This window comes from Micromonospora marincola, assembly GCF_056150385.1.
Genome location: NZ_JAXCFT010000029.1, coordinates 1 through 47,004 on the forward strand (window position 1 = coordinate 1; position 47,004 = coordinate 47,004).

Annotated in this window: 45 protein-coding genes, 2 tRNA genes, 1 rRNA gene and 1 other RNA gene; 17 read left to right on the forward strand and 32 right to left on the reverse strand. The window is 72.2% G+C overall.

Annotated features, from left to right (window positions below):
- Positions 1–192: 192 nt before the first annotated feature.
- The 3 genes from SM450_RS29950 to SM450_RS29960 form a co-directional block, all read right to left on the reverse strand.
- Complete coding sequence (locus SM450_RS29950; protein WP_474623140.1) at positions 193–1,935, reverse strand: bifunctional metallophosphatase/5'-nucleotidase; 1,743 nt, start codon at positions 1,933–1,935, stop codon at positions 193–195.
- Between the two features lie 199 nt (positions 1,936–2,134).
- On the reverse strand, positions 2,135–2,911 hold the full coding sequence (locus tag SM450_RS29955; RefSeq protein ID WP_474623141.1) for a histone deacetylase: 777 nt from the start codon (positions 2,909–2,911) through the stop codon (positions 2,135–2,137).
- A gap of 5 nt (positions 2,912–2,916) precedes the next feature.
- The gene (locus SM450_RS29960; RefSeq protein WP_474623142.1) at positions 2,917–3,696 is read right to left on the reverse strand and encodes a phosphodiesterase; all 780 of its coding nucleotides are present in this window, start codon (positions 3,694–3,696) and stop codon (positions 2,917–2,919) included.
- Between the two features lie 168 nt (positions 3,697–3,864).
- Here SM450_RS29960 and SM450_RS29965 point away from each other — a divergent pair, with 168 nt between their 5' ends.
- Entirely contained in the window at positions 3,865–5,322 is a 1,458-nt protein-coding gene (locus SM450_RS29965; RefSeq protein WP_474623143.1) for a sensor domain-containing diguanylate cyclase, read from the forward strand.
- Positions 5,323–5,345: 23 nt separating this feature from the next.
- Here the strand turns inward: SM450_RS29965 and SM450_RS29970 are convergent, their stop codons facing one another.
- Entirely contained in the window at positions 5,346–6,404 is a 1,059-nt protein-coding gene (locus SM450_RS29970) for an aspartate-semialdehyde dehydrogenase (RefSeq protein WP_474623144.1), read from the reverse strand.
- 5 nt (positions 6,405–6,409) lie between these two features.
- Entirely contained in the window at positions 6,410–7,675 is a 1,266-nt protein-coding gene (locus SM450_RS29975) for an aspartate kinase (protein ID WP_474623145.1), read from the reverse strand.
- Between the two features lie 239 nt (positions 7,676–7,914).
- On the opposite strand from SM450_RS29975, the gene SM450_RS29980 reads away from it, so the two are divergent.
- The 3 genes from SM450_RS29980 (at position 7,915) to leuA (ending at position 11,312) form a co-directional block, all read left to right on the forward strand.
- On the forward strand, positions 7,915–8,679 hold the full coding sequence (locus SM450_RS29980) for a hypothetical protein (protein ID WP_474623146.1): 765 nt from the start codon (positions 7,915–7,917) through the stop codon (positions 8,677–8,679).
- Positions 8,680–8,764: 85 nt separating this feature from the next.
- A complete protein-coding gene (locus tag SM450_RS29985) occupies positions 8,765–9,295 on the forward strand; it encodes a nitroreductase family protein (protein WP_474623147.1) in 531 nt (176 codons plus the stop codon).
- A gap of 274 nt (positions 9,296–9,569) precedes the next feature.
- The gene (gene leuA, locus SM450_RS29990) at positions 9,570–11,312 is read left to right on the forward strand and encodes a 2-isopropylmalate synthase (protein WP_474623148.1); all 1,743 of its coding nucleotides are present in this window, start codon (positions 9,570–9,572) and stop codon (positions 11,310–11,312) included.
- Between the two features lie 136 nt (positions 11,313–11,448).
- Here the strand turns inward: leuA and SM450_RS29995 are convergent, their stop codons facing one another.
- The gene (locus SM450_RS29995; protein WP_474623149.1) at positions 11,449–12,870 is read right to left on the reverse strand and encodes an MFS transporter; all 1,422 of its coding nucleotides are present in this window, start codon (positions 12,868–12,870) and stop codon (positions 11,449–11,451) included.
- A 108-nt stretch (positions 12,871–12,978) separates the two neighbouring features.
- On the opposite strand from SM450_RS29995, the gene SM450_RS30000 reads away from it, so the two are divergent.
- Both SM450_RS30000 and SM450_RS30005 read left to right on the forward strand, forming a co-directional pair.
- On the forward strand, positions 12,979–13,638 hold the full coding sequence (locus SM450_RS30000) for an HNH endonuclease family protein (protein WP_474623150.1): 660 nt from the start codon (positions 12,979–12,981) through the stop codon (positions 13,636–13,638).
- Positions 13,620–14,096: a hypothetical protein gene (locus tag SM450_RS30005; protein ID WP_474623151.1), complete on the forward strand. Its 477-nt coding sequence runs from the start codon at positions 13,620–13,622 to the stop codon at positions 14,094–14,096. Before SM450_RS30000 ends, SM450_RS30005 begins: the two co-directional genes overlap by 19 nt.
- Before the next feature lie 47 nt (positions 14,097–14,143).
- Here SM450_RS30005 and SM450_RS30010 read toward each other — a convergent pair whose 3' ends face one another.
- The 9 genes from SM450_RS30010 to ffs all read right to left on the reverse strand — a co-directional run bounded on the left by SM450_RS30010 (position 14,144) and on the right by ffs (position 24,250).
- On the reverse strand, positions 14,144–15,250 hold the full coding sequence (locus tag SM450_RS30010; RefSeq protein ID WP_474623152.1) for an ABC transporter ATP-binding protein: 1,107 nt from the start codon (positions 15,248–15,250) through the stop codon (positions 14,144–14,146).
- The gene (locus tag SM450_RS30015) at positions 15,247–16,233 is read right to left on the reverse strand and encodes an ABC transporter ATP-binding protein (protein WP_474623153.1); all 987 of its coding nucleotides are present in this window, start codon (positions 16,231–16,233) and stop codon (positions 15,247–15,249) included. The genes SM450_RS30010 and SM450_RS30015 overlap by 4 nt, the downstream gene beginning before the upstream one ends.
- A 43-nt stretch (positions 16,234–16,276) precedes the next feature.
- Positions 16,277–17,317: an ABC transporter permease gene (locus SM450_RS30020; protein ID WP_474623154.1), complete on the reverse strand. Its 1,041-nt coding sequence runs from the start codon at positions 17,315–17,317 to the stop codon at positions 16,277–16,279.
- Positions 17,314–18,321, reverse strand: coding sequence for an ABC transporter permease (locus SM450_RS30025; RefSeq protein ID WP_281586169.1), 1,008 nt, complete (start codon positions 18,319–18,321; stop codon positions 17,314–17,316). Before SM450_RS30025 ends, SM450_RS30020 begins: the two co-directional genes overlap by 4 nt.
- Before the next feature lie 103 nt (positions 18,322–18,424).
- On the reverse strand, positions 18,425–20,095 hold the full coding sequence (locus SM450_RS30030; RefSeq protein WP_474623155.1) for an ABC transporter substrate-binding protein: 1,671 nt from the start codon (positions 20,093–20,095) through the stop codon (positions 18,425–18,427).
- A 184-nt stretch (positions 20,096–20,279) separates the two neighbouring features.
- A complete protein-coding gene (gene recR / locus SM450_RS30035) occupies positions 20,280–20,873 on the reverse strand; it encodes a recombination mediator RecR (RefSeq protein ID WP_013289050.1) in 594 nt (197 codons plus the stop codon).
- Between the two features lie 8 nt (positions 20,874–20,881).
- Positions 20,882–21,190, reverse strand: a complete 309-nt coding sequence (locus tag SM450_RS30040; RefSeq protein WP_269694699.1) for a YbaB/EbfC family nucleoid-associated protein — start codon at positions 21,188–21,190, stop codon at positions 20,882–20,884.
- Between the two features lie 108 nt (positions 21,191–21,298).
- Positions 21,299–24,052: a DNA polymerase III subunit gamma and tau gene (locus SM450_RS30045; RefSeq protein ID WP_474623156.1), complete on the reverse strand. Its 2,754-nt coding sequence runs from the start codon at positions 24,050–24,052 to the stop codon at positions 21,299–21,301.
- 108 nt (positions 24,053–24,160) lie between these two features.
- An RNA gene (ffs, locus tag SM450_RS30050) (signal recognition particle sRNA small type) lies at positions 24,161–24,250 on the reverse strand.
- An 81-nt stretch (positions 24,251–24,331) separates the two neighbouring features.
- Between ffs and SM450_RS30055 the strand changes: the two genes are divergently transcribed.
- Positions 24,332–24,416: transfer RNA gene (locus tag SM450_RS30055), tRNA-Ser, on the forward strand.
- Positions 24,417–24,477: 61 nt separating this feature from the next.
- Here SM450_RS30055 and SM450_RS30060 read toward each other — a convergent pair.
- Both SM450_RS30060 and SM450_RS30065 read right to left on the reverse strand, forming a co-directional pair.
- Positions 24,478–25,038, reverse strand: a complete 561-nt coding sequence (locus tag SM450_RS30060) for a hypothetical protein (protein ID WP_474623157.1) — start codon at positions 25,036–25,038, stop codon at positions 24,478–24,480.
- A 26-nt stretch (positions 25,039–25,064) separates the two neighbouring features.
- Entirely contained in the window at positions 25,065–25,610 is a 546-nt protein-coding gene (locus SM450_RS30065; RefSeq protein WP_474623158.1) for an RNA polymerase sigma factor, read from the reverse strand.
- Between the two features lie 411 nt (positions 25,611–26,021).
- On the opposite strand from SM450_RS30065, the gene SM450_RS30070 reads away from it, so the two are divergent.
- Complete coding sequence (locus tag SM450_RS30070) at positions 26,022–26,540, forward strand: NUDIX domain-containing protein (protein WP_474623159.1); 519 nt, start codon at positions 26,022–26,024, stop codon at positions 26,538–26,540.
- Positions 26,541–26,542: 2 nt separating this feature from the next.
- On the opposite strand, the gene SM450_RS30075 is transcribed toward SM450_RS30070, so the two are convergent.
- The 4 genes from SM450_RS30075 to SM450_RS30090 are packed head-to-tail and all read right to left on the reverse strand — an operon-like array spanning position 26,543 to position 30,037.
- Positions 26,543–27,187, reverse strand: coding sequence for a LuxR C-terminal-related transcriptional regulator (locus SM450_RS30075; RefSeq protein WP_474623160.1), 645 nt, complete (start codon positions 27,185–27,187; stop codon positions 26,543–26,545).
- 14 nt (positions 27,188–27,201) lie between these two features.
- The gene (locus SM450_RS30080; RefSeq protein WP_474623161.1) at positions 27,202–28,527 is read right to left on the reverse strand and encodes a sensor histidine kinase; all 1,326 of its coding nucleotides are present in this window, start codon (positions 28,525–28,527) and stop codon (positions 27,202–27,204) included.
- A 17-nt stretch (positions 28,528–28,544) separates the two neighbouring features.
- Complete coding sequence (locus SM450_RS30085; protein WP_474623162.1) at positions 28,545–29,315, reverse strand: ABC transporter permease subunit; 771 nt, start codon at positions 29,313–29,315, stop codon at positions 28,545–28,547.
- The gene (locus SM450_RS30090) at positions 29,312–30,037 is read right to left on the reverse strand and encodes an ABC transporter ATP-binding protein (RefSeq protein ID WP_474623163.1); all 726 of its coding nucleotides are present in this window, start codon (positions 30,035–30,037) and stop codon (positions 29,312–29,314) included. Before SM450_RS30090 ends, SM450_RS30085 begins: the two co-directional genes overlap by 4 nt.
- A gap of 129 nt (positions 30,038–30,166) precedes the next feature.
- On the opposite strand from SM450_RS30090, the gene SM450_RS30095 reads away from it, so the two are divergent.
- The 4 genes from SM450_RS30095 to SM450_RS30110 all read left to right on the forward strand — a co-directional run bounded on the left by SM450_RS30095 (position 30,167) and on the right by SM450_RS30110 (position 32,586).
- Positions 30,167–30,781: a hypothetical protein gene (locus tag SM450_RS30095; RefSeq protein WP_474623164.1), complete on the forward strand. Its 615-nt coding sequence runs from the start codon at positions 30,167–30,169 to the stop codon at positions 30,779–30,781.
- Positions 30,782–30,813: 32 nt separating this feature from the next.
- Positions 30,814–31,308, forward strand: a complete 495-nt coding sequence (locus SM450_RS30100) for a hypothetical protein (protein WP_474623179.1) — start codon at positions 30,814–30,816, stop codon at positions 31,306–31,308.
- Between the two features lie 88 nt (positions 31,309–31,396).
- The gene (locus SM450_RS30105; protein WP_474623165.1) at positions 31,397–32,005 is read left to right on the forward strand and encodes a permease-like cell division protein FtsX; all 609 of its coding nucleotides are present in this window, start codon (positions 31,397–31,399) and stop codon (positions 32,003–32,005) included.
- Positions 32,002–32,586 (forward strand): SigE family RNA polymerase sigma factor, encoded by a 585-nt coding sequence (locus tag SM450_RS30110; protein WP_474623166.1) that lies wholly within the window; start codon positions 32,002–32,004, stop codon positions 32,584–32,586. The genes SM450_RS30105 and SM450_RS30110 overlap by 4 nt, the downstream gene beginning before the upstream one ends.
- A gap of 69 nt (positions 32,587–32,655) precedes the next feature.
- On the opposite strand, the gene SM450_RS30115 is transcribed toward SM450_RS30110, so the two are convergent.
- A tRNA-Ser gene (locus tag SM450_RS30115) sits at positions 32,656–32,742 on the reverse strand.
- Positions 32,743–32,817: 75 nt separating this feature from the next.
- Here SM450_RS30115 and deoD point away from each other — a divergent pair.
- Entirely contained in the window at positions 32,818–33,525 is a 708-nt protein-coding gene (gene deoD / locus SM450_RS30120) for a purine-nucleoside phosphorylase (protein ID WP_474623167.1), read from the forward strand.
- 107 nt (positions 33,526–33,632) lie between these two features.
- Here the strand turns inward: deoD and SM450_RS30125 are convergent, their stop codons facing one another.
- From SM450_RS30125 to SM450_RS30140, 4 genes are all read right to left on the reverse strand, one after another.
- On the reverse strand, positions 33,633–34,163 hold the full coding sequence (locus SM450_RS30125; RefSeq protein WP_474623180.1) for a nucleoside deaminase: 531 nt from the start codon (positions 34,161–34,163) through the stop codon (positions 33,633–33,635).
- Positions 34,164–34,230: 67 nt separating this feature from the next.
- Positions 34,231–34,755 (reverse strand): tRNA adenosine deaminase-associated protein, encoded by a 525-nt coding sequence (locus tag SM450_RS30130; RefSeq protein WP_474623168.1) that lies wholly within the window; start codon positions 34,753–34,755, stop codon positions 34,231–34,233.
- Positions 34,756–34,876: 121 nt separating this feature from the next.
- A complete protein-coding gene (locus SM450_RS30135; protein ID WP_474623169.1) occupies positions 34,877–35,047 on the reverse strand; it encodes a hypothetical protein in 171 nt (56 codons plus the stop codon).
- A 72-nt stretch (positions 35,048–35,119) separates the two neighbouring features.
- Complete coding sequence (locus tag SM450_RS30140) at positions 35,120–35,515, reverse strand: hypothetical protein (protein ID WP_474623170.1); 396 nt, start codon at positions 35,513–35,515, stop codon at positions 35,120–35,122.
- A gap of 108 nt (positions 35,516–35,623) precedes the next feature.
- Here SM450_RS30140 and SM450_RS30145 point away from each other — a divergent pair, with 108 nt between their 5' ends.
- Positions 35,624–36,379 carry a M23 family metallopeptidase gene (locus SM450_RS30145; protein ID WP_474623171.1) on the forward strand — a complete coding sequence of 252 codons (756 nt, stop codon included), beginning with the start codon at positions 35,624–35,626 and terminating at the stop codon, positions 36,377–36,379.
- Between the two features lie 57 nt (positions 36,380–36,436).
- Positions 36,437–37,507 carry a PHP domain-containing protein gene (locus SM450_RS30150; protein ID WP_474623172.1) on the forward strand — a complete coding sequence of 357 codons (1,071 nt, stop codon included), beginning with the start codon at positions 36,437–36,439 and terminating at the stop codon, positions 37,505–37,507.
- A gap of 4 nt (positions 37,508–37,511) precedes the next feature.
- Here SM450_RS30150 and SM450_RS30155 read toward each other — a convergent pair whose 3' ends face one another.
- Entirely contained in the window at positions 37,512–38,489 is a 978-nt protein-coding gene (locus tag SM450_RS30155) for a DMT family transporter (RefSeq protein ID WP_474623173.1), read from the reverse strand.
- A 141-nt stretch (positions 38,490–38,630) separates the two neighbouring features.
- Between SM450_RS30155 and SM450_RS30160 the strand changes: the two genes are divergently transcribed.
- The gene (locus SM450_RS30160; RefSeq protein ID WP_474623174.1) at positions 38,631–40,301 is read left to right on the forward strand and encodes a DUF885 domain-containing protein; all 1,671 of its coding nucleotides are present in this window, start codon (positions 38,631–38,633) and stop codon (positions 40,299–40,301) included.
- Between the two features lie 63 nt (positions 40,302–40,364).
- Here the strand turns inward: SM450_RS30160 and SM450_RS30165 are convergent, their stop codons facing one another.
- From SM450_RS30165 to nudC, 3 genes are all read right to left on the reverse strand, one after another.
- Positions 40,365–41,882, reverse strand: a complete 1,518-nt coding sequence (locus SM450_RS30165; protein WP_474623175.1) for a DUF6114 domain-containing protein — start codon at positions 41,880–41,882, stop codon at positions 40,365–40,367.
- Positions 41,883–41,962: 80 nt separating this feature from the next.
- Entirely contained in the window at positions 41,963–42,550 is a 588-nt protein-coding gene (locus SM450_RS30170; protein ID WP_474623181.1) for a DUF6230 family protein, read from the reverse strand.
- Between the two features lie 401 nt (positions 42,551–42,951).
- Positions 42,952–43,857 carry an NAD(+) diphosphatase gene (nudC, locus tag SM450_RS30175; RefSeq protein WP_474623176.1) on the reverse strand — a complete coding sequence of 302 codons (906 nt, stop codon included), beginning with the start codon at positions 43,855–43,857 and terminating at the stop codon, positions 42,952–42,954.
- A gap of 187 nt (positions 43,858–44,044) precedes the next feature.
- On the opposite strand from nudC, the gene SM450_RS30180 reads away from it, so the two are divergent.
- Positions 44,045–45,856, forward strand: a complete 1,812-nt coding sequence (locus SM450_RS30180) for a VanW family protein (protein WP_474623177.1) — start codon at positions 44,045–44,047, stop codon at positions 45,854–45,856.
- A 70-nt stretch (positions 45,857–45,926) separates the two neighbouring features.
- Here SM450_RS30180 and SM450_RS30185 read toward each other — a convergent pair whose 3' ends face one another.
- Both SM450_RS30185 and rrf read right to left on the reverse strand, forming a co-directional pair.
- Entirely contained in the window at positions 45,927–46,553 is a 627-nt protein-coding gene (locus tag SM450_RS30185; RefSeq protein ID WP_474623178.1) for an NADPH-dependent F420 reductase, read from the reverse strand.
- A 201-nt stretch (positions 46,554–46,754) separates the two neighbouring features.
- Positions 46,755–46,871: ribosomal RNA gene (gene rrf / locus SM450_RS30190) — 5S ribosomal RNA — on the reverse strand.
- Positions 46,872–47,004: the final 133 nt, after the last annotated feature.

A 47,004-nucleotide genomic window follows, 5' to 3' on the forward strand; every position in this document is an offset into this window, starting at 1 on the left:
ATCCGCTGCCTCAAGCGCTACATCATCCGCGAGGTCCACACCGCCCTCCTCGCCGACTACACCGCCCTCACCACCCCTTGACATCCATAGGAGCATCCCCTCCCCCGGCTCACCGATCAAGGAGTCCGCGCCGAAGGCAGCGGACGGTAACGGGCCCCGGAGCATCGCTCCGGGGCCCGTTGGCGGTGCGGGTCAGGCGGCGGGGACCTCCGCCGTGGTCTGGATCCGGTCCAGCGCCGGCGCGGACACCGGCGACTTCTCGGTCAGGTACGCGGTGAGGGCGTCCAGGTCGATCTGGCCGGTCACCGCGTTGGTGCCGCCGGTCAGGACGCTGAAGCCGTCGCCGCCACCGGAGAGGAAGTTGTTCACCGTGACCCGGTAGGTCGCGGTGTCGGTCACCGGGGTGCCGTTGATGGTGAGGCTGCCCCGGACCACCCGGGAGCCGGCGCACGGCGTGGCGACCGGCGCGGTGGTGCCGTCGACGTCGACGACGTAGTGCACGCTCGACGACGCGTAGAGCACCCGGGCCACGGTGAACTGCTGCTCCAGCATGCAGTAGAGCTGCGCCCCGGTCAGATCAAGCGTCACCAGGTTGTTGGCGAACGGCTGGACGGTGAACGCCTCGGCGTAGGTGACCGGGCCGGCGTCGATGTCGGCGCGGACGCCGCCGGGGTTCATGAACGCGGCGACCGCGTTCTGCTCGTTGTCGGTGGCGGCGAGCTGGGAGTCGGCGATCAGGTTGCCCAGCGGCGACTCACCGGTCTGGTAGGTCGGCTTGCCGTTGGCGTCGACCCCGGTCTGGTACAGGTTCTCCTGGGTCTTGGTGATCGCTTCGGTGGTCTCGCCGACCACTCGGTCGGCCACCGGGCCGAGCGCGGTCTTGTACCTGTTGATCAGCTCGGTCGAGGCCGGGTCCTTGGCCACGTCGCGGGTGACCACGACGTTGTTCGCCGACGCGCTGACGACGTCCCGGGTACGCGGGTCGATCTTCAGGTTGATGTCGGTGACCAGGCGACCGAACGAGCTGGCGCTGGTGACCAGCTTGCCGTTGATGTTGCAGTTGTACGCGGCGTGGGTGTGCCCGCTGACGATCACGTCGATGGCCGGGTCCATCCGGTTGGCGATGTCGACGATCGGGCCGCTGAACCCGGTGCAGTCGTTGATGCCGCCGCCGTTCTGCACGCCGCCCTCGTGCAGCAGCACCACGATGCTCTTGACGCCGAGCAGTCGCAGGATCTTGGCGTACTTGTTGGCGGTGTCCGCCTCGTCGGTGAAGCGCAGCCCGGCGACGCCCTGCTGGCTGACGATGTTCGGGGTGCCCTCCAGGGTCATCCCGATGAAGCCGATCGGCACGCCCTTGACGATCTTGACGCCGAACGGCTGCATCAGCGGCAGCCCGGTGGACGTCTTGAACGCGTTCGCGGAGAGGTACTTGAACTTGGCGCCCTTGAACGGGGTGCCGTCGGCGCAGCCGTCCACCGGGTGGCAGCCGCCGCGCTGCATGCGCAGCAGCTCGGTGGCGCCCTCGTCGAACTCGTGGTTGCCGACGCTTGCGAACTCGAGCCCGGCGAGGTTCATCTCCTCGATTGTGGGCTCGTCGTGGAACGCGGCGGAGAGCAGCGGTGAGGCGCCGATCAGGTCGCCGGCGGCGACCGTGACCGTGCCCTTGCCCTGCTTCTGGGCCGCCGCACGCATGGCCTTCAGGTGGCTGGCCAGGTATTCCGCGCCACCGGCGGTCTGACCGTCGATGGTGCCGCTGGACCCGGTCGGGGGCTCCAGGTTGCCGTGGAAGTCGTTGATCGCGAGCAGTTGGACGTCGACCGGCTTCGAGTGGGCCTCGGCCTGGTCGGGGTGGACGGCGACCGCGGTGAACGCGGTCGCGGCGAGTGCGGCCAGGCCGACGGCGGCCCGGCGGCGCATCCCGGGGACGGACATGGAACTCCTCGTGAGATACCGGCGCGTGGTGGCCGGGCGATGGTTCGCCCGGTGGCCCTGATCCGTGCCGTGACAGGGGTCGATCGCGAGGGCGGCACTCGGGGGAACGCCGCTCTGCACGAGGTAGCTTCTCATCCACCGGGCCGCAGGTCGAGCCTAGGACGCCGGCTCCCAGGGACCAGGGAGCCGGCGTCGACGCTCATGTCACGCGGAAAACCTTGCCCTGGCAACCTTCCTCCCCGGAAAAACTCCCGCCGGGCCATCCATCGCGAACCGAACGGTCGATCGCGCCCGACGGTTCGGCATTCGCGGCGGTCTGTCCGAACTCGACCGTGCCACCGGAGGGTGGGTCGGAGATCGGGGCGGCAACAAGCGTACGGAGCGCCGCGCGGGTCCACCGCCCGGCGACGCCCGGCCGGCCCGCCAGGTAGTCGACGGTCCGCGCGACGCCCCAGCCGTGCGCCTCCCGCAACCCGCGCGCCAGCATGCCGAGATAGACCGGGGCCGGTCGGGTCCAGGGCACCTCCACCGCCCGGTGGCCGGCGGTGAAGGTGAGCATCGGCAGGCCGTCGCGGGCGCCGACCCGCAGCAGCGTCTCGTACCGTCCCGGACCGAGCGTGGCCCGGCCGGTCTCGACCGCCGCGAGAATCCCGGCCAGGTCCGCGCCGGGCGGCCGGTACATCTCCTGGGCGGCGATGTCGGCGAACTGCTCGACCGTCACCAGGTAGCCGCGGACCGCCGCACCGCCCGGCAGCTCCGGGTCGAAGAACGCCATGCCGCCGGTCCAGGCCCGGGACTCCCCGGCGAAGTAGACCCCGCCGGGGATCACCGCCGGGACCGTCCGCCGCGGCGGCCGGCAGTCCCGACACCCCGGGTACGCGCGCAGGCCGCCCGGTGGCCGCCCACCACGCAGATACCAGTCGAGCCGGGCCGCGTGCATGTTGGACCCGTACGCGGCGTACCAGAGCAGCGACACCGTGGTTAGAACCAGGAGGTCCGCCCAGCCGCGTGGCTGACCTGGACGGTGTGCGTGACGCAGTCGCCGTCGGTCACCAGGTGCAGCAGGAACGCGGTCGGCTCGGTGACCAGGCCGATCTCATCCTCGTCGGTCATGGTCAGGCTCGCCTGCACCCAGGTGCTGGGCGCGGTGGTCAGCACCGTGCCGGCGAACGCGCTCGTCACCGGCCGGTGCAGGTGGCCCGCGGCGACGCGTACGACATGGGGGTGCCGCCGGAGGACGACGGCGAGCGCGTCCGCGTCGGCGAGCCGGATCGCGTCGGCGGCCGGGATACCCACCGCGACCGGCGGATGGTGCAGGCACACGACGGCGGGCGCCTCCGGCCGGCCGGCGAGGACCCCGTCGAGCCAGTCGAGCTGCTCCTCGCCGAGCCGCCCACCGGAGCCGCCCGGGGTGAGCGAGTCGAGCACCACGAGCGTCGCGTCCGGATGGTCGACGTGGTAGTGCGCGGAGAACCCGCCGGCCAGGTGCGGCGTGCCACCGAACGTGTCGAGCAGCGACTCACGGTCGTCGTGGTTGCCGGTGGCCAGGTGGACCGGCAGCGGGAACCGCCCGACGATCTCGCGGAGGGCGAGGTATTCGTCCGGCCGGCCGTTGCCGGTCAGGTCGCCGGTGATCACCACGCACTCGGGCCGGGGGCGCAGCGCGAGCACCGAGGCGAGCGCCCGGTGCAGCCCGGCCGCCGGCTCGGCGGCGAGCGGGCCGGTGGTCACGTGCGGATCGCTGAGCTGGGCGATGAGCATCGGCGCGCCTCCTCGGGCCCGGGGCCTTCACGGTATCGCCGAGGGCCCGCGCCGCGCAGCCCACAGGCGGCGTCCACAGCCTGTGGATAGCACATGTGTACGAAGGTCGACGGCGGTCCCGCTGAGTACGCTTGATCGCGACCCGACCCCCCTCTCAGCAGGAACAACGTGGATCACGAGCGAGTCCTCCGCGACGTCACGGTGCGCCTCCCCACGGCGTCGACCGTGCCGGAGGCATGCCAGTGGACCGTCGCCGCGCTCGCCCGGCACACCCCGGCCACCGCCACCGTCCTGCTCCGCGTCCACGACCGCCTCCGCTGCGTCGCCGCCACCGGCGCCTGGCAGGTCTTCTCGCACGTGCCGGCCACGGCCGACGGCGCCGCGCCGGCCCGCCACCGGCCCGAACCGTCGGTGGTGCGACGGGTCTACACCTCGGGCGAGACCGCCGCCGTTCCCGACGTCGCCGCCGATCCCGACTATCTCCCGGTCCGCCCGGACGTCACCGCCGAACTCTGCGTGCCGGTACGCGACCCGGCCGGCCACCCGATCGGCGTGCTCGACCTCCAGTGGAGCGGACCGGTCACGCTCGCGCCGTGGCGGGCCACCGCCGAACGACTGGCCGACCGGCTCGGCGCCCGGATCGCGGCGCTCGGCGGCCCGCCGGCCGAGAGCCGCAGCGAGAAGCTGCTCCGGCACGCCGCCGCGTTCACCGCCGCCCCGACCGACTGGGACCTGATGGCCGCCGCGATCGCCGCGGCCCGGGACGTGTCCGCGCTCTCCGCCGCCGTGCTGGTGCTCACCGGCCGCCGTGGACCCCGACTCGGCGCGGCCACCGACACCCCCGGCGAGCTGGAGGCCCGGATCCGGGCCGAGTTGGCCGAGGCCGGCCCGGCCGTGCTCGACAAGATGATCGAGCGCGCGCACCGGTACGGCTCGGCGTACACCCTGGGCGAGGCGGGGCACCCGCCGACCGAGGAATACCTGCCGCTGACCCGGGCCGGCGCGGGCACGCTCGTGGCGGTGCCGGTCGGCGCGCCGTCCGCCGGCGGCGTCCTGCTGGTCGCCGACGAACGACCGCTGCGGCCGGACCCGACCACGGTCAACCTGATCGAGCTGCTGGCCGGGCAGGCGTGGACCTGCCTCGACCGGCTGCGCACCCTGGCGCGGCTACGCGAGCAGGCCAGCTCCGACCCGCTCACCGGGCTCCGGCACACCGGGCCGTTCGGGCGGCGGATCGCCAGCGCCACGCCGGGGCGTACCGCCCTGCTGGCGATCGACGTGGACGGGTTCAAGGACGTCAACGACACGTACGGCCACCAGGCCGGCGACCGGTTGCTGGTGGGGCTGGCCCGGGCGCTTGAGGGCGCGCTGCGGCAGGGCGACGAACTGTACCGGACCGGCGGCGACGAGTTCGTCGCGGTGATCGAGGTGAGCCATCCGCAGGAGGCGGTCGGGATCGCCGAGCGGCTCACCGAGGCGGCCCGCCGCACCGGCCGCACGATAAGCGTCGGCGTCGCGCTGCCCCGCCAGGGCGAAACCCCCGACCGCACCCTGCACCGAGCCGACCAGGCCCTCTACGCGGTGAAGCGCCGAGGCCGGGACGGCGTCCACCTCTCCGCCGCCTAGCCCCGCCGAGTGGGGTGGGTGGGTCAGCGGGTTAGCTCCTTGGCCAGGAGTTCGGCTATCTGGGCGGTGTTCAGGGCGGCGCCCTTGCGGAGGTTGTCGCCCGTCACGAAGAGATCGAGGGCGCGGGGGTCGTCCACCGCGCGGCGGATCCGCCCGACCCAGGACGGGTCGGTGCCGACCGCGTCGATCGGCATCGGGAACTCACCTGCGGCGGGGTCGTCGACCAGGATCACGCCCGGCGCGTTGCGCAGCGCCTGGCGGGCGCCCTCGGCGTCCACCTCGGTGGCGAAGACCGCGTGCACGGCGACCGAGTGGCCGGTCACCACAGGCACCCGTACGCAGGTGGCGGAGACCTTCAGGTCGGGCAGGCCGAGGATCTTGCGCGACTCGTTGCGCAGCTTCAGCTCCTCGGTGGACCAGCCGCCGTCTCCGAGCGAGCCCGTCCAGGGCACCACGTTGAGCGCCAGCGGCGCCGGGAACGGGCCCAGCTCGTCGCCGACCGCCTGGCGCACGTCGCCGGCGCGGGAGCCCAGCACCCGGTCCCCGGCGATCTTGCCGAGCTGGAGGTGCAGCGCGTCCACCCCGGCCTGCCCCGCGCCGGAGGCCGCCTGGTAGGAGGCGAGGACCAGCTCGCGCAGGCCGTACTCGCGGTGCAGCGGGGCGATCGCCACGATCATCGCCAGGGTGGTGCAGTTGGCGTTGGCGACGATGCCCCGGGGCCGGTCGCGCACCTGCTCGGGGTTGATCTCGGGGACCACGAGCGGCACGTCCCGGTCCATCCGGAACGCGCCCGAGTTGTCCACCACCACCGCGCCGCGCGCCACCGCGACCGGCGCCCACTCGGCCGAGACGTCGTCGGGCACGTCGAACATCGCCACGTCGACGCCGTCGAACGCGTCGGCGGTGAGGGCCCGCACGGTCAGTTCCTCGCCCCGGCACGGTACCCGCCGGCCCACCGAGCGCTCCGAGGCGAGCAGCCGGATCTCGCCCCACACGTTGCGACGGGACGAGAGGATCTGGCACATCACCGTGCCGACGGCACCTGTCGCCCCGACCACGGCGAGGGTGGGCAGCGACGCCATCGGCGTTACCGCCCGGTGCCGGCGTAGACGACGGCTTCGGTGTCACCACCCAGCTCGAAGGCGTCGTGGATGGCCTTGACCGCCTTGTCCAGGTCGGTGTCCCGGCAGACCACGGAGACCCGGATCTCCGAGGTGGAGATCATTTCGATGTTCACGCCTGCGGTGCCGAGCGCGGCGAAGAAGCCGGCGGCGACGCCCGGGTGCGAACGCATGCCGGCACCGATCAGGGAGACCTTGCCGACGTGGTCGTCGTAGAGCAGGCCCTTGAACTTGACCGGCTCCTGGATCTTGCTGAGCGCGGCCATCGCGGTCGGGCCGTCGGCCTTGGGCAGCGTGAACGAGATGTCGGTGCGGCCGGTGCCCTCGGTCGACACGTTCTGCACGATCATGTCGATGTTGATCTCGGCGCCGGCCACGGTGTCGAAGATCCGCGCGGCGGCGCCCGGCTCGTCGGGCACCCCGACGATGGTGATCTTCGCTTCGCTGCGGTCGTGGGCGACGCCGGTGATCAGTGCCTGTTCCACGGGAAGGTCCTCCATCGATCCGGTGACCATCGTGCCGGTGTTGGTCGAGTATGACGAACGGACGTGGATCGGCAACCCCGCGCGCCGGGCGTACTCCACGGCGCGCAGGTGCAGCACCTTCGCGCCGCAGGCGGCCAGCTCCAGCGTCTCCTCGTAGGTGATCCGCTCGATGTGCCGGGCGTTCGGCACGATCCGCGGGTCGGCGGTGAAGATCCCGTCCACGTCGGTGTAGATCTCGCAGACATCCGCGTGGAGCGCGGCGGCGAGCGCCACCGCGGTGGTGTCCGAGCCGCCCCGACCGAGGGTGGTGACGTCCTTGGTGTCCTGCGAGACGCCCTGGAAACCGGCGACGATGACCACCGCGCCCTCGTCGAGCGCGCCCTTGAGCCGCCCCGGGGTCACGTCGATGATCCGGGCCCGGCCGTGCACCGAGGTGGTGATCACGCCGGCCTGCGAACCGGTGAACGAGCGGGCTTCGTACCCCAGGTTGTGGATGGCCATGGCGAGCAGCGCCATGGAGATCCGCTCCCCGGCGGTGAGCAGCATGTCCAGCTCGCGGCCCGGCGGCAGCGGACTGACCTGGTTGGCCAGGTCGAGCAACTCGTCGGTGGTGTCGCCCATCGCGGAGACCACCACGACGACGTCGTCACCCGCCTTGCGGGCCGCCACGATGCGCTCGGCCACCCGCTTGATCCGCTCGGCGTTGGCGACGGAGGACCCGCCGTACTTCTGCACCACGAGTGCCACGACGGTGCGCTCCCCTCACAGTGACGGCCCTGAGCGTGCCGACGCCGCCGGGTTTCTCGGTCCGGCGGCGCGTGTCAGACCTCCTCAGGGTATCGGGCGGGTCACGCCGCCGGGTCCCGTGATCCCACCATCCGGCCCGGGGGTGGGGCGGCTCACCAGCCCCGGGGGCCACAGGGGCCGCAAACGGTACAGCCGTACGGTGGGCTGACCCGGGGGTCGCGACGTCGCAGAATGACCTGGTGCACGCTCATCGACACGCGGCCGGCCGGCTGGCCGGCCTGCTCGCGCTCACTCTGCCGGCGCTGCTGGCCGCCTGCGTCGCCGACCGGCGGGAGGCGTCGCCGACCGGCGCCCCCGATCCGGTGTCGGCGCCTGTCGACGCCGCCCGCGACGAGCTGGCCGGGCTGGCCGCCGCCGCCCAGGACCGGCACCTCACCGCCACGTACGCCTTCGCGCCGCCCGGCGGCGTCTCCCGACCGGTCGCGGTGACAAGCGCGAACGACGGAAGCTGGCGGGTCGACGTGCCCGGTTGGGGGCGGGACGGCACGGTGGACGTCTCGCTCGCCGGCACCTCGGACGGCCTGTTCCAGTGCGCCCTGCCCTCGACCGGGTGGACGCAGCCGGCCGGCTGCGTCCGCCTCGGCGACGCCGACGACGCGATGCCCGGCCGGCTGGACCCGCGGGTGCAGCACCCGTTCACCGACTGGCTGGAGGTGCTCACCGACCGGCGCGCACCGCTCGTCGTCTCGCTCGCCACGCCGCCGGCCGGCGTCACCGGGCGGTGCTACGCGGTCGACTCCACCACCGCCTCGCTGAACGCCCCGCTGGACGTGGGCGTCTACTGCTTCGCCGACGACGGCACACCGGTGGCGGTCCGCGCCGCCCTCGGTGCCCTCACCCTCACCGGCGAGCCGGGCCCGGCTCCGGCGACGATCGAGCTGGCGGGCGCGGTGACCGAGGGCGAGCCGGTGGGCCGGGACACGCCCACGCCCGACCCGTCGTAGCCCTATGTCCGGTTACGGGTGTCATTGACCACATTCTCGTCACCCGATTTGCGTGCTCGAAACGGGCATCGCGGACGATATGACCATGACCGACCTGACCCCGCTGCTCGCCTTCCGCTGGAGCCCCCGCGCGTTCGACCCGGACGCGGAGCTGACCGCCGACGAGGTGGCCACCCTGCTGGAGGCGGCCCGCTGGGCGCCCTCGGCCGGCAACGCCCAGCCGTGGCGGTTCGCGCTCGGGCACCGGCAGGACGAAACCTGGAAGCGGATCCTCGTCGGCCTGCCCGAAGCCGACCAGGGCTGGGCGCGGCACGCCGCCGCCCTGCTGCTCGCCGCGCACGCCGGCGGCGAACCGGAGCGGACCGCGTACGACCTGGGTCAGGCGGTCGCCCACCTCACCGTGCAGGCCACCGCGCTCGGCCTGCACGTACGCCAGCTCACCCGGCTCGACCGCGCCCGCCTCGCCGCCGAACTTGACCTGCCCGACGACGTCCGGCCGCTTGTGGTGGTCGCGGTCGGCCGCCTCGGCGACCCGGCCACGCTCCCGCCGGACCTGTACGCCCGGGAGACCGCGCTCCGCCGCCGCCGGCCCCTGCCCGCCCTGCTGCTCCGCTGACCGTCCGAGGACGCGGCCGGTGAAGTTGGTCCCACAGTCCGGACCGGCCTTCCCACCGCCCGTCCCAACACGTAGGGTGACACTGACATGTGGCGGGCCTATCTTCTCCTTGGCTGCCGCGACGAGGCCTGACCGGCCGGCACCTCGTCGCGGAGTTGAACCGCGCCGTCCAGCAATCCGAACTTCTCCTCGGCACCGCCGCGCACCGTCGCCCGGCACCCCGCCGACACCTTCCGATCTGCTGACGCCACATGTTCCCAGGGAGCAATCCGAGATGGCTCAACCTGTCACCGACACCGATCCGTTCGCCCGGCAGCGCCCCAGCCGGATGCCGGTCCACCGTTACCTCCCGTACGACGAGCAGTTCCGGGTCGAACTGCCGGATCGTGCCTGGCCGACCCGTCGCGTCGAGGCCGCGCCCCGCTGGTGCGCCGTCGACCTCCGCGACGGCAACCAGGCGCTCATCGACCCGATGTCCCCCGAACGCAAGCGCCGGATGTTCCACCTGCTCGTGCAGATGGGCTACAAGGAGATCGAGGTCGGTTTCCCGTCGGCCAGTCAGACCGACTTCGACTTCGTCCGCCAGCTCATCGAGCAGGACCTGATCCCGGAGGACGTCACCATCCAGGTGCTGACCCAGTGCCGGGAGCACCTGATCGAGCGGACCTTCGAGTCGCTGCGCGGCGCCCGCCGGGCCATCGTGCACTTCTACAACTCGACCTCCACGCTCCAGCGCCGGGTCGTCTTCGGCCTGGACCGCGACGGCATCACCGACATCGCCACCCAGGGCGCCCGGCTCTGCCAGAAGTACGCCGAGATCCACACCCCGGACACCGACATCCACTACGAGTACTCGCCGGAGTCCTACACGGGCACCGAGCTGGACTACGCGCTCGAGGTGTGCGCGGCGGTGATCGAGGTCGTCGACCCCACCCCGGACCGGAAGCTGATCGTCAACCTGCCGGCCACGGTCGAGATGGCGACGCCGAACGTCTACGCCGACTCGATCGAGTGGATGCACCGGCACCTGCCCCGGCGGGGCAGCCTGGCGCTGAGCCTGCACCCGCACAACGACCGGGGCACCGGCGTGGCCGCCGCCGAGCTGGGCCTGCTCGCCGGCGCCGACCGGATCGAGGGCTGCCTGTTCGGCAACGGCGAGCGCACCGGCAACGTCGACCTGGTCACGCTGGGCCTGAACCTGTTCTCCCAGGGCATCGACCCGATGATCGACTTCTCGAACATCGACGAGATCCGGCGCGCGGTCGAATACTGCAACCAACTGCCGGTGCACGAGCGCCACCCGTACGCCGGCGACCTGGTCTACACCGCGTTCTCCGGCTCCCACCAGGACGCCATCAACAAGGGCTTCGCCGCGCTGCACGCCGACGCGGCGGCGGCCGGCGTGCCTGTCGACGAGTTCACCTGGGCGGTGCCCTACCTGCCGATCGACCCGAAGGACCTGGGCCGCACCTACGAGGCGGTCATCCGGGTCAACTCGCAGTCCGGCAAGGGCGGCGTCGCGTACATCATGAAGTCCGAGCACCAGCTCGACCTGCCGCGCCGCCTCCAGATCGAGTTCTCCGGCGTGGTGCAGAGCGTCACCGACCACGACGGCGGCGAGGTCGACCCGGGCACCATGTGGGAGATCTTCGCCCGCAACTACCTGGTCGACCACCAGGTCGACCCGGCGGTCACGCTTGCCAGCTACACCATCGGCACCGTCGACGGCAAGGTCGAGATCGACGCCCGCGTCGGCTTCGGCGGCGTCGTCCGGCCGCTCACCTCGGTCGGCAACGGCCCGATCGACGCGTACGTCAACGCGCTCCAGTCGCTGGGCGTGGCGGTACGGGTGCTCGACTACCACGAGCACGCGCTCTCCTCCGGCGGGGACGCGCAAGCCGCCGCGTACGTGGAGTGCGAGGTGGACGGCCGGACGGTGTGGGGTGTCGGGGTGGACGCCAACATCGTCACCGCCTCGATCAAGGCGGTAACGAGCGCCGTAAACCGCACCCGCTGAGGTGAAAGGCGGGGGCCCTTCTTAACGCTTTACGCATAGGAAGGGGCCCCGCTTAACACCCCGCACCTCCCCGCGAGCCCTGCCGTGTTAAGAAGGGCCCCTTCCTCTACCGAATGCGTTAAGAAGGGCCCCCGCCTTACTTCCGGGGGCGGTGGATGAGCACGACGGCGAGCAGGGCGCCCGCGAGCAGCAGGCCCGCGCACCACGCCAACGCTCCCCGGTAGGCGTGCGCCAACGCGCCCTTCTGCTCGTACCCGGTGCCGGAGAGCCCGACCAGCAGCGGCAGCGCCGCCACCGCGAGCAGGCCGCCGGCCCGGGAGGCGGCGTTGTTGAAGCCGCTCGCCACCCCGGCGAACCGGTCCGACACGGCGCCGAGCACCGACGTGGTGAGCGGCGCGACCACAAGGGTCAGCCCGGCGCCGAACAGCACCACGCCGGGCAGCACGTCCGTCCAGTAGGAAGCGCCCGGGCCGACCCGGCGCAGCAGCAGCAGGCCCGCCGCGGCGATGACCGGGCCGACGGTGAGCGGCAGCCGGGGGCCGATCCGGGCGGAGAGCGCGCCGGCCCGCGGCGAGCCGACAAGCAGCAGCACCGTCATCGGCACCGTGGCCAACCCAGTGAGCAGCGCCGACCAGCCGACCACGTTCTGCAGGTAGACGGCGAGGAAGAAGGTGAACCCGCCGAGCGCCGCGTACACCACCACGGTGAACACGTTGAGCACGGAGAAGAGCCGGCTGCCGAACAGCGCGGTGGGCAGCATCGCGGTGTCGCCACGTCGCCGCTCGACGAGCACGAAGACCACCACGGCGACCACTCCGACGACCGCCGCGGCGAGCACGATCGGGGAGGCGCCGTGCGCCGGGGCGTCGATAAGCGCGTACGTGACGCCGCCGAGCGCCAGCGCGCCGAGCAACGCGCCGGGCACGTCGAACCCGTGCCCTCCGCCGGTACGCGAGACCGTCTCGTCGCGACTCTCCGGCACCCAGCGCATCGCGGCGAGCACCACGCCCACGGCCAGCGGCAGGTTGACGAAGAAGATCCACCGCCAGGAGAGCGTGTCGATCAGCCAGCCGCCGACGAGCGGCCCGAGCGCGGTGGACACGCCGGAGAGGCCGGACCAGGTGCCGATCGCCCGGCCCCGGTCGTCCGGGTGGAAGCTGGCCTGGAGGACGGAGAGCGAACCGGGGGTGAGCAACGCCCCACCCGCGCCCTGGAGGAACCGGGCGGCGATGAGCCAGCCGGTGTCCTGGGCCAGTCCGCAGAGCACCGACGCGACCGCGAACCAGACCACCCCGAGCAGGAAGATCCGGCGCCTGCCGAACCGGTCGCCGAGCGCGCCGCCGAGCAGCACGAACGCGGCAAGCATCAGCAGGTAGCCGTTCACGGTCCATTGCAGACCCGACACGGTGGCGTCCAGTTCCGCGCCGAGGCGCGGCAGCGCGACGTTGACCACGGTGCTGTCCAGGAAGACCATGCCGGAGGCGAGGATCGCGGCGAGCAGCGTGCCGCGTCCGGCGGCAGTGCCGGTACGCAGCGCGGGAGCGGCGGGAGAGGTCACGGTTGTCCACTCTGCCCGGGTTGCCGCGTCGACGCCACGAATCACAGAAACCGCCGCCGGGTACTGTGCGGACTCGCCCGGAGCACGCAAGCTGGAGAGGTGTCGTCTGTGCGTACGAGATCAGGATTTCGAGCCGGGCTGACCGCCGCGCTCAGCGCGGTGCTCGCCCTCGGCGCGGCCGGCTGTGACCCCGCGGTCACCGAGCCGGACGCGCCGCCGAGTGCCTCGGGGAACGTGAACCAGCAGCTCGGCGAGCTGACCGTGGCCACTGCCGCGTCGATGAAGGGTTACAGCCGTTCCCGGTTCCCGCACTGGCGGGACACCGGCAAGAACTGTGACGTGCGGGACAGCGTCCTCCAGCAGGACGGTGAGGGCATCAAGCTCTCCGGCTGCAACGTGGTCGGTGGGCGCTGGGAGAGCGTGTACGACGGGGTGGCGCTCACCGACCCGTCGGACGTGGACATCGACCACACCGTGCCGCTGGCGAACGCCTGGCGCTCCGGCGCGGACGAGTGGGACGACTCGAAGCGCGGCGACTTCGCCAACGACCTGACCCGACCGCAGCTCATCGCGGTTTCCGCGCGCTCCAACCGGTCAAAGGGTGACCAGGACCCGTCCCAGTGGAAGCCGACGAACCGGTCGTACTGGTGCCAGTACGCGGCGGACTGGGTAACGGTCAAGCACTACTGGCGGCTGACGGTGACGAGTGCCGAGAAGGCCGCCCTCACCGACATGCTGGAGGGCTGCACATGGGCGAGCAAGCCGTGACCGGGGCGGGTGGCACACCGGCCCCGGATCCGACGCCGGACACCACCGCCGGGGAACCCCCGGCGGCCGGCGGTGACCCGACCCCGGCCGGTCCGGCCTCGGCGGGGATGACCGCGGACGGCCGGCAGCCGGCACCCGCCGACGTCTCCGGGGCGGGCATGTCCGCCGACGCGGCACCTGGTGCGCCGCCTGGCCCGGCGCCGGGTGGTCCCGCATCCCGCGCCACCGACATCACCGCCGGTCCGGGCGGGGTGATGACCGACGAGGCCGGCGTGGTGACAGGCGAGTTGACGTTGCGTACCGAGCACGCCGACGGCCGGGTGACGCTGCGGGTGCAGTACAAGGACGCCGACGAGTGGTACGTGGTCACCGGCGGCACCGCGCCGCTTGCCGAGCCGGCCGCGCTGGACGCGGTGCACACGGTCGCGGTGGGTCTGCTGAACCGCCCCGAGGGTTGATCCGAGGCGACGCGTCGGCCCCGGTGCGGGGCCGACGCGTCCTCGTGTCACGGGGTCGGGATGAGTTCGCCCGTGTCGCCCGGCGCCGCGCCGTCGTCCGGCCGGACCAGCTCCGGCTCCACCTCGTGCGGCCGGATCCGGCCGGCCGCGATGTCCTCGGCGTAGTGGCAGGCGACCCGGTGCCCGTCGAGCACCTCGCGCAGCGCGGGCCGCTCGTCGACGCACCGGGTGGGCTGGGCCCACGGGCAGCGGGTGTGGAACCGGCAGCCGGCCGGCGGGTTCGCCGGTGACGGCAGGTCGCCGGCGAGCAGGATCCGCTCCCGCCGGTCCTCGACCTGCGGGTCGGGCACCGGCACCGCCGACATGAGCGCCCTGGTGTAGGGGTGCATCGGCTCCCGGTAGAGGTCGTCGCTCGACGCCTCCTCCACCAGACCGCCGAGGTACATCACCCCGACCGTGTCGGCGATGTGCCGGACCACCGCCAGGTCGTGCGCGATGATCAGGTACGTGAGGCCGCGCTCCTGCTGCAGGTCGTCGAGCAGGTTGAGCACCTGGGCCTGGATGGACACGTCGAGCGCGGACACCGGTTCGTCGGCGACGATCAGGTCCGGCTCGAGCACCAGCGCCCGGGCGATGCCGATGCGCTGGCGCTGGCCGCCGGAGAACTCGTGCGGATACTTGCTGAGCGCCGAGGCGGGCAGGCCGACCGCGGCGAGCGCCTCCCGCAGCCGCCTGCCGACGGCCGCCCTGTCCTTCGCCAGGCCGTGCGCCTTGAGGCCCTCGACGAGCAGCGACTCCACCGACTGCCGGGGGTCGAGGCTGGACAGCGGGTCCTGGAAGATCATCTGGATGCGGCGGCGGATCCGGCGCATCGGCTCGTCCTTGAGCGCGCGGAGGTCGGTGCCGTCGAAGACGATCTCGCCGTCGGTCGGCTCGACAAGCCGCAGCAGGCCCCGGCCCAGGGTGGACTTGCCGCAGCCCGACTCACCCACCAGCCCGTACGTCTCGCCCTTGTTGATGGAGAGCGATACCCCGTCGACGGCGTAGACGTGCCCGATGGTCCGGTCGAAGAGCACACCGCTCTTGATCGGGAAGTGGACCTTGACGTCGCGCAGTTCGACGAGGGGTCCGGTCCGCTCGGTCGACTCGGTCACGGGACCGCCACCTCCTCGGAAACGGGGTTGTTGCAGCGCAGGTCGCCGCCGTTCGCGGTGGGTTCCAGTGGGGGCGTCCCGTCGAGGCAGGCGTCCACCACGTTGTCGCACCGGGGCGCGAACGCGCAGCCCTCCGCCCACGGGATGTTGTCTGCCACCGAGCCACGGATGGCGTGCAGCGGCTCGCCCCGGGGCGAGTCGAGCCTCGGCACGGAGCTGAGCAGCCCGTGCGTGTACGGGTGCCGCGGCCGGGCGAACAGCTCGTGCCGGGCCGCCCGCTCCACGATCTTGCCGCCGTAGAGCACGTTCACCGTGTCGCAGAGGCCGGCCACCACGCCCAGGTCGTGCGTGATCATGATCAGCGCGGTGCCGGTCTCGTCGACGAGCTGCTTGAGCAGCGTGAGGATCTGCGCCTGGATGGTCACGTCAAGCGCGGTGGTCGGCTCGTCGGCGATCAGCAGCCGCGGCTTGCAGGCGAGCGCGATGGCGATCAGGGCGCGCTGCCGCATGCCGCCGGAGATCTGGTGCGGGTATTCCTTGAGCCGCCGCGTCGGGTCCGGGATTCCTACCGCGTCGAGCAGCTCCCGGGCCTCCTTCAGCGCCACCTTGCGGTCCATGCCGCGGTGCCGTTCGAGCACCTCGGCCACCTGGGTGCCGATCGGGATGACCGGGTTCAGCGAGGACAGCGGGTCCTGGAAGATCATGCCGATGTCCCGGCCGCGCCGGTCCCGCAGGTCCTCCGGACGCAGCTTCAGCAGGTCGGCCCCGTCGAAGTTCACCTCGCCGGTGACCTTGTTGCCGCGCTTCGGCAGCAGGCCCATGATCGCCAGGCTGGTGACGCTCTTGCCGCAGCCGGACTCGCCGACCAGGCCGACCGTCTGTCCCGGCTCCACGCTGAAGCTGACCTCGTCGACGGCGGTGAACGGGCGCTCACCGCGGCGCTGGAACACGACGCTCAGGTCGCGTACGTCGAGCAGGCTCATCGGGTCACTTCCTCACCGTGCTGGTCATGGGTCCACACCGCCGTCACCGCCGGCTCTTCGGGTCGATGGCCTCGCGCATGCCCTCGCCCAGCAGGGTGAAGCCGAGCGCGACCACGATGATCGCGACGGCCGGGAAGTAGGCCAGCTCCGGCCGGACCTCGAAGTAGCGCTGACCGTCCACACCAAGCATCAGGCCCCACTCCGCGCGGTTGATGTCGGGGTCACCGAGGCCGAGGAAGGACAGTGACGCGGCTTCCAGGATCGCGGTGGAGAGGGTGAGCGTCGCCTGCACGATCACCGCGGTCATCGCGTTCGGGAGCATGTGCCGCAGCACGATCGCCCCGCGCTTGACGCCGAGCGCGCGGGCGGCAAGCACATGGTCGCTCTCCCGTTGGGCGAGCATCGAACCGCGCAACAGCCGGGCGAAAATAGGCACGTTGACGATGGCGACCGCGAGGATGACCGTCCACTGGCTGGACCGGCTGGCCATGGCCACCAGGCTGATCGCCAGCAGCAGCGCCGGCAGGGCCAGCATCACGTCGGTGAAGCGCATCAGGATGTTGTCGACCCAACCGCCGAACGCGCCCGCGAGCGCGCCCACAAGCACGCCCAGGGCCAGCCCGATCAGCGTGGCGAGCACGCCGACGAACAGGGTCTGCCGGCTGCCGTGGATCATCCGGGACAGGAAGTCCCGGCCGAGCGGGTCGGAGCCGAGCGGGAACTCGCTGCTCGCGCCGGGAATGTTGTCGACGGTGAGGTTCTTCGTCAGCTCGTCGAACCGCTGCGCCGGGTCGTGCGGGGCGAGCAACGGCGCGAAGATCGCCACCAGGACGAAGAGCGCCACGATGGACGCGCCGACCATCGCGGTCGGGTTGCGGCGCAGCCGGCGGAACGCGTCCCGGACCAGGCTCACGCCACCCTTGTCGGCGGTGGCCTGGGCCAACTGCTCCAGCCGGGCGCGCTTGCGCTCGCCGAGCCGGTCCAGGCCGCGGGGCAGGGTGCCCTCCGGCTTCTCCGTGACGGCCGACGGGTCCACGCTCTCGCGCTGGGCGCCCACGGTGGGCTGGATGATCGGATCGCTCATCGCACACGCACCCTCGGGTCGATGAAGGCGTAGGAGAGGTCGACCAGGAGGTTGACCAACACGAAGACCAGCGCGGCCAGCAGGATCAGCGCCTGGAGCACCGGGTAGTCACGGCCGCCGCTGATCGAGTCGTAGATGAGCGTGCCGAGACCGCCCCAGTTGTAGACCCGCTCGGTGAGCACGGCGCCGGAGAGCAACGCGCCGGTCTGCAGGCCGATGGTGGTGACCACCGGCAGCAGGCCGTTACGCAGGATGTGCCGGCCCCGGATGGTCCTGTGTCGCAGTCCCTTCGCCTCGGCGGTGCGGACGTAGTCCTCGTTGAGCACGTCGAGCACGCTGGCCCGGGTGATCCGGACGATTACCGCGAGCGGGATGGTCGCAAGCGTGAGCGCCGGCAGGATCAGGTGCCACAGCGCGTCGCCGGTGGCGTCGAACTCCCGGGTGAGCAGACCGTCAAGCACGAAGAAGCCGGTGACGTCTGTGTTGTCCACCCCGGTGCTGATCCGGCCGGACGGCGGGAACAGGTGCATGTTCTGGGTGAAGACGTCCTTGAGCAGATAGCCCAGGAAGAAGATCGGGATCGAGATGCCGAGCAGGGTGCCGCCGATGCTCAGGTTGTCGAGCAGCCGGCCGCGGTGCCGGGCGGCGAGGTAGCCGAGCGGCACACCGAGCCCGATCGCGATGATCATGGCGGCGGCGGCCAGCTCGACGGTGGCCGGGAAGGCGCGGCCGATCACCTCGGTGACCGGGTCGCCGCTCCGGATCGAGTTGCCGAAGTCGCCGGTCAGCAGCCGTTGCATGAATTTCGCGTACTGCACCAGGACGGGCTGGTCGTAGCCGAGGGCCTTGATCAGCAGGGCCCGCCGCTCCGGCGTGGCCCGCTCACCGAGCAGCGCCTCGACCGGGCCGCCGGGAAGGTTCCGCAGCCAGATGAAGACAAGCGCGGACAGCCCTATCAGGGTCACCACCAGCTGCAGCAGGCGGCGAACTATGACTCGCAACATCTCTCACACACCAGATTCTCGTTGAACAGCGGGTCGGCCCGGGCCGGGAGAGAGAGCCCGGCCCGGGCCGATTCCGCGTGTCGCGTCAGCGGTGGGTAACGCCTCAGCCGACGCTTACGGTGTTGAAGCGCTCGTCGGTGAGCGGGCTGGCGACGAGACCCTTGACGTCCTTGGTGACCACGATGGCCGGCGGGGCGTGCCACACCGGCACGGCCGGCAGCCACTTGGCGGCGATGTCGCGGTTGACCTGCTCCCAGGCGGCCTTCTTGCCGGCCTCGTCGACCGTGCCGTCGGCCTTGGTGATGGCGTCGAACATCTCGGTCATCCCCTTGTCACCGAACTCGACCTTCTCGCGGCCGAAGAACGTGCCGACGAAGTTGCCCGGGTCGTTGTAGTCACCGGTCCAGCCGAGCAGGTGCAGGTCGTGCTTGCCGAACTGCTGCACGTCGTCCTTGTAGCCACCGTTCCACGGGCGGGCCACACCGTTGACCTTGATGCCGACGGCCTGCAGGTCGTTGGCGAGCACGGTGAAGATCTCCTGCGGGTTCGGCATGTACGGCCGGGAGACGTCAGTCGGGTAGTAGAAGTTGAGCGACAGGTTCTCCGCGCCCGCCTCCTTCAGCAACTGCTTGGCCTTGTCCGGGTTGTACTCGTACTTCTGCACGTCCTGCGCGTAACCCAGCACGGTGTCCGGCATGAACTCGTCGGCGACCTTGGTGCCACCCGGGCCCTTGGTCTGGACCAGTTGCTCACGGTTGAGGGCGTAGGCGATGGCCTGCCGGACCTTCAGGTCCTTCAGCTTCGGGTTCTTCTGGTTGAAGCCGAGGTAGAGGATGTTGAACGCCGGGCGGTCGAGCACCTGGAAGTTCTCACCCGCCAGCGCCTTCCGGTCGGCCGGGGCCGGGAAGTCGATGCCCTGGACGGTGCCCGCCCGCAGCTCCTGCTTACGGGTGTTCTCGTCCTTGATGACCTTGATGACGAGCTTGTCGACCTTGGCCTTCTCGCCCCAGTAGTCGGCGTTGCGCTCCAGGGTGATCTCGCCCTTGGCCTTGTCCCAGCCCACGTACTTGAACGGGCCGGTGCCGACCGGGTGCTCGTTGGCGAACGCGCTGTACTCGAACGAGTCGCCGTTCTGCTTGACCGTGTCGGCGTCGTACTTCTTCAGCGCGTCCGGGCTGGCGATCGACAGCGCGGTCAGCGCGAAGGCGCCCGGGAAGGCGCCCTTGTACTTGTTCATCGTGACGACGGCGGTGCCGTCGTCAGTCGCCTCACACTTGTTGTAGACCGGGTCGCCGACGCCCTCGGCCTCGTTCTTGGCGAAGCCGCCGAAGGTGTCCGAGTAGTAGATCATCTGCGACTGGGCGGCGGCGCCCTTCATGTTGAACCAGCGGTCGAAGTTGAAGCAGACCGCGGCGGCGTTGAAGTCGGTGCCGTCGTGGAACTTCACGCCCTTGCGGAGCTTGAAGGTCCAGACCTTGCCGTCCGGGTCGTGCTCCCAGCTCTCCGCCAGGGCACCCTGCAGCTCGGCGGTGCCGGGCTTGTTCTGCACGAGGGTGTCGTACATCTGGCGGATCGGCCGGAACGACTCACCGTCGTCGTTGAAGATCGGGTCGAAGTTCTTCGGGTCCCCGGCGCCGGCGAAGACGAAGGTGCCGCCGGTCTTGGCGTCCCCTCCCCCGTCTTCGCGATCGCTCTTGGCGCAGCCGGACGCACCGACCGCCAGGGCGGCCACGGCCGCGAGGGCCACGGCCGTTTTCAGCCTGCTCGCCTGCATCTCTCACCTCTGTCATGCGCATGTATTCACGCCGAGCTGTGACTCAGTCCGTGAGCGGGAGGTTATGGCATGTCACATAGAAGTGGAAAGAGCGCCGGGCAATCGCTATCAAGCCGACACCTTCCGAGACCGCCTCGCACCATGGCCTGGCGGTGGGCACACCACCCACCACCAGGCCACAGGCTCAGACCGCCCGGCGCCCCTCGAAGGCGCGACCAAGCGTGATCTCGTCGGCGTACTCCAGGTCGCCGCCGACCGGCAGGCCGCTGGCCAGCCGGGTCACCGCGATCCCCATCGGCTTGACCATCAGCGCCAGATAGGTGGCGGTCGCCTCGCCCTCGGTGTTCGGGTCGGTGGCGAGGATCAGCTCACGGACCTCGCCGCCGCCCAGCCGGGTCATCAGCTCACGGATCCGCAGGTTGTCCGGGCCGATGCCCTCCAGCGGATTGATCGCGCCGCCGAGCACGTGGTAGCGCCCGCGGAACTCGCCGGTCCGCTCGATCGCCACCACGTCCTTCGGCTCCTCGACCACACAGAGCACCTCATCGGTACGCCGCGGGTCGCGGCAGATCCGGCACTGCTCGGACTCGGCCACGTTGTAACAGGTCGTGCAGAACCGCACCAGGTCCTTGACCTTGCGCAGCGCGCCGGCCAGCCGGTTGACGTCGGCCGGATCGGCCGACAGGACGTGGAACGCGATCCGCTGGGCGCTCTTCGGGCCCACGCCCGGCAGCCGCCCCAGCTCGTCGATCAGGTCCTGGATGGCACCCTCGTACATCTGCCGGCTCAGAAACCGGGCAGGCCGAGGCCGCCCATCCCGCCCGCGACCGGGCCCATCTTCTTCTCGGTCAGCTCCCGGGCCGCCTCGGCGGCGTTGTGCACGGCCGCGACGACCAGGTCCTCCAGGGTCTCCACGTCCTCCGGGTCGACCGCCTTCGGGTCGATCTTGATCGCCTTCAGCTCACCGGTGCCGGCGACGGTGGCGGTGACCAGGCCACCGCCCGCGGTGCCGGTCAGCTCCGCCTCGGCCAACTCGGCCTGGGCGTTGGCGATCTGCTGCTGCATCTTCTGCGCCTGCTTCAGCATCTGCTGCATGTTCGGCTGTCCACCTGGGCGCACGGACCGCTCCTTCTCGCACTCGTCTGCTCGGCCGCGCCCAGCCTAGTCGGGGCACGGCACCGCTGTTTCGAGGTCGACGCGCGCTCAGCGCGCGTCGACCTCGTTGATCGTCTCGGCCCCGAACGCCTCGCGCAGCAGCGCCACCGCCTGTTCCTCGCTGGACTGCCGGGCGGTCCGCTCGTCGATCACCTCGTCCAACGGCTCGTCACCCGGGTCGAAGCCCTCGTAGGCGGGGGCCGTCGGGGGCGCGGCGCGCTGGCCGGGCCGGATCGGCCCGTCGAAGTCCGGGTCGTAGGGCGGCTCACCGGCCCACTCGGCATCCGCGGCCGGTCGGCCCGGCGACGCCGAGCGTGGGCCCTTGCCCGACCCACTACCCGCCGCGGCAGCGGCTGCCCGGGCCGCCGCGATCGCGCTGTTCCGCGGCCCGCCGCCGGCACCCTTCGCGGGCGGCGGAGGCGTGGCCGCAGGTCCGGCCGGCCTGGGTACGGCGGGAGCCGCCGTCGCGGTGGCCGTGGCCCCGCCCGGACGGGCTGCCTCCGGCCAGTCCTCGGCGCCGGCCGAACGCACCGCCGCGCCGGTGCCACCCGAGCGGGCCGCCGGCTCCGGCCGGTCCGCCGCGTTCGCCTCGCCGCCGGGACGAGCGGCCTCCGGCCAGTCCTCGTCGTCGGTGGCGGCCGGCGCGGTCGGACTCGCCGGCACGTCACCGGCCGGCCGGGTGCCGGGCCGTCGCGCCGAGCCGTTCGCGCTCTCGCCCGCACCGGCCCGGCCGGCACCGGCAGCGGGCGGCGCGTTCCGACCCGGCCTGGCACCGGAGGCGGCCCCGGGGCCGCCGCCACCGGCCGGACGATCGGCACCGGGCGAGCCGGTCACATCGCCGGGACCGGAGGCCGGGCTGTCGGGACCGGTGGCCGGACGGGCCGGGGCGGACGGGCGGACCGGGCCGCCGAGCGAGGCGCCACCCCGCTCGCCGGCCACCTCACAGCGGATCTGCCAGCGCCCGCCGAACTCCTCGTAGAGCGCCTCGGCCAGGACCGAGGTCTGCGCGGCCATCATCTGGGCGAGCACCGGCGACTTGACGGTCAGCACCAGGGTCTCGCCGTCCACGTCGCGGACCACCGCGTCCCGCATCAGCGCGGCGGCCGGCTTCTTGATCCGGTTGACCTTGGCCACGATGTCCGACCACACCCGCCGCACCGCGACCGCGTCCAGCGCGCCGGGCCCGGCGGATCCGGGGCGGGGCGGCTCGGGGGTCGCCGGGTCGGGCATCACCGCCGAGGCCGGAACGGGTCGTCCGACCGGCGCTCCCGAGGCGGGTCGGTCACCCACCGGGCCACCGGGCGCAGCGCCGGAGTCGGCCGGACCGCCGGCCGTGCCGGAGCCGACCGGACCGGCGTTCGGGCCACCGGTGTCCGGGCCACCGGTGTCCGGGGTGCCGGTGGGCGGGGCGCCGGTGGGCGAGGCGCCGGTGGGCGAGGCGCCGGTGGGCGAGGCGGAACGGGAGCCGGCCGCCAGAGCGGCGGCGCGGGCGGCGGCGGCGCCGGTCGGGGCATCGGCAGCCGCCGGCGTGCCGGCGGTCTCCGGGTGGATCGCGGCGGCAGCCGCGCCCGGGGCGGAAGCCGCCGGGCGTACCTCCGGGGTGGGCCCGGCGTGCGCGACCGGCGGTGACTCGGCGCCGCCGAGGGTGAGCCGGCGCTCCATCCGCTCCAGGCGCTGGAGCAGGCCGCCGGACGAGTCGTCGACCCCGGGCAGGAGCATCCGGGCGCAGATCAGCTCCAGCAGCAGCCGGGGCGCGGTGGTGCCGCGCATCTCCACCAGGCCGTTGTGCACGATGTCCGCGCAGCGGGACAGGGTGGCCGGGCCGAGCCGCTGGGCCTGGGCGGCCATCCGTTCGATCTGGTCGGCCGGGCCGTCGATGAGGCCCTTGGCCGCGGCATCAGGCACCTGCTGGAGCACGATCAGGTCGCGGAGGCGTTCCAGCAGGTCGGAGGCGAACCGGCGCGGGTCGTGGCCGGCCTCGGCGACCCGGTCGACGGTGGCGTACGTGGCCGCGCCGTCCCCGGCGGCCAGCGCGTCGCACATCTCGTCGATGAGCGCGGCGTCGGTGACGCCGAGCAGCGCGGCGGCCCGGGCGTAGCCGACCCCCTCCGGCCCGGCGCCGGCGATGAGCTGGTCGAGCACGGAGAGGCTGTCCCGCATGCTGCCGCCACCGGCGCGCACCACAAGCGGGAAGACCGCCGGTTCGACCCTGACGCCCTCGGCCTCGGTCAGCTGCTCCAGGTACGGTCGGACCACCTTCGGCGGATACAGCCGGAACGGGTAGTGGTGGGTCCGCGACCTGATGGTGCCGAGGACCTTCTCCGGCTCGGTGGTGGCGAAGATGAACTTGACGTATTCCGGGGGTTCCTCGACCAGCTTGAGCAGGGCGTTGAAGCCCTGCGTCGAGACCATGTGCGCCTCGTCGATGATGTAGATCTTGAAGCGGCTGCGGGCCGGCGCGAAAAACGCCTTCTCACGCAGCTCGCGGGCGTCGTCGACGCCGCCGTGGCTGGCCGCGTCGATCTCGATGACGTCGATCGACCCGCCGCCGTCGGGGGCCAGCCCGCGACACGAGTCGCACTGCCCGCACGGCTCGGGGGTGGGGCCCTGCTCGCAGTTGAGCGAACGGGCCAGGATCCGGGCGCTTGAGGTCTTGCCGCAGCCGCGGGGGCCGGAGAAGAGGTACGCGTGGTTCAGCCGGCCGCTGCGCAGCGCCTGCGACAGCGGCTCGGTGACCTGCTCCTGGCCGATCATCTCGGCGAACGTACGGGGCCGGTACTTGCGGTAAAGGGCCAGTGCCACCCGTCCCGCCTCCTCTCGACCGAGCCATTCTGCGCCGGTCGGCCGCCGGTGACCACCCACCACCGGCGAGCCTCGACCCACGGCGACGTTACCTGGCCTGGGAGACAAAAAGGCCTCCCGTGCACCCGGCAGAGCTCGCTTATCCTTGCTGCCTTCCGGCCCTGGGGAGGTTCACGAGATACCGCCGCACGGGAGGTGACGCCAAGCCTACCCGAAGCCGTGTGGATCTTCCGGGAGGGTGGGGTGGCCCACCGTCGCGGGACCTGTATCCTGGCTCGCGGAGGATTCGCCTAGAGGCCTAGGGCGCACGCTTGGAAAGCGTGTTGGGTTTACACCCTCACGAGTTCGAATCTCGTATCCTCCGCTCTCTTGAGCGGGAAAAACGACAGGGCCGGCCCCACCAGGGCCGGCCCTTCGCCGTTCGGTCAACCGCCGGTCGGCGTCGGCAGGTACTGACCGAGCAGGTTCGGCCCGATGATCTCCTCGGTCACCGCGCGCTGGCCCACGTAGCAGGTCCACCGCATCCCGGCGGCGTCCACGCCGACGCACCCGCCGGCGATCCGGCGCTGTTCGTCGACGAATGCCTCCTTGGTGCCGCTGAGGTCGAGGGGTCTGGGGGTCGGCGTGTACCCCAGCTTCTTCGCGGTGATCGGATTGGGGCGCGTGTCCACCTGCGGGGCACGGCTCAGGACGCAGTCGAAGACGACGTGGTCCGTCGTGGTGCAGGACGGGTCGGTGCCCTCGAAGATCACCGCGGCGCCGGGCATACCGCGGGCCACGGTCTCCCCGGTGAAATAGTTGACGGCGACGGCCGTACCGGCCCCGGCCGCGATCACCGCGCCGGTGATCGCCGCGACGAGCCCGACGCGCGAACCGGACCTGCGGTAGCGTCGCCGGCTCGCGCCGGCCGTGCCGATGCTGCGTGCGACGGCGTGTTCCAGTTCGTTACCGAGCCGGGCCAGGTCCGGGTGCGGTCGACTGGTCATGGGGGACTCCTTCTTCGATGGACGGGTCAGAGCGACCGGGTCGGGCGGAGCAGGGTGCGCAGGGAGGCGAGGCCACGGGACACGCGGATGCGGGCCGCGACCGGGGAGCAGTCCAGGGCGGCGCCGATCCGCTCGTACGGCTGCTCGTGCAGCACCCGCAGCTCGACCGCCGTCCGTTGGGTGGCCGGCAGCGCCGCGAGGGCCGCTTCCAGGTCGGCGTCCAGCCCGTCGAGCCAGCTCTGGTCCGGCTCCACGGCGGCGCGTTCCGCGCGGACCCGCAACCGGGTGCTGGCCTCGATGGCCAACCGGTGTTCGCGCACCGACCGCAGCAGCAGGTTGCGGGCGATGCCGAACAGCCAGGAACCCACCGATCCGGCGCGCTTGTCGTCGAACCGTCCCCGCGACTCCCATGCCTGGGCGAAGGTTTCCGCCGTCAGGTCCAGCGCCGTCTCGTGGTCGCCGGTCCGCCTGCGGAAGAAGCCGTGGATCGCCCGTGCGTGGCGTTCGTACAGTTCGCGGAAGGCCCGGGCGTCATGCCCGGACGATTCGAGTAACTCGACATCGGACCTCACCGGCACTCCGTTCCTTGTGCGTTCATAAGCTCGCGACCTCCAGTTGGCGATTGCCTGCCCTGGTTATGCCGAGAACCCCCGCCGGTGTTTCGCCCCCGGTGGTATCCGTGTGGTGACGACCTGATCGCAAGAAGGCCGGCCCCCGTTGCCGTACGCCCAGACCCCGGTCGCCATATGCGCCGCCCGTATACCCGGCAGCCACAGAGGCGGTTGAATGAGCCGATGACGTCGAGGCGAGCCGGTTGCGCACGCTGCGGGGCGAATCCGGCGGCGGACAACGTCTCGGGGCGGTGCGCCGCATGCCAACGCGCCGAGCGGGACCGGATCGTCGTCCCACCCGAGGTTCCGGTCACGTTCTGGTCCCTGACGCTGCCGCTGCCGACCGGATGAGGAGCGCCGACAATGGCCGTCATGGCCGACGAGCGTCCCCTGTACGAGCGAGATCCGGCAGCCTGGCAGGCCCACCTCGCCGAGGGCAACGCGCGGCAGCCCCGGAAACGGGTCGGCGTCGACGTGCTGCTGCGCAATGAGCGTGGCGAGGTCCTGCTGGTCGACCCGCGCTACAAGCCGGACTGGGACCTGCCGGGTGGTATGTCGGAGGCGAACGAGTCGCCCCACGCCACCGCCGAGCGGGAGCTTCGCGAGGAACTCGGCTTGGTTCTGCACGTCGGCCCGATGCTGGTGGTGGACTGGGTGGCCCCGCACGGCCCGTGGGACGACAGTCTGATGTTCGTCTTCGACGGGGGCGTGCTGCCCTCCCCGGTGCCACCGCGACCGGCGGACGACGAGTTGGCCGAGGCACGTTTCGTGGCGCTCGACGACGCGCGGGCGCTGCTGCGCCCGTACATCTGGCAGCGGTTGCGTCACGCGGCGGCTGCGCTCGCCGACGGACGTCCGAGATATCTCGTCGGCGGCGCCGCCGCCGCGTGAGGTCAGCCGCCGATGTGGCGGAGGACGGCCAGGACGCGGCGGTTGTCGCTGTCCGAGGCCGGCAGGCCGAGTTTCGCGAAGATGTTCGCCACATGCTTCTCGACGACTCCGGCGGTGATGACCAGGGCCGCCGCGATCCCGGCGTTCGATCGTCCCTCCGCCATCAGCGACAGCACCTCGCGTTCCCGCGGGGTCAGTGACGCCACCCCGGTCGTGTCCCGCCCGGCCCGCATCAGGTGGCCGACCACCTCCGGGTCCAGCGCGGTGCCGCCGGATGCCACCCGGGTCAGCGCGTCCACGAAGTCGGCGACGTCGGCCACCCGGTCCTTGAGCAGGTAGCCGACGCCTGTGGGCCGGTCGGCGAGCAGGCGGGTCGCGTAGCGGGTCTCCACGTACTGGGAGAAGACAAGCACGCCGACGCCGGGCTGGTCGCGCCGGATGTCGATGGCGGCGCGCAGCCCCTCGTCGGTGTGCGTCGGTGGCATCCGGATGTCGACGACCGCCACGTCCGGCACGATGTCGGCGACCGCGGTCCGCAGCGCGTCCGCGTCGGCCACCGCCGCGCACACCTCGAAACCGCGGTCGGTGAGCAGCCGGACCAGCCCTTCGCGCATCATCGCGGCGTCCTCCGCGATCACCACCCGCATGTCGTCGTCTCCGTTCACACGTGTGTGGGCAGTTCGATCTCGACCCGGGTCGGACCGCCGGCCGGGCTGTGCACGCGCATCCGGCCGTCCACGACGGCGATGCGGCGGGCCAGGCCGGAGAGGCCGGGGCCGTCCGGGTACGCGCCGCCGACGCCGTCGTCGGTGACGGTGAGCGTCAGGCCGTCGCCGGATCCGCCGACGTCGAGCCCGACCCGGGTCGCCCGGCTGTGCTTGGCCGCGTTCGCGAGCAGTTCGGCGGCGCAGAAGTAGGCGATGGTCTCGATCGCGGGCGCCGGGCGGGCGGGCAGCTCGACTGTCACCGCGACCGGGACGGCGCTGCTCGTGGCGAGCGTCGCCAACGCGTCACCGAGACCGTTGTCGAGGACCGGCGGGTGGATGCCGCGCACCAGGTCGCGCAGGTCGGCGAGGGCGTCCTTCGCGCCCCGGTGGGCGAGCGCGACCAGTTCCCGGGCCTGCGCGAGGTCCGGTGGCGGGCCGTCCGCGCCGAGCTTCTCGGTCGCCATGCCGAGGTTCATCGCAAGCGTGGCCAGCCGGATCTGCGCGCCGTCGTGCAGGTCCCGTTCCAGCCGGCGCATCATGGTGGCCGCGTCGTCGATCGCGCGGGCGCGGCTGACCTGGAGTTCGCGTACCCTCTCGGCGAGCCGGCGCGGGCCGAGCAGCCGCCGCATCGCGGCCACGTCCGCTGTCGTACCGGCCCGCGTCAACCATGGCGCGACAAGCAGCATGGCCAGGCCGGCCGCGGCGATGAGGAACGTGCCGGCGAACGTCCGGGCGCCGATCGCGCCGAACGGCGTCAGCGCCCACACCGGGCCGAGGCGGGTGCCGGGCGGGTGGTTGCGGAACAGCGGCCACCACAGCGGGTAGCTCAGGTTGACCGGGCCGAGCACGTAGCAGAAGACGCCGTACCCCTGCGGGATGGCCAGGGGCACCTTGAGCAGGCCGTATCCGACGGCACGCCAGCCGGGCCCGTCGGCGACCAGGGCGCCGAGCCGCTTCGAGGGCCGGGGTGGCGGTGCGTCCACACGCACGCCGAGCAGCCGGTACGCGAGCCGGCGGTGCGCCGCGCCCGTCGCGCGCCCGATCGGGGCGGCCAGCACGACCAGGAGCGCGACGGTGAGCGGGAAGAGCACCAGGAAGATCGGCGCGACGGCCGGCGCGGGCTGCCGGGACATGCCCCCGGTCGCCCAGAGGATGAACGCGCCCAGGGCCGGCAAGAGCGCCGGCACGGCCAGGATCGCCCCCGCGCTGAGCACGCCGACCAGGCAGAACACCGCCCGGCGCAGGGCCGGCCCGGTGAACGGGGCGCGCAGCGCGGTCATCAGCCCATTGTCGCCGCTCACGCGTCGCGCCGGCGGAGCAGTACGCCGCCGCACAGAAGCACCACCGCCGCGTACCCGCACATCAGCAGCACGCTCACCCAGCCGGCGAACAGCCCGGGTATCGGCGCGGTCACCGCGACCGAGTTGAGCAGCATCAGCAGCGGGACGAAGCGGCCGACGGCGATTCCGCTCTCGCCGAACAGACCGATCACGATCGTCGGGACGAACATCAGCGCGAACAGCGTGCCGATCGCGGCGCCGGAGTGTCGTACGACAGTCCCGATGCCCACCCCGATCAGCGCGGTGGCGGCCAGGTATCCACCGGTCAGCAGCACCGCGCGGAGGATCTCCGGGTCCGTGAGGGAGGCGGCCGGGATGGCGGTGCCGCGGATCGCGAGCTGTCCACCCAGGTAGCCGGCGAAGCTCGCGGCCAGGCCGGCGGCGAGGGCCGCGCCCCCGCACACGGCGGCCTTCGCGACCAGGACGGTACGACGTCGCGGGACGGCGGCGAACGTCGAGCGGATCATCCCGGTGCCGTATTCGCCTGTCACCGCGAGGACGCCGAGCGCGCCGAGGAGCAGTTGGGCCAGGATGGCGCCGCCGAGGCTGTTGTCGAGGATCTGGGCGGCGGTGGCGGTCGGGGTGTGCGACCGGTAGCCGAGTCCCACGCCGACCCCGGCCGCCGCCATCGACACCACCGTCACGCCCGCCAGCCACCACGTCGACCGGACGCTGCCCAGCTTGACCAGCTCCATCCGGGCCGCGTGCCGGAATCCGTACCTGTTCATGACACTCCCGTCGCGCGATGGTCGGTGACCGGTGAGGTGAGCCGGAGGAAGGCGTCCTCCAGGTTGTCGTGGCCGGCCGCGAGTTCGGCGACTGTCGTCTCGGCCAGCAGCCGGCCACGACCGATGACCACCAGCCGGTCCGCGGTCAGCGCCATCTCGGCGATCAGGTGGCTGGACACGAACACGGTCCGGCCTTCGGCGGCGAGCCCGCGCAGCAGGTCCCGGATCCAGCGGATGCCCTCCGGGTCCAGCCCGTTGACCGGCTCGTCGAGCAGGAGGACGCCCGGGTCGCCGAGCAGGGCCACCGCGACGCCGAGCCGTTGGCGCATGCCGAGCGAGTAGGTGCCGGCGCGCCGGGTCGCCGCGTCGGCAAGCCCGACGACGCGCAGCACCCGCTCGACCCGGGCGGCGGGGATGTCGTTGCTCGCGGCCAGGGCCATCAGGTGTGCGCGCCCGCTGCGGCCGGGATGGAACGCCCCGGTGTCGAGAAGCGCGCCGACGGTCCGCAACGGCCAGGCCAGGTCCGGGTACCGGACGCCGTCGACAAGCGCCTCGCCGTGGTCCGGGGCGTCCAGGCCGAGAATCATGCGCATCGTCGTCGACTTGCCGGATCCGTTCGGGCCGAGGAAGCCGGTCACCGTGCCCGGCTGGACCCGGACACTCAGGCCGTCGACGGCGACCCGGCCCCCGTAGCGTTTGGTCAGCTCACGTAGTTCGATCACACAATCGACGCTAGGCAGCGCCGCCGACGGTCGGAAGCCGGAAACCATCCGGCTCCGGCCGGGGGTTTTCCACCACACCCGTCGTACACATGTTCTATCCACAGCCTGTGGACGCACCTGGGGGATCGGATGAGTTACCAGCTCAGCGCCTTGGTCGCGGACGTCGAGCTGCTCCGCGAGCAGACCGCCGACCTGGACCACGCGGTGCTTGCCGCGCTCCGGCAGGACTTCGCGTTGCTGCCGGTCACCCCGCAGCTCGTGGCGGAGCTGACCGGTGCGCCGCCGGACTTCGCCACCGACGAGCCGTGCGCCGTACGTCCGTTCCGGCTCGTCCTCGCCCCGCCGCTGGCGGAGCTGCTGGCCCGCTGGTCGAGGAGCGGGCCGGTGGCCTACCTGGAGGCGGAGTTCGCCGGCGGGCTCGGCCACCAGGCGGCGGTGGTGTGGCTGGGCGGCGAGGTGAGCTGGGGGCCACGTCACGACGGCGCGCTGGACCGGCCGCGCGCCGAGTGGCCGATCAACGCGGCGCTGGCCCGGCTGGGGGTCGAGCCGGGCGCGTGGATCGACCCGTTCGCCGAGCTGGGCCTGCACCTGGAACGCGACACGGACGGTTGGCTGGCGCACGGCCGGCGGGGGCTGTCCGCCGACTACTGGGACGAGCTGGCCGACGAATGGGAATCGCGCCAATCCGGCCCGCACCAGCAACCTCTTCGCCCCGGCCCCGTTGGGGACTGGGGGATTACATGAAATTACGACAATTCGGTTTTATAGCCGCACTGCTGGTCGCCGCTTCCGCCGCCGGGAGCGGCGTCCGTCCACAGGAGCCGAACGTGGCGGCCCGACCGGTCGGCGCCGCCGAGGTGGTAAGCCTGAACGGCCTGCGCAACGCGGAGTTCGGCGCCACCGAGGACGACCTGACCCGGCGTGGCCTGCTGCGCACCGACGAGGACGCCTGCGGGCCCACGCTTGCCGGCCACGGCTCGGTCAGCCCGATCTTCGTCGACGACCGGCTCGTCCTGCTCTGGCTCGACGACCCGATGACCACGCCGGAGGGCATCGGCGCCGGCACGCCGGTCGCCGAGGTGCGCGCCGCGTACCCCGGCGCCGCCGCGCTGCCGGCGCCGCCCGGCAGCCACCGCTTCGCCGGGCTGCTGGCCCGCGACGGCGACCGCGGATACCTGTTCCTGCACGACGGCGTCACCGTCCGAAAAATCATCGCCGGGTACGCGGACTGGGCCCGCCGCCTCTTCGACGAGGGCTACGGCCCCTGCTGACCGACAGATCCCGCGATCCGGTGTGACCGACACGACACCTCGACCAGTCCTTGAGGGAGAGAACGTCATCGGCCACCAGGAGCGAACCGTGGATCAGAACCTGCACGTGCTCTTCGAACGGGCACTCGACACCGAACCCGTGCCCCCGACCGGGGACCTGGCGCGGGAGGCCATGACCGGCGGGGCCGCGCTGCAGCGCAGACGTGGCCTGCTCGCGGGAGGCACGGCGGCCGGCTTCGTCGCGATCGCCGCCGCGCTGGTCGCGTTGAACCTGCACCCGACGTCGAGAGAACCGGAGCCGGCGCCACCGGTCATGGCCGCCTGGGCACTGATGCCTTCCACGGCGACCACCTGCGACCGGCAACGCGAGACGGTCGATGTCGGCGTCTTCCTGCGGCCGGACGCCACCGAGCAACAACGCCTCGACCTGGGCGAAGCACTCCGGGCGGACCCGCGCGTGCGGAGCGTGACGTTCCAGAGCCGCGACGAGGCGTACGCCAGATTCAAGGAGCGGTACAAGGACAGCCCGGATCTGGTCAACGCGGTCGCCGTCGAGCAGATACCCGATGCCTTCCAGGTCAGACTGGTGCGGGCGGCGGACCTCTCCCCGCTCGTGGCGACCTTCTCCGACGTGAGCGGCGTCGACCAGGTCATGGGCACTCCGTGCCTTCACCCGAAGTCCGGGGAGGGCGAGTGACGAGCGGGCAGATCGACGTGTGCGCCGCGCCGCCCGGCGAACGCCAGCCCGGCCCGCTGGCCCGGTGGGGTGTCGCCCGGCGGCGTGAGCGCAGCACGCGGGACGAGGACTTCAGCGCGTTCGTCGCGGCGACCGCGTCTCGGCTCAGGCGCACCGCCTACCTGATGTGCCGGGACTGGCATCTCGCCCAGGACCTGACCCAGATCACGTTCGCCAGGATGTACGCCTCGTGGGGTCGGATCCGGCGGACCGCGAACCTCGACGCATACAGCCGCCGGGTGCTCATGAACGCCGTCTTCGACCAGCGGCGCCGGCGCAGCCACACCGAGATCGTCTGCGCCGAGCCGCCCGAACGGCCGGAGCCGGCGACGACAACGGATCTGCACGTGGCGTTGATGACCGCGCTTGCGACGCTGCCCGTCCGGGACCAGGCGATCGTGGTGCTGCGACACTGGGAGGACCAGAGCGTCGCTGCCGTCGCCAAGATCCTCGGCATCTCCGTCTCGGCGGTCAAGATGCGCGACGCGCGGGCGCTGGCCCGGATCCGCGCGCTGCTCGGCGAGGACTTCGCCGGGAGCTGACCACCCTGGAACGCGGAACGCCCGGTGTGATCCTCACGGGTCACACCGGGCGTTCTTGCTGTTCACGAGCGGTGGCGGCGGGATTTGAACCCGCGGAGGGCGTAAACCCTCACACGCTTTCGAGGCGTGCTCCTTAGGCCACTCGGACACGCCACCGCCGACGAGGGTACAGGACCACCGGTACGGACGCCGAGCCGGTATCCCGTCGGCCGGCCTGGCAGGATCTTTGTCATGAGTACGCACATCGGCGCTGAGCCGGGAGAGATCGCCGAGCGGGTCCTGATGCCGGGCGACCCGCTGCGGGCCAAGTGGATCGCGGAGACCTACCTCGAGGAGGCCCGCTGCTACACGACGGTGCGCGGCATGCTGGGCTTCACCGGTCGGTGGAACGGCGTCGACGTCTCCGTCCAGGGTTCCGGCATGGGCATGCCGTCCGCCTCCATCTACGCCCACGAGCTGATCAACGACTACGGCGTGAAGGCGCTGATCCGGGTCGGCTCCTGCGGCGCCCTGACCGAGGATCTGCAACTGCGGGACGTGGTGGCCGCGATCGGCTCGTCCACCGACTCGAACATGAACCGGATGCGCTTCGACGGGTTGATCGACTACGCGCCGGTGGCCGACTTCGGGCTGCTGCGTACCTCGGTCGAGGTGGCCGAGCGGCGCGGCATCAGCATGCGGGTCGGCCCGATCCTGGCCGCGGACGCCTTCTACACCGACCGGCCGGACCTCTACGACACGCTCGCCGACTACGGCGTGCTGGCGGTGGAGATGGAGTCGGCGGCGCTTTACACCATCGCGGCCCGGTTCAAGGCCCGCGCGCTGACCATCCTGACCGTCAGCGACCACATCAAGACGGCCGAGAAGACCACGTCGCAGGAGCGTGAGCAGACCTTCGGCCAGATGGTCGAGATCGCCCTCGACACCATCATCGCCTGACCCGCCGGCCCCTTCCACCCGCCCCCGTCACCGCCCCGGTGCCGGGGGCGGCGGCTTGTTAAGCGGGGGCCCCGCCTCTACCGAATGCGTTAAGCGGGGCCCCCGCCTTACCTGAAGAACGCGCGCAACAACGCTGCGCTCTCCGGCGCGAGGACGCCCCCGTACACCTCGGGGCGGTGCGGGAGGCGGCGGTCGCGCAACACGTCCCAGAGCGAGCCGACCGCGCCGGTCTTCGGCTCCCACGCCCCGAACACCACTGTCGGTACGCGGGCCAGCGCGATCGCCCCGGCGCACATGGTGCACGGCTCCAGCGTCACCACGAGCGTGCAGCCGTCCAGCCGCCACCGGCCCAGCCGCTGGGCGGCGCGACGCAGCGCCAGCACCTCGGCGTGCGCGGTGGGATCACCGGTCAACTCCCGCTCGTTGCGTCCGATCGCCAGTTCGGCGCCGTCGGGTCCGTAGAGCACCGCCCCGACCGGCACGTCGTCGACGCCCTCGGCGGGCGGCCCGCCGTCCGGGCCGGTCACCGCGACCTGAAGGGCCCGGCGCATCCACAGCTCGTGCCGCTGCCGGCGGCCCACCGTGCCCGGGTCGGCCAGCCCCTCGTCGGCGCCGGGGCCGGGACGCGACGTCCCCATGGTCTCCAGCGCCGGGTCGGTGGCGTCGGCCGGCTCCGCGGCGCCGGGCGTCACGTACTCGCCGGGCTCAGACCTCACGCAACTCCTCGACCTCGTCCGCGCAGCCGAGCACCTGGCAGATCTCGGCGGTCACGTCGGCCGGCATGTTGCCGTCGTGCGCGCAGAGCGCGAGCAGCTTCTGCGCCGAGATGCCCAGGTCGGCGAGGAGGTCCGCGTCGCCCACCGGGTCGGCCTCCGGGTCCACGGCCGGCTGCTCCTCGGTCTCGTCGTCGCCGGACGGGCGCGGCTCGTCGACCTCCTCCAGGCCGGTGACCGAGGTCTTCAGGTCGCCCACAAGCAACGCGCCGAGCCGGGACTCCTCCGCGTATCCCGAGTCGGAGCCGAACACGCGCAGGTCCTCGCCCTCGTCCAGGCGCAGGACCACCAGGTAGGTGTCGTCCGCCTCGACGAACAGCAGCGAGATGTCCGCGTCCGGCTCGACGTCGCGCAGCCGGTCGGCCACCTCCTCGATGTCGGTGACGCCCCGCAGGCTCACCTCGCCGGCGGTCCAGCCGCCGTCGACGCGCGCCACGGCAGCAGCGAAGTACGACACGGTCCCCCCAAATTGGCCTCGGCGGCACGCCGACATGTCACGCGATGCACGTTAACCGGTCGGGTCGGCGGGCGACCGGTCAACGCCCCGTAAGGGGCCGGCCGTTCCTGGAGAAAGCCGGTCAGCCGGCGACGCGCCGGCGGGTGGCGATCAGTTGGCGCAGGCGCGCGCTGTGTGCCCGCTGCGGCCGTTCGCGCTGCTGAACCGCTCGGGCACCGGCCAACTCGGCGAGGAGTTGAAGGCGGCGGCGGCTCCGATCGGGGTCGAGCCGCGGCGGTGTGGTCCAGGCCATACGGGGAGCGTGAACCGTCACCGCCCGTACGTCAAGATGGTCTTCGCTACGCAGCGAAACCGGCACCCAAGGTCACCAGAGCGGCCAGTCGCCGGTCTGCGCCCACCGCACGGCGACGACCGCCGCGGCGATGCTCCAGGCGCCGGCGGTGACGATCGCCACCCCGGTGGCGACCCCGCGGTCGCCGTGTCGGACCAGCACCGCGGACGCCGCCCAGGCCAGCCCGCCGGCCAGCAGCGTCCACCAGGCGTATCCGGCCACGTCGCGGCCGACCAGCCCGAACAGCAGCAGCCAGGCGAACGTGGCCACCGCGCCGATCGCGACGCCCGCGCCGGTGACCGGGTACGGCTCGCGGTAGCTGGGCCGCGTCGACCCGCCGGACGGGAAGAGGCCCGACGGGGTACGCGGTGGCGGGTGGAACACCGCCGGGCCGGGCCGCTCGGATCCGCCGTGCCACCCGTTCGTCACCCCTGCTCCCTCCCCCGGACCACGCCCGCGAAATCACGCACAGTGACACCCCGTCGTGGGCGGGTCTCGGCGTTCGTCCCTACGGTAGTGGTCTGCCAGGATGATCGGATGCGCTCGCCATCGATCGGACGCCGCGCGCGTCCGGCGTACCCGGTCCTGCTGCTCGTCGCGGCGCTCGCCGCCGGGTGCGACCGGCCCGCCGCGCCCGCCGACGCGTGGCAGGACCCGAGCCCGATGGTGACCGCGGCGCAGCCCGCGGCGCCGACGGCCAGCCCGGCCCCGTCCGTCGTCTCGTCCGCCGCGCCGACCCCGACGCCGTCCCGCGCGGTGACGCGGCGGGTCTTCCCGGTCCGGGCCGGCAACGTCGACTACCACCCGACGCACGGCGGCTATCCGGGCACCGACCTGTTCGCCGACTGCGGCGAGCCGGTGGTGGCGGTCACCGACGGGGTGGTCCTCGAGGTGAGCCGGGTGGACCGGTTCGACAAGCGCGGGCCGCTCGGCCCGAACAACGGCGGGCTCTCGGTCTCGCTGCTCGGCGACGACGGGGTGCGCTACTACGGCTCCCACCTGAGCGCGATCACCGCGGGCGTGGATGCCGGGGTACGCGTCCGTGCCGGGCAGCAGCTCGGCAAGGTGGGCCACACGGGCAACGCGAACAACGTGTGCCACCTGCACTTCGGGCTGTCCCCGAAGTGCGCCGGCCACGACGACTGGTGGATCCGCCGGGGCGTGGTATGGCCGGCGCCCTACCTGAACTCCTGGCGCAAGGGCGGCAACCGCTCCCCGGTCGCCGAGGTCACCGCCTGGCAGCGCAAGCACGGCTGCCCGAAGTCGCCGGGCCGCTCCGGCGCGGGCGGGTGACCCGACGCGCGTTCCGCAGGCGCACGGCGGGCGGCCGGAGCGCGTAGGTTCCAGGGCATGACTGCCCGGGATCCCATCGCCGACCTGCGCCGGATCGCGTTCCTGTTGGAGCGGGCCAACGAGGCCACCTACCGGGTGCGGGCGTTCCGGTCGGCGGCGAACGCGCTCGGCGCGCTGCCGACCGGCGAGGTGGCCGAGCGGGCCCGCACCGGGAAGCTGACCGAGCTGGCCGGCGTCGGTGATGTCACCGCCCGTTGCGTGGCCGAGTCGTTCGCCGGCGAGGAGCCGGTCTACCTGCGACGGCTGCTGGCCACCGAGGGCACCGACCTGGACGAGGAGGCGGCGAAGCTGCGCGACGCGCTGCGCGGCGACTGCCACAGCCACTCGGACTGGTCCGACGGCGGCTCACCGATCGAGGAGATGGCGCTGGCCGCGGTCGAGCTGGGCCACGAATACCTGGTGCTCACCGACCACTCGCCCCGGCTCAAGGTGGCCCGGGGTCTCACCGGGGACCGGCTGCGCCGGCAACTCGACCACGTGGCGGCGGTCAACGAGGCGCTGCCTGCGGGCTTCCGCATCCTCACCGGCATCGAGGTGGACATCCTCGCCGACGGCTCGCTTGACCAGACCGACGACCTGCTGGCCCGGCTGGACGTGGTGGTCGGCTCGGTGCACAGCGGCCTCGGCGACGACCGGGCGAAGATGACCCGCCGGATGCTCACCGCGGTCGCCAACCCGCACCTGGACATCCTGGGCCACTGCACCGGCCGGATGGTGTCGTCCCGGCCGGCCGGCGTGACCGGCCCGGGTGATCGCGGGCATCGGGCGCGTACCCGCAAGGAGAGCGACTTCGACCCGGACGCCGTCTTCGGGGCGTGCGCGGAGCACGACGTGGCCGTCGAGATCAACTCCCGGCCGGAGCGGCAGGACCCGCCGAAGCGGCTGATCCGCCGCGCCCTGGAGGCCGGCTGCCGGTTCGCCATCGACACCGACGCGCACGCACCCGGGCAGCTCGACTGGCAGCGCTTCGGCTGCGAGCGGGCGGCGCGCTGCGGCGTACCGGCGGACCGGGTGGTCAACACCTGGACCGCCGACCGCCTGGTGAGGTGGGCGGCGGGCCGGGGCTGAGCGGTCAGCGCCGGGCCGCTGGCTCGACCTCCCGGACGGCGTCCGGGACCGGCATCGGCGCCGGCCGACGCCGGCCGAACAGCCCCTGCGCGACCGCCACGCCGACAAGCACGACGAACGCGCCCACCGGCTGGTGCCAGTTCATCCGTTCGCCGAGGACCACGGCGCCGACGAGCACCGCGAAGACCGGGATCAGGTAGGTCACTGTGGACGCCGTGCTGGCGCCGGCCAGCCGGATGTTCCGCATGTTGATCACGAAGGCCAGCCCGGTGCCGAGCGCGCCGAGCGCGAGCACGCTTGCCACCACCCGCGGCGAGAGGCCGGTCGGCACCGGCGGGGCGCCGGCCACGAACGGTGCGACAAGCGCGAGCTGCGCGGTCGCCACGAGCAGTTGTGCCGCCGACAGCGACAGGCCGGAGTATGAGCTGCCGGCGATGAACTTCTTCTGGTAGGGAATCGCCAGCCCGTAGCAGGCCGCCGCGCCGAGGCACATGAGCTGGCCGGTGAAGTGGGCGCCGCCGACGCCCTCCCAGACACCGAGCACCACGAGCACGCCGGCGAAGCCCAACGCCAGGCCGACCGCCCGCCGTGCGGTCAGCCGTTCGGTGCGGAACACAAGTACCGCCATCGGCAGCACGATAAGCGGCGTGGTGGCGTTCCAGATGCCGGCGAGCATGGACTCGACCCGCTGCTCGCCGAAGCCGAACAGGGTGAACGGCAGCGCGACCCCGAACGCGGCCACCACCAGCAGGTGGGCCCAGATCCGGGGCTCACGGGGCAGCCGGTCGCGCAGCGCGGCCAGCACCACCAGCAGCGTGGCCGCGCCGGTGGCCACCCGGTAGAGGGTGAGGTGCACGGGGTGCAGCTCGCTCACCCCCACCTTGATGAAGAGGAAGCTGGAACCCCAGATCGCGGCGAGTGCGACGAACCCGGGCAGCCAACTGCGCAGCGATGCCCGGTCAGGAGTGGTCTCGGCGCTCACCCCTGACACTCTGCCCCTCGGGTACGACGTTGTCGCGCGAAATTCCGCACGTGGTGTCGACCGCCACAGCAACCGAGTTGCTGCCCTGAACACGGCGAACACGGTCGACACCGGGGCCACCCGGTCACGTAGGGTCGCCCCGTGGGACGAATCGATGACCTCGCCAACCGATACGTGGCCCAGTGGGCTCCGCTGAGCCCGACCGGCGCCACCTACGTCGGCATCGCCGGCTACGACGACCAGCTCGACGACCTCTCCCCAGACGGCTACGCCGCCCGCGCCGAACTGACCCGGCGCACGCTCGGCGAACTCGACGTCATCGAGCCGGAGAGCGAGTCGGAACGGATCGCCCAGGAAGCGATGCAGGAACGCCTCGGCCTGGAACTCGCCCGGTACGACGCGGGTGAGATCACAAGCGAGGTCAACGTGATCGCCAGCGGGCTGCACGAGCTTCGGATGGTCTTCGACCTGATGCCGACCGACGGCGAGGAGGCGAAGGCCAACGTGGCCACCCGGCTCAACCGCTTCGCGTCGGCGCTCGACGGCTACAAGCGCACGCTCCGCGAGGCCGCCGCGGCCGGCCGGGTCAGCTCACAGGTGCAGTTGGTCGAGGTCGCCAAGCAGTGCGACGTCTGGGTCGACCCGGACGGCGACAACTTCTTCCACGGCCTGGTGGAGCGGCTCGACTCCGACGGCGCGCTCGGCGCCGAGCTGCGCAAGGGCGCCGCCGCCGCGACCGCGGCCACCGCCGAGTTCGGGCACTTCCTCCGCACCGAGCTGGCCCCCGAGGGACGGCAGAAGCAGGCCGCCGGCCGGGAGCGCTACGAACTGGCCTCGCAGTACTTCCTCGGCGCGAAGGTCGACCTGGACGAGACGTACGCCTGGGGTTTCGCGGAGTTGGCCCGTCTGGAGGCCGACATGCGGACGGTGGCCGGGCGGATCGCCGGCCCCGGCGCCACGATCGACGACGCGGTCCGCGCGCTCGACGCCGACCCGGCACGGACCATCCGGGGCAAGGAGGCGTTCCGCGACTGGATGCAGGCGCTTGCCGACAACGCGATAAGCGAGCTGGCCGGCACCCACTTCGACATCCCGGAGCAGATCCGCCGGATCGAGTGTCGTCTCGCGCCGACGAGCGACGGCGCCATCTACTACACCGGGCCGAGCGAGGACTTCTCCCGGCCGGGGCGGATGTGGTGGGCGGTGCCGCAGGGCATCACCGAGTTCTCCACCTGGCGTGAGGTGACCACCGTCTACCACGAGGGCGTGCCGGGTCATCACCTCCAGGTCGCCCAGACCGCCGTCCGGGCCGACCTGCTCAACCGCTGGCAGCGGCTGCTCTGCTGGGTGTCCGGGCACGGCGAGGGCTGGGCGCTCTACGCCGAGCGGCTGATGGACGAGCTGGGCTACCTGGCCGACCCGGGCGACCGGCTCGGCATGCTCGACGGGCAGGCGCTGCGGGCCGCTCGGGTGATCGTCGACATCGGCATGCACCTGGAGTTGGAGATCCCGAAGGACAACCCGTTCGGTTTCCACCCGGGCGAGCGCTGGACACCGGAGCTGGGCTGGGAGTTCATGCGGGCCCACTGCCGGGTGCCGGACGAGAACCTGCGCTTCGAGTTGAACCGCTACCTGGGGTGGCCGGGGCAGGCCCCCTCGTACAAGGTGGGCGAGCGGATCTGGTTGCAGGCCCGCGAGGAGGCGAAGGCCCGCAAGGGCGCCGACTTCGACCTGAAGGAGTTCCACCGCCAGGCGCTCGACCTGGGTGCGCTGGGGCTCGACCCGCTGCGCCGGGCGCTGGCCCGTATCTGAGTTCCCCCGAACGCGACGGCCGGGGTCGGAGGAACCTCCGACCCCGGCCGTTTCGTCGCGCGATCAGGCCAGGTCGACCCGGAGCTTCGGCGTGGCGGTGAGCGTCTTCGAGTGCTCGTAGGCAAGCGTGATCACCGGGTCGTCGAAGCTGAGCGGAATCGGCGAGGTGACCGGGATGCCGTCCGGGAACGGCAGGTCCGGGGTCAGGGTGATCTTGATGCCGAGCACGTGCCCGACGAACCGGGTGGCGTAGAACGCGACGTCGCCCTCCACGGTGAGCTTGTCGGTGACGTACCGCTGCTCCTTGCCCGCCGGGCCGCTGGCCCGCAGCATGAAGTCGTTGGTCACCGCCTTGTCCATGGTGAACTTCAGGCACTTGAGCGTGCCCCGGTAGGTGGGCAGGTCGATGACGCCCTCGAAGCGCAGCCCGGTCATCGTGACCTTGGAGCCGGTGAGCAGGGAGGGCGGGTCGGCGACGAGGGGCAGGTCGGGGTCGGCGGCCAGCTTGGGCAGCGGCTTGCCCTCCTCGACCGGCTTGGGCTTGGTCGGGGTCGGGTCGGCGTCGCCGCAGTCGGCGTCCGGCTTCGCCGGGGTCGACGGCTTCGCGCTGCCGCCGGGCTTCGGCGTGGCGCTTCCGCTCGCGGCGGCGGCGGCCGAGGGCGAGGGTGACGGGTCGGCCTTGTCCTTCCCACCGGTGAACAGGCCGGTGATGCCGTCGACAATGTCGGTCAGCAGGTTGCCGTCGGAGTCCTCCTCCGGCTCGGCCGGGGCGGTGGCGCTCGGGCTGGCCGACGGCGACGCCGAGGCGGTCTTCGAGGGGGTCGGCTTCGGCGCCGGTGCCGACGCGGTCGGGCAGGCCGCCGGCGCGGCGACCGCCGGCCGCTGGTCGCGGACCGTGAGCAACCCGGCGGCGGTGACCGCGAGGACGAGCAGGATCGCGTACGCCCGGGGCGGGTGACCCGGGCCGCGCGGGGTGTCCGCGGGCGGCGTATCGACGGCCGGTTCCGCGGGCGCGGCCTCGCGCAGCGGGTTGCGCGGCGCGGGCAGCGTGTCGGTGAGGACTCCGGTGGTGTCGTCCTCCCGCTGCCGGGGCAGCAGTTCGTCGACCAGGGCCGGCTCCGGCTCGTCGTCGACCGGCTCCGCCGCCGGCTCGTCGACCGGCTCCGACGGCGTCGCCGGGGTGTTCGCCTTCTTGCTCGGCACCCAGGCGAAGCCGAGCGCGCTGCCGACCATGCCGAGCAGCAGGCCGATGAAGAAGCCGCCGAGGTTGACCCCGATCAGCGAGTAGAGCGCGGTGATCGCCGCGACCACCGCGTAGAACATCCGCTGGGGCGGGCTGAACCACAGCAGCATGCCGCAGGCCACCAGGATGGTCGGGATGAGCCAGGACAGGAAGCCGGTGGGCCCCATCTGGAACGAGAGGCCGTTCAAACTCATCTGGGTGGTGCCGAAGATCTCCAGGCCGGCCAGGGCGGTGAAGAGTCCACCCCAGAACGGCCGCTCCCGGCGCCACCGGCGGAAGCCACGCCACGCCTGGCCGAGCCGACCGGGCCGGGCCTGCCGCGTTTCGGCGGTTGTCACGTACTCCTCCTGGCGGTGCTGACGGGTTGAGACATGGTCGAGGCCCGCGGAGGGCGCCCTCCGCGGGCCTCGCCATCAGATCAGAAGCACTCCTTGGCGTCCTTGCCCACGTTGACCTTCAGCTTCAGGCCGTTGAGGGTGAAGACGCCGGCGCTCGTCGAACGCGCCACCTGCTTGAGCCCCTTGATGGTCACCGTGTCGGCGCTCTGCCCGAACGAGCCCGGCTGACCCTTCTTCGGGTTGAGGTCGTTCGCGTCGCGGCCGATCTGGATGTTCTCGAACGTGGCGTCACCCTCGAGCGAGTCCATGTCGATCAGCAGGTTGGTCGCGGTGGCCGGCTTGCCGCCGCCACCGGCGTTGATGGTGAGCACGATCGGCACGCCCGGGAGGCTGGCGTTCACCGACTGGCAGAGGTCGTAGAGCTTGGCGTCGGCGATCTCGGAGACGGCCACCGGGTGCTGGCTGCCGTTCTTCTCCTCGACCAGGCCGCCGTACTGCTTGAAGCCGTTGCCCTCAAGCGTCGAGGCGCCGACCTTGAAGGTCTGTCCCGACACCGCGAACGAGGCCGCGATGGCGCCGTTGGCCATGCCCAGCACGATGCCGCCGGCCACGACGGTCGCCGGCACCATCATCGCGGCGAAACGCCGCCAGCGGGTGCCACCACTCATCTGGTCACTCACAAAGTCCTCCTCGACGGGGGTGCGTCACCGGACGCGGGTCGCGACGCGGGACGGGAAAGCTGCGGGGCGGCGCGGGAAGCCGTTGTGCCGAACGGGGCGCGCGGTCGCGGATTGGATGTTCTCGCGAAGCGACAGACCTCACAAGGCCTTGCTACTCGCGGGTAACACACCTGTGGTATCAAGATCGTTTGTGGTTACCAACGGTTAACCTCGGGACGACACGGCGACCAGGGCAAACCCGCACTATTACGACAGGATGGCGGGGAGGTTTCACCAGCGGTAGCCGTCGCACCCAAACGTCTCAGTTTGATAACGCCACGCTGGCAAGGCGCTGGGCGTGAGGAGACGATCACCCGTCCGGTCAGGCCCGGCCGCCGACCGGCGGCGGGTCAGGTCCGTGCGTCCAACCACGACCGCAGCAGGTGGCGGTCGATGGAGTCGACCCGGCCGAGGGGACGCCCAGCGGCCACCCGGGCGCGCAGCTCCGCCCGGGTGAACCAACGCGCCTCCACGACTTCCTCGCCGTCAACCCGGACCCGCGTCGACGCCGCCGTCGCCCGGAAGCCGACCATCAGCCCAGCGGGAAACGGCCACGCCTGCGAGCCCTGGTAGGTCACCTCACCCACGGCCACCCCGGCCTCCTCGCCGACCTCCCGCCGGACCGCGTCCTCCAGGCTCTCGCCGATCTCCACGAACCCGGCAAGCGTCGACCAGGAATCCTCCGCCGCGCCCCGATGCCGGGCCAGCAGGCAACGCTCCGGCTCACCGGGCGCCTCGACGAGCATGATGACCGCCGGCTCGATCCGCGGGAACAACAACCGGCCACAGCCCGCGCCGGCGCAGGAGCGGGTGTGCCCGCCCAACCCGGCCACCGTCGCCGCACCGCAACCACCGCAGAACCGCTGGCCGCGATGCCAGTGCAACAACCCCTTCGCGTACGCCAGGACGGCCGACTCGGCCGCGCCCAGCTCGCCCACGAGCGCCCGGACGTCCACCGCCCCGACCGCGCCGGCCAGCTCGCACGCCTCGACCTCGGCCCGGCCGGAGAGGTCGGCGGCGAACACCGCCCGCCCCTCGTCCAGCCCGAGGAAGACCGCCTCGTCCGCACCGGCGAGCAGCCCGGCCGCGGCCACCACCGCCGGTCGCACCGGCGCCCGTTCCGCGTCGACGAGGCATCGATCACGCCACAGCGGCAGCACCACGCTCGCCGGATCGGCCCGCCGCTCCGCGAGCCACCCCGGGTCACCGCGCAGCGCCGCCGCCCGGTCCAACCATCCGCCGCCGTACGCCAACACCCGCCCACCGTGTCACGATCAGCACCGCAACGGGGACCCGAAACGGGTGATAGGTGCGACACCGGCGCCCACCCGACACGACCGCCCGGCCGGAGACTCCCGACCGGCCCGAGCGTTGGTTACCGTAGGTGTCTCCCGCGGGGGAAGCGGTCCCCGCACACGCACTTCCGATCGAGGTTGAGTGACGATGCACGGCGAGAAGATGCCGGCTGCCGACGACCGGCCCACCGTCAAGGTAGCGGCGGTGAGCTGGCCCGGAGTCGAGCTGGAGCCGGTCGCCACACCGCCCGCCGACGGCGGCGGGCCGACGCGCTCCCGGCGCGCCCGGCTGCTGATGGCCGGCGGGCTCACCGCCGCCCTGCTCGCGGGCGGCATCGGCGTCGGCGCCTACGCGTACGCCGGTGACGTCCCCCGCGGCACCACCGTGCTCGGCACCGAGCTGGGCGGCCGGAGCCGGGCGGATGCCGCCCGGGCGCTCCGCACCGAGCTGGAGCGCCGGGCCGACGCGCTGAACGCCCCGATCCCGGTCACGGTCGGCGAGAAGAAGGCCGAGGTGAAACCGGCCGACGTCGGGCTCGCCATCGACGTGGAGGCCACCGTGTCGGCCGCCGCCGACGCCGACGCGCACGCGGTGAGCCGACTTGTCGGCTCGCGCACCGTCGAGCCGGTGGTGACTGTCGACGCCGACCGGCTTAACGCCGCCCTGCGCCAGGTCATGGGTGACCAGGGCCGCGAGATGACCATGCCGACCATCATCTGGACCGGCACCACGCCGAAGCCGGTCTATCCGAAGCCGGCGCTGACCGTGGACCCGGCCGGCACCACGCAGGCGGTCACCTCCGCGTGGCTCGCCGCCCGGCCGGTCACCGTGCCGCTTGTGGAGAAGTGGCCGGCGACCAGCCGCGAGGAGGTGGACCGGCTCGTCACCGAGCTGGCCCGGCCGGCCGTCGCCGCGCCCGTCACGCTCACCACCGGCGGTGGCTCGGTCACCATCCCACCCGCCGCCATCGCCCGGTCGCTGCGCTTCTCGACCGACGACGCCGGCAAGGTCACCCCGCGCGTCGACGTCAAGCGGCTGCGCACCGCGCTCGGCGACAAGCTGACGAAGCTTGAGGTGGAGCCGCGCGACGCCGGGCTGACCATCAGCGGCGGCAAGCCGAAGGCGGTCCCCAGCCGCGCCGGCCGCCAGGTCGACGCCGCCGCGCTCGGCCCGGCGCTGCTGGCGGTGCTGCCCAAGACGGGCGATCGCACGGTGACCGCCGAGCTCAAGCCGGCCGCCCCCGAACTGACCGAGGCCAAGCTGGCCGAGCTGGGCATCAAGGAGAGGGTCTCCACCTTCACCACCCGGTTCACCGGTGGCCTCTCCTCCCCCCGCAGCCAGAACATCGTCCAGGCGGCCAAGGACGTGGACGGCACGATCGTGCGGCCCGGCGAGACCTTCTCGCTCAACGCCCACACCGGCGAGCGCGGCTACGACCAGGGCTACCAGGACGCGCCCACGATCGTCGGCGGCAAGCTGGTGCCGGGCGTGGGCGGCGGCGTCTCGCAGTTCACCACCACGCTGTTCAACGCCACCTACTACGCCGGGATGGAGGACGTCGAGCACAAGCCGCACTCGTTCTACTTCAGCCGCTACCCGGCCGTGATCGAGTCGACCATCTACTGGCCGCAGCTCGACTTCAAGTTCCGCAACAACACCCCGCACGGCGTCCTCATCGACACCTCGTACACGGCCAGCTCGATCACCGTGTCGATATGGAGCACCAAGATCTACGACAGTGTCAAGACCGAGTACGGTCCCCGCCGCAACGTCACCCAGCCGAAGACCGTCTACCTGAAGCCGGGCCCGAGCTGCATCTCCGCGGCCGGCGGCATCGGATTCGCCCAGGACGCGTTCCGGGTGATCAAGAAGGACGGCAAGGTGGTCAAGCGGGAGAAGTTCAGCTGGCGCTACGACGCCGAGCCACGCTTCATCTGCGCCCCGGACCCCGGCGCCTGACCCCGGACAGGGGAGAAGTCCCCGCCAGGCGGGGACTTCTCCCCTGATCGTCGCTCGGTGCGCGACCCGCTCAGGGTCGCGCCGCGGCCAGTCCCTCCCGCACGCCGTCCGCGTCACGGTCGGTGCCGTAGACAGGCGTGTCGGGCTGCTGCCGCCAACTCTCGTCAAGCGTGCCGGCGTCGACCGCGTCGAAGCCCAGCTCGTCCACGAGCCCCATGACGACCCGCTTGGCGTCCGCGTCGTCACCGGCCACCGGCAGGGCGATCCGGCCCGCCGAGCCCACCGGCTTGCCCTCGTCCATCAGATGCGCGGCCTGGATGTTGTTGAAGGCCTTCACCACCCGGGCGCCCTTGAGGTGGTCGGCCGTCCACCGGCTGGAGCTGAGACTCCGGTCCAGCAGCTCGGCGACGTCGCCGTCCCGCTGCGGGTAGTAGTTGTTCGCGTCGACGACAAGCTTGCCGTCGAAGACAGCCGCGGGGAGCTGCGGCACCGCCTTCAGCGGGATCGCGACGACCACCAGCTCCGCGCCCTGGACCGTCTCCTCCAGACCGGCAGCCCGGGCGCCGGTCTCCGTGGTGAGGTCGGTCAGGCTCTGCGGACCGCGGGAGTTGGTTACCACGACGTCATGGCCGAGTGAACTCAGGCGACGGGTGAGGGTGCCCCCGATGTGCCCCGACCCGATGATTCCGATCTCCATGACCACTCCTGTACCCCGGCAGGTCCGTCCCGATCACGAACCTGCCGTACGCCATGTCACGTTTCCGAAACCGCCAGGCCGGCGGAGGACGCGCCGGGCGGTCCCGGCTCGACGGTACGAGACGCAGCGGCCCGCCGTGGTGATTCCCGCCGAACGCAGTTCAGGGCCACCCCGGAGGGTGGCCCTGAACTGTGAATGTTTGTCCGGCGGTGTCCTACTCTCCCACACCCTCCCGAGTGCAGTACCATCGGCGCTGGAGGGCTTAGCTTCCGGGTTCGGAATGTGACCGGGCGTTTCCCCTCCGCCATGACCGCCGTAACTCTATGAACATATCAACCAACCCCACAAGCTCCCCTGCGGGTGGTGTTTGTTCAGAGTTGCACAGTGGACGCGTAGCAGCTTGGTAGTCAAGTCCTCGGCCTATTAGTACCGGTCAACTGAACCCGTTACC

Coding starts and splice junctions, on each gene's coding strand:
- SM450_RS30020 (WP_474623154.1), bottom strand. CDS start 17,317: ATGAGCGATCCGATCATCCAGCCCACCGTGGGCGCCCAGCGCGAGAGC.
- SM450_RS30025 (WP_281586169.1), bottom strand. CDS start 18,321: ATGTTGCGAGTCATAGTTCGCCGCCTGCTGCAGCTGGTGGTGACCCTG.
- SM450_RS29985 (WP_474623147.1), top strand. CDS start 8,765: ATGACCGACCTGACCCCGCTGCTCGCCTTCCGCTGGAGCCCCCGCGCG.
- SM450_RS30185 (WP_474623178.1), bottom strand. CDS start 46,553: ATGGAGATCGGAATCATCGGGTCGGGGCACATCGGGGGCACCCTCACC.
- SM450_RS30030 (WP_474623155.1), bottom strand. CDS start 20,095: ATGCAGGCGAGCAGGCTGAAAACGGCCGTGGCCCTCGCGGCCGTGGCC.
- SM450_RS30085 (WP_474623162.1), bottom strand. CDS start 29,315: ATGAACAGGTACGGATTCCGGCACGCGGCCCGGATGGAGCTGGTCAAG.
- SM450_RS30095 (WP_474623164.1), top strand. CDS start 30,167: ATGAGTTACCAGCTCAGCGCCTTGGTCGCGGACGTCGAGCTGCTCCGC.
- SM450_RS30150 (WP_474623172.1), top strand. CDS start 36,437: ATGACTGCCCGGGATCCCATCGCCGACCTGCGCCGGATCGCGTTCCTG.
- deoD (WP_474623167.1), top strand. CDS start 32,818: ATGAGTACGCACATCGGCGCTGAGCCGGGAGAGATCGCCGAGCGGGTC.
- SM450_RS29970 (WP_474623144.1), bottom strand. CDS start 6,404: ATGGCGTCGCTGCCCACCCTCGCCGTGGTCGGGGCGACAGGTGCCGTC.
- SM450_RS30005 (WP_474623151.1), top strand. CDS start 13,620: ATGGGCGAGCAAGCCGTGACCGGGGCGGGTGGCACACCGGCCCCGGAT.
- SM450_RS30060 (WP_474623157.1), bottom strand. CDS start 25,038: ATGACCAGTCGACCGCACCCGGACCTGGCCCGGCTCGGTAACGAACTG.
- SM450_RS30135 (WP_474623169.1), bottom strand. CDS start 35,047: ATGGCCTGGACCACACCGCCGCGGCTCGACCCCGATCGGAGCCGCCGC.
- SM450_RS30075 (WP_474623160.1), bottom strand. CDS start 27,187: ATGCGGGTGGTGATCGCGGAGGACGCCGCGATGATGCGCGAAGGGCTG.
- SM450_RS29960 (WP_474623142.1), bottom strand. CDS start 3,696: ATGCTCATCGCCCAGCTCAGCGATCCGCACGTGACCACCGGCCCGCTC.
- SM450_RS30145 (WP_474623171.1), top strand. CDS start 35,624: ATGCGCTCGCCATCGATCGGACGCCGCGCGCGTCCGGCGTACCCGGTC.
- SM450_RS30125 (WP_474623180.1), bottom strand. CDS start 34,163: ATGGGGACGTCGCGTCCCGGCCCCGGCGCCGACGAGGGGCTGGCCGAC.
- SM450_RS30080 (WP_474623161.1), bottom strand. CDS start 28,527: ATGACCGCGCTGCGCGCCCCGTTCACCGGGCCGGCCCTGCGCCGGGCG.
- leuA (WP_474623148.1), top strand. CDS start 9,570: ATGGCTCAACCTGTCACCGACACCGATCCGTTCGCCCGGCAGCGCCCC.
- SM450_RS29950 (WP_474623140.1), bottom strand. CDS start 1,935: ATGTCCGTCCCCGGGATGCGCCGCCGGGCCGCCGTCGGCCTGGCCGCA.
- SM450_RS30015 (WP_474623153.1), bottom strand. CDS start 16,233: ATGAGCCTGCTCGACGTACGCGACCTGAGCGTCGTGTTCCAGCGCCGC.
- SM450_RS30170 (WP_474623181.1), bottom strand. CDS start 42,550: ATGAGTGGTGGCACCCGCTGGCGGCGTTTCGCCGCGATGATGGTGCCG.
- SM450_RS30180 (WP_474623177.1), top strand. CDS start 44,045: ATGCACGGCGAGAAGATGCCGGCTGCCGACGACCGGCCCACCGTCAAG.
- SM450_RS30040 (WP_269694699.1), bottom strand. CDS start 21,190: ATGCAGCAGATGCTGAAGCAGGCGCAGAAGATGCAGCAGCAGATCGCC.
- SM450_RS30070 (WP_474623159.1), top strand. CDS start 26,022: ATGGCCGACGAGCGTCCCCTGTACGAGCGAGATCCGGCAGCCTGGCAG.
- recR (WP_013289050.1), bottom strand. CDS start 20,873: ATGTACGAGGGTGCCATCCAGGACCTGATCGACGAGCTGGGGCGGCTG.